The organism is Streptomyces sp. NPDC000134 (genome assembly GCF_042899225.1).
In the GTDB taxonomy this organism is placed as follows: domain Bacteria; phylum Actinomycetota; class Actinomycetes; order Streptomycetales; family Streptomycetaceae; genus Streptomyces.
In genome coordinates this window covers 115343-170151 of record NZ_JBIAZN010000018.1, presented here as the reverse complement: position 1 = coordinate 170151, position 54809 = coordinate 115343, and the positions used below count along the sequence as shown (strand labels likewise).

The following is a 54809-nucleotide window of genomic DNA, read 5'->3' as shown; positions in this document are numbered from 1 at the left end:
CCTCCGGACAGCATCAGGCAGCAGACTCACCCTCACGGCCTTCGTCGTGGTCACGTGCACCTTGGTCGGAGCACATGATCAGACGAAGGCCGCCCACATATCCGGCGAACCCCCAGGTGAGCGACCCAGTACGAGACACCGTTCGAGGCCGGAAGAAAAAGAACAAGCTCAGTGCCGAGGGCCCGTAGCCCGGCCCTCCCCCCGGCGCCCACCTTCACCCCTCGCCGACGCGGATGATCGTGCGACCCGGGACGCGCTGCCCCGAGGTCAGGGCGGCGACCGCCTCGGTCAGTGGCCATACCGCGCCGACCCGCACCCGCAAGCGGCCGTCCCGCAGGCGTTCGGCGAGGTCGGAGAGGCGGGCGCGGTCGGGTTCCACGACGAAGAACAGGGCCCGCCCGTCCTCGGGGCGCACGGTGGGCGGGCGGGCGATGGTGACGAGGGTGCCGCCGGGACGGACCAGGGCGGCCGACCGGTCGAGGACGTCACCGCCGATCACGTCGAACACGACGTCCACCTGCTCCGTCTGCGCCCACTGGTCGGTCGCCAGGTCGAGGAAGGCGTGCGCGCCCAGGCCGAGCACGGCGTCCCGGTCGGCGGAGCGGCCCGTGCCGATGACGCGGGCCCCCGCTGCGCGGGCGAGCTGCACGGCGAGCGAGCCGACCCCGCCGGCGGCGCCGTGGATCAGGACGGTCCGGCCGGTGGTGAGACGGGCGTGGTCGAACAGGCCCTGCCAGGCGGTCAGCCCGGAGATCGGCAGCGCGGCCGCCACCGTGTGGTCGACGTCGGCGGGCAGTGGGGCGAGATCGCGGGCTTCCACGGCGACGTACTCGGCGAGCGAGCCGTCGCGGGCCCAATCGGTCGGTCCGAAGACCCGCTGGCCGACGGTGAGTCCGGTCGTTCCGTAGCCGAGTTCCGCCACCACCCCCGAGACCTCGTGGCCGGGCACGCTCGGCGTGCGGTCGCGGCCGGCGCGGTCGGTCCACGTCGCGGGCCAGTCCAGTTCACCCCGGGTGAAGCCCGCCGCGTGCACGCGCACGACGACGTCGTTCTCGGCGGCATGGGGACGGGGGAGTTCCTCCAGGGCCAGTCCGGTGATCCCGGCCTCGCGGTCCCGGACGGTGATGGCTCGCATGGGCGTTCCTTTCCTACTGGGGTGACGGTTCACCGGGGCCAGGGAGCGGCGATGACCCGCTCCACCATGGACGTACGACGGAAACCGGGGACGAAGTGCTCCAGGATGTCCGCGTTGACGGTCCCGTAAGTGGTGTCCGGGCGGTCTTTCAGGCCGTCGACGAAGGCCCGCAGGAATTCCTTCTTGAAATCACCGCGTGGATGAGCGGCGACGACCTCCTCCACCTGGTCGCCGTGCAGCCCGTCCAGCCCCCAGCCGACCGCGTCGGTCAGCACGCCGTAATGCGTGGCGGCGACCTCGGGCTCCATCCGGCCGGGAACGCCCGGGGTCGTGTGCAGGGCGATCGCCCTCCAGACCACCTCGGCGGCGCTCCCGGAGAACCCGCGGTCGAGCAGGAACCTCCGCGCGTGATCCGCGCCGTCCAGTTCGAAACGCTGCGGAGTTCCGGAGAACGGGATCAGCAGACCCACGTCGTGGAAGACCGCCGAGACGTAGAGCAACTCGGGGTCCGGGCGGAGGCCCATGGTATGCGCGTGGAGTGAACCGAAAAGGAATACGCGCCGGGAGTGGTGGAAGATCAGGGGACCGGTCCGCTCCCGAAGGAATTCCGTGGCCGCGGCGACAGCCGGGGTATCGGGCAGTTCCACCCCTGCGATGATGTCGGTCATGATGTCCGTGCTCTCCGATGCGATGCGCTGCGAGTGGGTTGTGCGTACGTCCTCCACGATGCCGATCACGCGGCCCCCGGCGCCGCCTCGGTCCGGCCAGGAACCCCTCGAATCCGGTCACCCCTGGGCGGGACGGTGAGTTCCGGTACGCACCGGGTGTCGATCCTCGTCTACGACGGGGTCGAACTCCTCGACGTCGCCGGCCCCGGCGAGGTGTTCGGGGAGGCGAACCTGCTCGGTGCCGCCTACCGGATCGCCCTGGTGTCGGCGTCGGGCGCCGACGTCACCCCCTCGATCGGGATGCGGATCGCCGTCGAGGGCAGCGCCGCCGGCGAGCCGGACCCCGGCACGTTCCTGATGCCGGGCGGAGACATCTACCCCAGGACCCCCGTCGCCCACGATCTGGCCGAGGCGACCAGGGAGCTGGCGGCGCGCGCCGGACGGGTCGCCTCCGTGTGCTCCGGCGCCTTCGTCCTCGGCGCGACGGGCCTGCTGGCGGCCGGTACGTCGAGTCGATCCGCTTCGGCATCGCCAAGTCGCTGCTCGACCAGGGGCACACCGCGACACGGACGGCGTCCCTGGCGGGCTTCCCGAGTTACGAGAGCCTGCGCCGCGTCTTCACCCGGGAACTGTCCATCAGCCCCGCCGCCTACCAACGCCGCTTCGCCACCGCCCGCCGCGACCCCGCCCGGTGACGGACACCGGGGGCGTGCCCTTCGGCTCCGCCGACCACCTGAACGATTCCGCCACAGCCGCTGAACCAGCGGGCGGCGAGCCGCAGAGCGATGGCCTCTCGCTGCCGTCCAGGACAGCATCCGACCTACTTCGCACCTACCGTCGCTGTGTCCTCCCGACATCAGTGAAAGGACCGCGATGCCCGAGCAGACCACCAGTGCCGCACCCGAGGGCTACACCACCGTGGCGCCCTGGGTCGTCACCGACGACACGGGGGCGTTCCTCGACTTCGTGGCCGAGGCGTTCGGAGGTGAGGAACTCGGCCGGGTGCCGACCGAGGACGGCTCGATCGGGCACGGGGAGATCCGGGTCGGCGACACCGTCGTGCTGGCCTTCGACCGGCGTCCGGACTGGCCCGTCATGCCGAGCCTGCTGCGCGTCTTCGTCCCCGACGCCGATGAGGCGTTCTCACGGGCCGTCCAGGCCGGCGGCCAGGTCGTCACTTCCCTGGTCGACGACGCCTTCGGGCAGCGCGGGGGGCGTGTCAAGGACCCCTTCGGCAACATCTGGTGGGTGGTCGGCCGCGTCGAGGACGTCACCGAGGACCAGATGTGGGCGCGGTTGCGGGAGCCGGTGTACGCCGACGCCATGCGGGTCGCCCAGGAGACACTGGACGCCGAACTGAGCGGCCGGCGCCACGGACGCGGCAGCGCACCCGTCAGGGCGCTCGGCTGAGGCACGTTGCGGAGGTCGGACCGCGCCGCACGACGAGGTCTGATTGCCGCCAGCAGGCTTCGCCTGTGGTGACCAAGCTGGCGGCATGACGATGTCATCCACTACGGACCCGGTAACGGTTCTCACCGCCATGTACGCGGCTGAGGCGGAGTATTTGGCGGCCGGAGGTCCTGGCGCAGCTTCGTTCGATCTGCTCGCCCCCTTCTTCGCGCCGGATGTCGAGCTGCATCAGGCGGATGCTCTGCCCTACGGAGGGACGTGGCGTGGGCACCTGGGAATGACGCGGTTCTTCCTCAGGATGGGGGAGGTCTGGGAGTCGTTCGAGATGGGGGAGCAGGAGTTCCTTGCCACGGGCGAGACCACGGTCGTACTCACTCAGGTCCGTGCTCGCGCTCGTGCGACCGGCCGTGAACTCGGCTTCCCGATCCTGCAAGCGATCACGGTCAGGGGCGGGCGGATCACCGAGGTCCGGCCGTTCTACTGGGACACGCGGGCTGTCGCCGAAGCCTGCGCCGTGCCGGCACCGGCGCCGGCAGACGGACTGTGACTGCCCGCGCCGGACTTCCGCGTCGGCCGCGGGTGCGAGTGCCGGTCCGCGCACTCGCCGCGGCCCAGGCTCAGGCGTCCTCGGTGATGAAGTCCGTCAGTGCGGCGGCGACGGCCTCGGGTTGTTCGTCGGGGATGAAGTGTCCCGCGTCCGGCACGACGATCCCGGTGGTGCGGCCGGCCCACGGCCCGAGGGAAGCCGCCATGTCGGGGATGGAGCCGTGACTGCCCGAGATCCCGAGAACCGGCACTGTCAGACGCTGTCGGCGCAGCGCTTCGCGGTTCCTCCGCGCCGACTCGGCGGCGTCGAAGGTGCCGGGGGAGAGGGCCTTGGCCTTCAGAAACCAGCCGACGTACTCCCGTTCGCGGCCGGTGAGCAGGGTCTCGGGCAGGTCGGGCACGAGGTGGAAGGCGAAGTGCCAGGTCTTCCACGCCCGTTCGGGGTCGGTCGGGATGGTGTCAGGCAGGGTGACGCCCGGGATGCCGGCGTCGAGCAGCGCCAGGAGCGAGCACGGAACAACTGCGCGCCATCGTCGGCGTGACCCTCGACGCCCTCGCGGGGACTCTCGGCGCGAGCGACTGAGATCCGGCCGAGGTCCGCCTGAGGTCCCCCTGAGGTCCCCCTGCGTGGAACCCGTCGCGAGTTCCGGAGCCACCGCCACCGATGCCCCCCACCCTCGCCCCCCGACCCTCGCTCCGCACCCCTCACTTCTCGCCCGAGGAAAGACGATCAAGTCCGTGATCTCGGGGCAGGCGGTCATATGATCTTGTCGACGACCAGGGGAGGGAGTCTCGCGTGACGTCACGTACGCGCCGCATACGACTCAGCGACCGCCGACGGTCCTTCGATCTCCGTGCGACCGCCGTGTTCTTCGGTCTTCTCGCGCTCCTGGTGATCGTCATGGGCTTCGCCATGCGTTGGGCGACCGCCGCCCTGCGGCACCGCCCGGGGTGGGTGATCGTGCTCGGCCTCATCGTGGCGGCGGCCGTCCTGCACCTGTGCCTCCAGCGGCGCCGGCGCAGGTTCTCCGCGAAGCGGGCCGCGCACCAGGCCGCCGTGGCGCTGGAGGAGGCGACCCACACGGCGCTGGACATCCTGGAGACCCCGGCGCCGGCGGCCGCCCCGGTGCTCGACGGGGCCGGGGCCCCGGCCGTCGGCGGCCCGACCGTACCCGGCCCCCGCACCGGCCCCGACGCGATGGAACCGACGATCCCGCTCCAGGGCGGCGGCGTGGCGGCCGATGCCTCCGCAACGGTCGTCTTCCAGGACACGCTGGACTACGCGGCCCTGGACCCCGACGAGTTCGAGCAGGCGATCGCGGCGCTGTGCGAACGGGACGGGTGCACCCAGGTCGAGGTGGTCGGCGGCGCGGGCGACCTGGGCGCGGACGTCCTGGCCGTCGCGCCGGACGGGCGGCGTGTCGTCGTCCAGTGCAAGCGGTACGGCGACACCAACCGCGTCGGCTCCCAGGACCTCCAGCGCTTCGGGGGCACCTGCTACACCGTCCACCAGGCCGATGTCGCCGTCATCGTCACGACCAGCGACTTCACGGCCCCGGCCGTCGAGTACGCCGAACAGTGCGGCATCCTCTGCGTGGACGGGGAGGCCCTGCGGGCCTGGAGCGACGGCACGGGACCGGCCCCGTGGACCGCGCCGGTCTTCGAAGGCCCCTGGCGCTGAGCCCCCGGACACCCGTCACCGACCGGGACCGGGTCAGGCGCGGCTCCACCGCTGCCCCGTCTGCCCGTTGCAGCTCCACAGCACCAGCCGCGTCCCGTTGGCGGTGCCGGCCCCCTCGGTGTCGAGGCACAGCCCGGCGTGGACGTTGCGGATCGAGCCGTCGGAGCCGACGGTCCACTTCTGGTTGTCCTGCCCGTTGCAGGCCCAGGTGATGACCCGGGTGCCGTTGGTGGTGCCCTGGTCGTAGGCGTCCAGGCACTTGTCGCCGTAGACCCGGATCTCGCCGCCCGCCCACGTGGTCCACAACTGGTTGGCGGCCCCGTGGCAGTCCCACAGCAGTACGGTGGCCCCGGCGGCGGTGGAGGCGTTGTCCACGTCCACGCAGCGGCCGGACGCGCCGCCCCGCAGACGTGAGGTGGTGGCGGCCAGCGGGGTGCCACCGGTCACCCGGAACACGGCCACGCCGTGCGCGGGCACGCTCGCGGAGATCTGCCCGGACGTACTCGACGTACCGCCGGTCCACAGGTCGGTGAGGGTGAACGACCCACCGGACAGGCCCACCTGCGCGGCCGAGGTGGTGACCGTCGCGGTGCCGCCTCCCCGGTTGAACAGGCCCACCGCGACCGAACCGTCGGACAGCGGCTTGGCGAACACCTCGGTGTTCCCGTCGTCACGCACCCTGCGACCGCCCGCGCCCAGCGTGTCCTGGTTCACCGCCAGCAGACGCGAGTTGCGCAGGATCGCGCTCACGTCCGCGGACATCGTACGGATGTCGTTGCCGGCCATGAGCGGGGCGCCCAGCAGCGCCCAGAGGGCGAAGTGCGCACGGGATTCGGTCAGTGTCAGACCGGGCCGGCCGACGACGAGCATGTCGGGGTCGTTCCAGTGTCCCGGCCCGGACTGCGCGGCCAGGGGCGCGGTGACGTCCAGGACGTTGCCGACGCCCATCGGATAGCTGTTGGTGTTGCCGTTCTGCCAGATGTCGAGCAGGTCCTCGGTGGTCCGCCACAGGTCGGCGACCTCGCCCCAGTTGTAGGTGGAGCCGGTGATGGCGTGCAGGCTGTTGGGGTTGATGCTGTAGACGATCGGCCGCCCGGTGGCGCGCAGAGCGTCGCGCATCAGCGTGAACCGCGCGACCTGCTCGTCACGGGTACCGCTCGACGAACACCAGTCGTACTTGAGGTAGTCGACGCCCCAGGAGGCGAACGCGGCGGCGTCCTGGGCCTCGTGGCCCCGGCTGCCGGTGGAGCCCGGGTAACCGCCCGTCGCCTGGGCGCAGGTGCGCTCGTTGGGCGCCTGGTAGATGCCGAACTTCAGGCCCTTGCCGTGGATGTAGTCCCCGAGCGCCTTCATCCCGCTCGGGAACTTGGTCGGGTTGGCCCGCAGGTTCCCCGCCGAGTCGCGCTGCGGGTCGAACCAGCAGTCGTCGACCACGACGTACCGGTAACCGGCGTCCCGCATGCCCGAGGACACCATCGCGTCGGCGGCCTGGCGCACCTGGGCCTCGGTGATCCCGCACCCGAAGCTGTTCCAACTGTTCCACCCCAGCGGCGGGGTGAGCGCCGGGCTGCCCGGCGCGGCCGTGGCCGGGGAGTGGGCGGAGGCCGTCAGGGACGCGGTGACCGTCAGCACGGCGGTCGCGAGGAGGCGGAACAGTCGTCCGCCTGTTCGTCTGGGCACCGAGAACTCCTTCTCCGGAGGACCCTCTTGGCAAGGGTCGAAATTTCGGACGCCGTTCGGAAAATTGTGGTGCCGCAGATACTCAGGGAGGCGACCTGCCGTGTCAACACCACCGGCACATCGGGTCCGCTTTCGGCACCGATGCGGTGTTCCCGCCCGTCCGGCGCGGAATTCACTGGACTGACCTGCGCAAACGCCCCTCATCCGACACCGAATGTTTCGGTGGTCCAAGCGAACCATGCGCAAAGTATTGACGACGTTCGTTGAATCCCTACCATCCAAGATGCTCGATACTTCGACTTGCGTTCGACATGCCGAACAATCGAGCCGTCACGGAGCGCGAACCATCACGAGCACGAGCCGTCCCGGAGCACGACCACCGCAACCGCCGAGCCGCAAGGGGTGCGCCGCACATGCATATGTCATGGCCATGGCCACAGCAGTCCTTCTCGCGCCGTCGCGCCCTGGCGGCCGCCACCGGCCTCGCCGCCGGCGCGGCCCTCCCGCTGGCGGGCGCCTCCCGCGCCGCATCCGCTCCCGGACCGGGGCCGGCCCGCGCCGCGGCGGACTACACCAACCCGGTGATCTGGCAGGACTTCGCGGACATCGACGTCATCCGCGTCGGAGACACCTACTACGCCTCGGCCTCGACCATGCACTACTCGCCGGGTGCGCCCGTCCTGCGCTCGTACGACCTGGTGCACTGGGAGATCGCCGGCCACTCGGTACCGGTCCTGGACTTCGGCGCCAAGTACGACCTCAACGGCGCCCGTGGCTATGTCCGCGGGATCTGGGCGTCGTCCCTGGCCTACCGGCCGAGCAACAGGACGTTCTACTGGCTGGGGCAGATCGACTTCGCCCGGACGTACGTCTACACCGCGACGGCGGCCGAGGGGCCCTGGAACCGGCTGACCACGATCAGCACGCCGTACTACGACGCGGGGCTGCTGGTCGACAGCGACGACACCCTGTACGTGGCCTACGGCAACACCACCATCAGCGTGGCCCAGTTGTCCCCGGACGGCCGCACCCAGGTCCGTACGCAGCAGGTTTTCACGACCCCGTCGAGCGTCGGCACCCTGGAGGGCTCGCGCTTCTACAAGATCAACGGGCAGTACTACATCTTCCTGACCCGCCCCGCCAACGGGCAGTACATCCTGAAGTCCTCGGGCGGCCCCTTCGGTCCGTACACGATGCGGCAGGTGCTCCTCGACCTGCGCGGGCCCATCCCCGGCGGCGGGGTCCCGCACCAGGGCGGCCTGGTCCAGACGCAGAACGGCGCCTGGTACTACCTCGCCTTCGTCGACGCCTACCCCGGCGGCCGGGTGCCCGCGCTCGCCCCGGTCACCTGGACCTCGGACGGCTGGCCGGTCCTCCGGACGGTGAACGGCGCCTGGGGCACGTCGTACCCCAGCCCGGTCGTACCGGCCCCGCCCCGCCAGGTCACCCCCATGACCGGCGTCGACACCTTCGACGGCACCTCCCTCAAGCCGAGGTGGGAGTGGAACCACAACCCGGACAACACCAAGTGGTCGCTCGGCAACGGACTGACCCTGGGGACCGCCACCGTCACCAACGACCTGTACTGGGCCCGCAACACACTCACCCACCGCATCCAGGGGCCCACCTCCACCGCCACGGTCCAGCTCGACCACTCAGCGATGCGCGACGGCGACCGGGCAGGACTCGCGCTGCTGCGGGACTCCTCGGCCTGGATCGGCCTCAAACGCGAGGGCAACACCACCCGGGTGGTCATGGTCACCGGGCTGACCATGGACAGCAACTGGAACACCACCGGCACCGGCTACGAGGCCGCCGGCGCCACCGTCACCGGCACCCGCATCTGGCTGCGCGCGAGCGCCGACATCCGCCCCGGATCGGCCCGCCCGGGGACGTTCTCCTACAGCACCGACGGCGTCACCTTCACCCGCCTCGGCCCCGACTTCTCCATGGGCAACGACTGGCGGTTCTTCATGGGCTACCGCTTCGCCCTCTTCAACCACGCCACCCGGGCCCTCGGCGGTTCGGTCCGCGTCACGCGGTTCGAACTGGCCACGCCCTGAACCCGGCCGGGACGGCCCCGACCGCCCCGACCGGACCGCTCACACACGAAAGATGAGGTCCCATGCGCAAACGAAGTCTCCGCCGCAGACACACGTCCGTGGTGCTCGCCACCGTGGGCGCGGTCCTGGCCGCGCTGGCGGCGATGCTCGTCGCCACCCCGGCACAGGCGGCCGCCAGCGGCGCCCTGCGCGGCACCGGTTCCGGCAGATGTCTCGACGTGGTCGGCGGCAGCCAGACCGACGGCACGAGCCTGCAACTCTACGATTGCTGGGGCGGGACCAACCAGCAGTGGACGTCGACGGACAGCAACCAGCTCACCGTGTACGGCAACAAGTGCCTGGACGTACCGGGCCACGCCACCACGGCCGGCACCCGGGTGCACATCTGGGGCTGCTCCGGCGGCGCCAACCAGCAGTGGCGGATCAACGCCGACGGCACGGTCGTCGGCGTGGAGTCCGGGCTGTGCCTGGAGGCCGCCGGCGCCGGCACGGCCAACGGCACGGCGGTGCAGATCGGGACGTGCAACGGCGGCAGCAACCAGAAGTGGACCGGCCTGTCGTCCGGCGGCGGCACCTGCGCGCTGCCGTCGACGTACCGTTGGTCGTCGACCGGCGCGCTGGCTCAGCCGGCGAACGGGTGGGCCGCGCTGAAGGACTTCACCAACGTCGTCTACAACGGCAAGCACCTGGTCTACGGAACGAACGTGTCGGGATCGTCGTACGGCTCGATGGCGTTCGCCCCCTTCACCAACTGGTCGGACATGGCATCGGCCCGCCAGACCGGGATGAACCAGTCCGCGGTGGCGCCCACCCTGTTCTACTTCGCGCCCAAGAACATCTGGGTGCTGGCCTACCAGTGGGGTTCGTGGCCGTTCATCTACCGCACGTCGAGCGACCCCACCAACCCCAACGGCTGGTCCGCGCCGCAGCCGCTGTTCACCGGCAGCATCTCCGGCTCCGGCACCGGTCCGATCGACCAGACGCTGATCGCCGACGGGCAGAACATGTACCTGTTCTTCGCCGGTGACAACGGCAAGATCTACCGGGCGAGCATGCCGATCGGGAACTTCCCGGGCAACTTCGGCTCGTCGTACACGACGGTCATGAGCGACTCGACGAACAACCTGTTCGAGGCGGTGCAGGTCTACAAGGTGCAGGGCCAGAACCAGTACCTCATGATCGTCGAGGCGATCGGCGCGAACGGGCGCTACTTCCGCTCCTTCACGGCCTCCAGCCTCAACGGTACGTGGACCCCGCAGGCCGCGAGCGAGAGCAACCCCTTCGCGGGCAAGGCCAACAGCGGTGCCAACTGGACCAACGACATCAGCCACGGTGACCTGGTCCGCAACAACCCCGACCAGACCATGACCATCGACCCCTGCAACCTGCAATTCCTCTACCAGGGCAAGTCCCCCTCCGCGGGCGGTCCCTACGACCAACTGCCCTGGCGGCCCGGCGTGCTCACCCTGCAGCGCTGACCGGTACCGACCACCCTGAGGAGCGAGCCCCAGCCGTGCCCCCGGCTGGGGCTCGCTCTGTCGGCCGGCCCCCCCAGGTGGGGGGCGCGGAGCATCCGGGGTGTCCGCCCCGCCGCGCGCCCGTGAGCCCGCCGGACGGCGGATCGCCCGTAATCAGTGGGTGTGGGCGGGGTACGACGGGTGACTCGGGCAGTCGAGGGGTTGGGGAGACAGCCCCTCGGGTTCTTCGCCGGCCGCGGTCGGCGAAGAACCGTCCGTCATCCCGGAGGGAGAGCCGGCCATGACCGAATCCGTACGCGGCGGTCCCCGCCCGGTGCGGCCTTGACCGCGCCCGGCCGCCCGCGCCGCCGTCCGCCGGTGTCCCCGCGCGGCGGTGACCCGGTGCGCGGGCGTGGCGTGGCGGCGGGGAAGCCGGTGTGGTCGGTACGGGGAGACTGGTGCACGTGATCGATCGCGGGCGTACGGCCGAGATGCTGGTGGACCTGGTCCAGGCATCCCATACCGCCAACCTGGAAGCGCTGCCCCCTATGGTGGCCGAGCGCGCCGCAGCCGTGGGTCTGCACGACAGCGCGATGTTCGTGGTGGACCTCCAGGACAGGGTCATGCGGGAGATCACCGGCCGTGGGCTGGACGCGGGGGAGGGCGGCGGGGAACTGGGTGGACGGCACACTGCCGGGCCGGGCCTGGCAGCGGGTCGAGAGCGTCGCGGAATCCGGCACCCGGCAGGGGCGGCGCCGGTGGTGGACCCCGATCACCGACGGCGTGGAGCGCCTGGGCGTGCTGCGCGCCGACGTCGCCGAGGACGAACAGCCGCAGCAGGTGCTGAGCGACCTCGCGTCGGTGCTCGCGCTGCTGCTGCTGAGCAAGCGCTCCTTCAGCGACTCCTACGCGCGGCTGGTGCGCAGCGCGCCGATGAACGTGGCGGCGGAGATGCAGATGAACCTCATGCCGCCCCCGGCCTACGCCGGGCACAACGTCACCGTCGGCGCCGTCCTGGAACCCGCCTACGACCTGGGCGGCGATGCCTTCGACTTCGCCCTGGCGGACACCACCCTGCACCTGGCGGTGTTCGACGCGATGGGACACGACACCGCCGCCGGCCTCACCGCCAACGTCGCCGTGGCCGCCTGCCGCAACGCCCGCCGCCAGGGCGCCTCCCTGCCGGATACGAGCCGGGCGGTGGAGCGCACCCTGCTGGAGCAGTTCGGCACCAAGCGCTACGTCACGGCCATCCTCGCCAGCCTGGACATCGAGACCGGCGAGCTGACCTGGGTCAACCGCGGCCACCACCTGCCCCTCCTCATCCGCGACCAGCGGGTCGGCGCCACCCTGTCCTGCCCGCCGGCCGGCCCCATGGGCACCAACCTCGGCCTTCCGATCACCGTGTGCCGCGAACAGTTGCACCCCGGTGACCGGATCGTGCTCTACACCGACGGCATCGTCGAAGCCCGGGACGAGCAGGGCGAGGAGTTCGGCAAGGACCGCTTCGTCGACTTCGTCCTGCGCCACCACTCCGGCCACTTCACCCTGCACGAGACCCTGCGCCGTCTCATGCGGGCCGTGCTCGACCACCACGCCGGGCCGATGGACGACGACGCCACCGTCCTGCTGGCCGAGTGGCGCGGCGGACACCACGACGTCCTCACCCCCTGACCCCGCCGCCGTCGCGGCCCGCTCCGGCAGGTGCGGGTACGGGTCGGCGCGCAGGAGGACCAGCTCGTGGTGGACCGGCGCCGAGGCGGCGATCAGCAGCCCCCGCGCGTCCGTGTGCCGCGAGGGCACCTCGCCACGACGCCTCCTCACCGCGCATGACGGTCGCGCCGTGAAAGTCACCGGCCTCGATCAGCGGTGACCCGCCGCGCGGATCGGCCGGTGCTGAGGCCGCGCCCTCGCGCACCGCCCGTGCCCGGCGGCCCTTCAGTCGTCGAAGCGACGGCGCGCGCTCTCGATGTGGCCGAGGTGCTGGTGGGTCCAGCCGCACAGGGCGTCCACCGCGATCCGCAGGCCCCGGCCCGGCTCGGTGAGGGTGTACTCGACGCGCGGCGGCACGGTGGGGTGCACCTCGCGGTCGACCAGGCCGTTGCGCTCCAGCATGCGCAGGTTCTGGGTGAGCATCTTGTGGCTGACGCCCTCGACCTCGTCGCGCAACTCGCTGAAGCGCAGGGTGCGTTCACCGAGCGCCTCGATGATCAGGAGCGCCCACTTGTTCGCGACGTCCGAGAAGATCTCCCGCGCCAGCGAGTCCGCGCGCCGCAGGTCGGCGTCCTCGGGCAGGCCCTTGAGCAGTTGCTTGGTCACCATGAGGTTCCTCAGTCACCGAAAAGTGCGTTCTTCCAGGTCGCCCGCCACTCTCCTACAGTTCCCGAGTAACCACAAGAGAGCACGACGAAGGGCGAGTACCGTGACCACCACCGATGTCTTCACCTACGGCGTGCCGGCCGAGAGCGACTTCGGCTACGCACAGGCGATCAGGTCCGGCGCACTGATCCACGTCTCCGGGCAGCTCTCGTTCGACGAGGCGGGCGAGTTCCGCCACGCGGGCGACTTCGCGGCCCAGCTCCGGCGGACCTACGCCAACATGGACAGGGTGCTGGACCACTACGGTGCCACCCGGAGCCAGATCGTCTCGCAGACCCTGTACGTGGTGGACCTGCCGCGGAACGCCGCCGCCGCGGCGGCGGGCAACCTCGCGTACTTCGGCGGCCACCGCCCGGCCAGCACGGTCGTGGGTGTCACCGACCTGACCCTGCCGGGCCAGGTGATCGAGATCGGCTTCGTCGTCGACACGGGGCTGCCTCGGTTCTCCTCGCCCGGGGCCGAGGAGTAGCCCCCGGGCCGGCCGCCCGACGGCCGCGGGCGGCGCGGTCCGCTCAGTGGGTGAGGTCGTCGGCGGCGATGGCGAGGCAGGCGGCGACCAGGACGACGTTCTTCAGCACGTACTGGCCTTCGAGGGTGGGTATGCCGTGGTGCCACATGACATCGGGCAGCACCAGGAGCGAGGCGAAGACGCCGGTCAGGTGCGCGCAGAGGAGCAGCAGCGCGGGACGCAGCAGAAGTCCGGTGACGAGCGCCAGACCGAGGCACAGTTCGGTGCTGCCGAGCAGGGGCAGTGACACGTCTCGCGGCAGCAGGCCGCCGGTCATCCTCGTCATGGCGGCGGCGGCGACCTCTTCGGCGGGGCTGGCGCCGGGGAAGAGCTTCAGCGCGCCGAACCAGCCGAAGACCAGGCCGACGCTGACGCGCAGCACCGTGATGCTGCGGCGCTGGTGGAGGGCGGCCGCGCGCCGCAGCACCGGCCACCGGTCCGAGCGGGTGTGCCGGGTCCTGGAGAGCTGCCCGCGCGGGAGCCGAGGCGGCTTGCGGACGGGCGTGGTGGAAGGGGTACGGGGCATCGGATGCCTCCATGCGGGTGCCGGCGTGGCGGTGGCCGGCTGTCGGGAGTCGGCGGTGCCGGAGGGGTCCCGCGAGAGCGCCGTGGCTCTCGCGGGACCGGTGTTCCGTGCTTCTCTACCTGCCGCCCGTCGGCGTCAGGTGAAGTTGACGTCGCTGCACAGGAAGTACTTCTGGTCCATGTGCGACGCCTTCCAGACGGTCACCACCACGTGCCGTCCGCTGTAGCCGGACGTGTTGACGTCGGTGACGTAGTGCGCCTGGTAGGGGTAGCGGCCGGTCTTCTTCACCAGCTCCAGGTCGTCCCAGCCGATCAGCTCGTACTCCGGGTTGAAGCCCTGCTTGGTGACGTAGACCTCCAGCCAGTCCGCACCGTGCCGGGCCTCGTCGTAGAGGTCGACGGTGAAGTCGGAGCCGATGTCGGTCGTCCTCCACGGGCCGGGGCGGTCGAGCGGCCGGTAGTTCGTCTCGCCCTGGCCGCCGGCGCTGCAGATCTGGCCGTCGGGGATGACCTGCTTGTAGTTGTCGCCGGTGTTGTTGGCGTAGACGGCCTTCCACGCGCCGATGGCGTTCGGGTTCTCGTGGTAGGTGCGGAAGCACATGGGGTCCTGGGACTCGACGGGCTCGGTGTAGCCCCAGCGCTGCAGGCAGCCGTAGTTGCGGGTCTCCGGGGCGATGACCGTGCCGTGCGCGGAGGCCGTCGGCGCCTGGGCGAGCACGCCGAGCAGGCTGGTGGCCAGTACGGCGGCGCCCAGCGCGGTACGGCCGGGTGCGGGTACGCGGTTCATGATGATCTTCCTCCGTGTGTGTCGTGAGGTCACCGGTCGTCACGACCAGTGATTTACGTGCTCATGACATATCGGTCGCCGTGGGTGTCGCTCACCTCCTCTCGCGTGGGGCGCCCGCGGTGGGCGTCGGGGTGAGCAGCCCGGTCGCGGACCACCGGCCGGGGCCGAGGGCGGCGATGAGCAGGAAGGCCCAGCAGAACAGGGCCGCCTGCTCGCCGCCGTTCTCCAGCGGGAACAGCCCGTCCGGCTGGTGGTGGACGAAGTAGGCGTAGGCCATGGAGCCCGAGCACACCAGGGCGGCCGGCCGGGTGCCCAGGCCGAGCAGGACGAGGGCGCCGCCGGCCAACTGGATCACCGCCGCCCACCACCCGGGCCACTGTCCGGCGCCGGGGGGCTGCCCGTGCGGCCCGCCGAGCACCCCGAACAGCGTCGCCGCCCCGTGGCAGGCGAACAGCAGTCCGAGCACGATCCGGAACAGGCCCAGCACCGGGCCCTGGTACCTGGTGGGTGTCTGCACGGTGATGGCCTTTCTCGGCGGTGAACGGGTGATCGGACGGTCCGGGATGCCGCGGGACGCGCGGGCCGGTGGCCGCCGGCAGCGGCGCGGTGCCCGCGGCCACCGTGGTGCGTCAGGAGGTGAGGGTCCACTTCTGGCTGTTCCAGGTGCCGCAGTCCCACAGGTGCAGGCGGGTGCCGTCGGCGGTGCTCTGCCCCTCGATGTCCAGGCAGCGCCCGGACTTGAGGTTCTTCAGGGTGCCGTTGGACTGGAAGGCCCACTTCTGGCTGTCCCAGGTGCCGCAGTCCCACAGGTGCGCCTTCGTGCCGTTGGCGGTGGCGCCGCCCTCGACGTCCAGGCACTTGCCGCCGGACTTCAGTTGCTGCCCGTCGAGCGTCCAGCTCATCGAGGCCGCGCCGGCGCAGGACCACTGCTGGACGGCGGTGCCGTTGGCGGTGGCGCCGCCGGCGCGGTCGACGCACTTGGCGGTCGCCCCGTTGACGATGCGGCCGCCGGTGACCGGGTCGGGACCGGGAGTGCCGCCGCCGGGGCCCCAGGCGTTCCAGTTGTCCCAGTTCTCGGCGTCGAAGCCGATCCGGCCGAGCTGGTCGGCGGCCCAGTTGGTGCCGGACTTGCTGATGACGGTGCCGCCGACGGTGTAGTTCTCCAGCTTCAGGCCACGGCTGTCCCGCGTCTCGTTGCCGAGGGTCACCTTCTGCCCGGCGCTGTTGCTGTACCGCTTGAGGAGACTGACCTGCGAGGACGGGTCCAGTTGGTTCCACGCGCCGATCTTGAGGTTCTTCACGTGGATGTTCTCGGTGCTGGACAGGGCGAAGACACGGATCGCGCAGTTCGTCATGCCCTCGACGGTGATGTTCTCGAAGGTCATGTTCTTCACCCACGTGCCCGGGTCGGCCTTCGTGGTCGATCCCATGTCCTCCCAGTGCGAGGAGGAGTTGAGGATGCAGGTGTTGTACTTGACGTCCTTCCAGTACATCCGGTTGTGGATGACGTGGGTGTTGCTCACCCGGACGTTGTCGATGTTGCGGGGGGTCCAGCCCCACTGGATGACGGGACCGTTCTCGTTCTTCCAGACGACCGTGTTATCGATGCTGACGTCGCTGTGGTACATCTTCAGCACGTCGTCGTTGGCGTTGAAGAACGTGTTCTTCATGGTGCTGCCCCGGTACAGCTCGATGCCGTCGGTCTGCCAGTACCAGGACCCGACCTGCTTGTAGTTCTCCACCCGCATACTGAACGTCTGCTCGTCGCCGTAGACGACGAAGGAGTGGTAGGGCGGCTCGTTGATGGTCACACCTTGCAGGTCCAGGTGCTGCTGGCGGCCCTGCGCCGAGGCGAACTGCAGCATCTTCACGCAACTGGAGTGGCAGTTGGAGGCGCCGGAGAGGTGGTCGTAGTTGTTGTTGGTGTCCGCCTCGTAGACGTACTGCTCACCCGAGAGCACGCCCTGGCCGGTCACCTTGTACAGGCCCTGGCTGTCGTCGGGGAACCGCAGGGCGCCCTTCACGTAGGCGCCGGGGGCCAGGTAGACCCACTTGACCTGCTTGGGCAGCAGCGCGTGGTACTTGGACGTCATGTAGTAGGTGCCGGGCCGGAAGTACACGATCTCCTCGCCGATCGTGTTCAGGTTGGTGACCTGCCCCTGCGGCGGGTAGTAGATGCTGCCGGAGGCCGCGGTGGGGACCAGGCGGTCCTGTTCGGCTCCGGCCGGGGCCGGCTCCGCGAAGATCATCATGGAGTTGCGGGGCTCGGTGTGGATGGCCCGGTTGCCACCGCCGCCCTGGGTGGTCAGCTTGCCGGCGTCGTTCGCCGGGCCGGACATGTCGTTGTAGGCCGTGTAGAGCTGCGGGTCGAACTCGACGGAGAACCGGTGACCCGCCGCGTCGTAGGGCACCTTGACGCGCACGGTCGTGCTGTCGACCAGTTCCTTGGCGAAGTTCAGGCTGCTCGGCCTGATCTTGACCTGGTCGGCGGAGGAGATCGTCTGGCCGGTGCGCAGCGAGACGTCGACCCACACGTCGGTGGTGTACTGGAAGGACGACCAGCTCATGGTGAGGTTCGCGGACGAGGAGAACTCGGCCCCGTCCTCCTTGGTGTAGCCGATCTTGCCCTTGCCGCTGCGCGGGATGCTCATGTAGGCGAAGGAGTCGTACTTGGCGGTCGGGGCCGCCGCGGTGGCGACCTTCACGTCGTAGAACGACGACCGCCGGACCTTGTCGTTCGCCACCGGGCTGGTGGTGTTGTACTCGTAGTTGTCGTGCCACCAGGTCTTCAGGTCACTGCTGTTCGCGAGGGTCGGCTCGGCCGCGGAAGCGGCGGACCGGGCCTCGGCGGCGGGGCGGGCCGGGGATGTCCCGGCGGCTGCCGTGCTGACGGGCACCATGACCGAGGCCAGTGCCAGCGCCAGGCCGACGGCGATCGCCGCTAGTCGTCTCAGTGCTGCTGCGGGCATGCTGATGTCCTTCTCCTTGACGTTGCGGTCCCACCGGCGGCTGCACGCCGTCGTCGCGGGTGCGGGCGAAGGGACCGGTCCGGCGGGCGCTCGGGCCGGCGGAGCCTGTGCGCGCCCGGGGGAGGGGGCCGGTCGGCCTCGGTGGGCTTCGTGGGGATGTGTCGGGTGCGGGCGGGCTCCGCGTACTCCCGGCCCGCCTGAGCTGTGCGACGCGACGGCGCCGGTCGGCCGGCCGATCGGCGCCCGGTGGCTCACCGGCGGGACGGTTGCCGCGCCATGGGACTTCTCCCTTCGTACAGCGACTCTCTTCGAACAGCGACAGCGGACGGTTCGTACGCCCTGGTGCGTCCGAGGGGCCGGGACACAGCGGTTCTCCGCCCGCTCGGGCCGGGGGCGCAGCACACACCCCGCAGGGCGGGGAGCGGCGGCGCGGACGACAGGTCACGGGGACGCCGTACGAGCGCCGGTCGAGGGCTCGGCCCTCTGCGGTCGCCGGATAACGTCCCGTCATTTCTTCCCCGTGTCAATGAAATGAACGCGATTCTCTGGTGAGGGACTCTCCGTCAGGGGCACGACAGGGTTTTAAATCGGACTTTTCGACCATCCTGAGCAGGATGAGGCACCCATCACGGTTGTGTAACGCGCTGTTTTCTTTCTTGACGCACGAAAACAAGGGGGACAGACTCCCGTCATGTCCAGTCAGTCGGCGCCACCGGACCGGCCCCTTGACCGACCACAGATGCGGAGGCGCGTGTGATGAGCCCGTCCAAGATCCGGTTCTCGGAGCTGGTCAGTGAGCAGTCCCGGGCGGAGATCTTCGCCACCGTGCTCACCGCGGGACCCATCTCACGCACCCAACTGGCCCAGAAACTGGGCCTGGTGCCGTCCAGCGTGACCCGGATGCTGCCCCCGCTGCTGGAGCACGACTACCTGCGCGAGACGGACACCGCTCCGCAGGGGCGGGGCCGGCCGCAGAAGATGCTCCAGGTCAACCCGGACAAGCACGTCGTGGTCGGCATGAAGATCGGTCCCGCGCAGGTCTCCGCGGTGGTCACCGACATGGCGGCCAAGGTCCTGGCCCGCGCCGAGGAACCGATCGCCGACTGCACGCCCGAGACCGCCCTGTCCGCCGCTGCCGCCCTGACCAGCAGGCTCCTCTCCGAGGCGCCCGAAGCGGCGGACAGGGTGCTGGGGCTGGGCGTCGGGGTCAGCGGTCACGTCGACTCCGCCGCCGGGATCTGCCGCTACTCGGCCCTGCTCGACTGGAACAAGGTCGACGTGGCCGGCCCCCTGCGGGCGGCGACCGGGCTGCCGGTCGTCGTGAACAACGACGTCAACACCCTGGTGGTCGCCGAACGCTGGTTCGGCCAGGGCCGTGACATCGACTCCTTCGCCGTCGTCACGGTCGGCCCCGGCATCGGCTGCGGTCTGCTGCTCGACGGAGCCCTGTTCTCCGGCGCCACCGGCCTGGCCGGGGAACTCGGCCACTTGCCCCTGGACCCGGCGGGCCCGATGTGCAGTTGCGGCCGCCGCGGCTGCCTGGAAGCCCTCGCCGGGGACCGGGCCGTCCTGCGGCACCTGCAGGACGCCGGCGTCCCCTGCACCACGATCTCCGAAGCCATCGACCTCGCCCGCTCGTCCGGCGGCTCCGCCCGGACCGTCGCCCGCTCGGCGTTCGCCGAAGCGGGGGACGCCCTGGGCCGCGGACTGGCCGGCATGTGCAACCTGCTGAACCTCCAGAAGATCATCATCGCCGGGGAAGGAGCGGTCGCCCACGACCTCTTCGGCCCGGCGGCCCAGCGGTCCCTGGAAGCGCACGCCTTCTCCACCGCCGCCCGCGACTGCGACATCCATGTCGACCCGGTCCGCCACGACCTGTGGGCCAGGGGCGCCGCCTGCCTGGTCATCCAGGACGCGGTCGGCGCCGCGCTCTCCTGACCCGCGGCACTTCACCGACCTTCTCCCCACGCACCCGAGACCCACGATGAGGATTTGACGTGCCCGAAAACGCGGCCGGCCCCGCCGACTCCTGGTGGAGCGACGCGGTGGTCTACCAGATCTACCCGCGCTCCTTCGCCGACTCCGACGCGGACGGCATCGGTGACCTCCAGGGCATCATCGAGCGCCTGGACTACCTGTCCGAACTCGGCGTCGACGTGCTGTGGCTCTCCCCGGTCTACCCCTCGCCGCACGACGACAACGGCTACGACATCAGCGACTACCAGGACATCGACCCGGTCTTCGGCACCCTGGCCGAGTTCGACCGCCTGCTCGCCTCGGTGCACGAACGCGGCATGAAGCTGGTGATGGACCTGGTCGTCAACCACACCAGCGACGAGCACGCCTGGTTCACCGACTCCCGCGACGGCGGCCCGCAGGGACCGCGGCGCGACTGGTACATCTGGCGCCCGCCCCGCGAGGGCATGGAGCCCGGCACACCGGGAGCGGAGCCGAACAACTGGGAGTCGTGGTTCTCGGGCCCCGCCTGGACCTTCGACGCCGCGTCCGGCGAGTACTACCTGCACACCTTCTCCCGCAAGCAGCCCGACCTGAACTGGGACAACCCCGAGGTCCGGCAGGCCGTGCACGCCATGATGCGCTGGTGGCTGGAGCGAGGGGTCGACGGCTTCCGGATGGACGTCATCAACCTCATCTCCAAGGACCCGGCCCTGCCCGACGGGATCGTCCCCGAAGGCGGCCGCTTCGGTCTCGGCCACCCCTACTACGTGTGCGGCCCCCGCATCCACGACTACATCGCCGAGATGCACCGCGAGGTCTTCGACCGCCACCCCCGCAAGCTGCTCACCGTCGGCGAGATGCCCGGCGTCACGGTGGAGGAGGCCAGGCTGTTCACCGACCCCGCCCGACGCGAGCTGGACATGGTCTTCCAGTTCGAGCACGTCGGCCTCGACCACGGCCCCGGCGGCAAGTTCGACGTCCGGCCGCTGAAGCTGACCGACCTCAAGGCCAGCCTCGGCCGTTGGCAGACCGGCCTGGGCGACACCGGCTGGAACAGCCTCTACTGGAACAACCACGACCAGCCCCGGGTGGTCTCCCGCTTCGGCGACGACAGCCCCGCCCACCGGGACCGCTCCGCCAAGCTGCTGGCCACCGTCCTGCACCTGCACCGGGGCACGCCCTTCGTCTACCAGGGTGAGGAACTGGGCATGGCCAACGCCCCGTTCACCTCCGTCGACGACCTGCGCGACATCGAGTCCCTCAACCACTACCGCGAGCAGACCGCCCAGGGGACCGACCCCAGCGCCGTCATGCGGGGGCTGCGGCACCGCAGCCGGGACAACGCCCGCACCCCGATGCAGTGGGACGCCACCGAGCACGCCGGGTTCACCGCCGGCACCCCCTGGATCGCCGTCAACCCCGATCACACGGACGTCAACGCCAAGGCCCAGCTCGCCGACCCGGAGTCGGTGTTCCACCACTACCGGCGCCTGATCGAGCTGCGGCACACCGAACCCGCCGTCACACACGGCGACTTCCACATGCTCCACCCCGACCACGAGCAGCTCTACGCCTTCACCCGCCACGACGCGGACAGCGGCACCGAACTGCTCGTACTGGCCAACTTCGGCGGCAGCGACCTCACCGTCGAGCTGCCCGACGACTGGGCACACAGCGAGATCCTCATCGCCAACGTCCCCGCCCCCGCACCCCTCACGGTCCCGCACACCCTGCGGCCGTGGGAAGCCCGCGTCCACCGCCGCCGCACCCTCTGACACCTCCGCCCTTGTCGCAACGACGCACCCCAAGGAAACAGCCATGAACAGCCCGCGCATCCGCCCCGCCCTGCGCAGAAGGCCGCTCCTCCTCGCGGTCTCCGCACTGGCCCTGCTGGCCCCGCTGACCGCCTGCGGCGGCTCCGACACCGCCGCCGGCGACGGCAAGACCCTGCGCCTGTGGCACTACGAGGACAGGGACGGCGCCCTGGGCAAGGCGTGGGACGCGGCCATCGCCGAGTTCAAGAAGACGCACCCCGATGTGAAGGTGGTCTTCGAGCGCAAGACGTTCGAACAGATCCAGCAGAACGCCGGCATGATCCTGAACTCCGACAAGGCGCCCGACGTCATGGAGTACAACAAGGGCAACGCCACCACCGGCCTGCTCGCCAAGCAGGGCCTGCTCACCGACCTCACCCCGCTGGTGAAGGAACACGGCTGGGACAGGAAGATCAGCAAGGACGCCTCCGTCACCGCCCGCTACAACGCGGACGGTGAGATGGGCGGCGACAAGTGGTACGGCATACCCAACTACGGCGAGTTCGTCCTCACCTACTACAACGACGACCTGTTCAAGAAGTACGACGTCGACAAGCCCACCGACTTCGCGAGCTTCGAGGCCGCGCTCGCCAAGTTCAAGGCCGCTGGCGTCACCCCGCTCGCCAACGCCGGCAACGACCACCCCGCCGGCCACTGGCTGTATCTGCTCGCCCTGTCCAAGGCCAACGCCACCTGGGTCGACAACTACCAGTTGTACCTGGGCAAGACCGACTTCCACGGTCCCGAGATGACCTACGCCGTCGACAAGTACCAGGAGTGGCTCGACAAGGGCTACTTCGACAAGAAGGACGTCGGCCTCAAGGGCGCCGACATGACCGAGCAGTTCGTGGCCCAGAAGCGGCCCATCATGGTCGGCGGCAACTGGTGGTTCGGCGGCCTGTCCACCGACATCAAGAACTTCAAGTGGTCCACCGCCCCCTACCCCGGCAGCGACGACACCCTCGGCTCCGGCGGCAACCACTGGGTCGTGCCCACCAAGGCCAGGAACAAGAAGCTCGCCGAGGAATTCATCGCCATCACGATGTCGGACAAGATCCAGAAGCTGATCGGCGAAGAGGGCAACATCCCGCTCGCCGCCAAGCCCGAGGACATCACCAACCCCAAGTCCCGCCAGCTCATCGACGCCTTCCACCAGAGCCAGGACAAGGGCGGCCTGTCCTTCTACCCCGACTGGCCGGTCCCCGGCTACTACGACACCTGGGTCGCCGCCACCCAGAACCTCATGAACGGCGGCAAGCCCGACGCCGTCCTCGACGAACTGGCCGGTCCCTACGAGAAGTACCTCGCGACCCGGCCCTGACGCCACCACTGCGGCCGCCGCCACCCGGCGGCCGGACCCCACGCGTTACGGGGACGGCGGTCCCGGCTCCCGCCGACCGCCGCCGTCCCGTCCCACCAGGAGCAACAGTGAAAACCAAACGTCACCCGCGGTCCACGGGCTATGCCGTCTTCCTCGCGCCGGGCCTGCTGCTGAGCCTGCTCTTCCTCGTCGTCCCGCTGGTGATGACCTTCTACTACAGCCTCACCGAGTGGCAGGGCATCGGCGAACCCGCCTTCACCGGCCTGGACAACTACACCCGCCTCCTCCAGGACGCCGACTTCTGGGCCTCCTTCCGCAACATCGCCTTCGTCATCGTCGGCATCGCGGTCGTCCCCACCCTGCTCGGACTGTTCCTGGCCGCGCTGCTGTTCGACTACATCGGCAAGAAGCACGGCGACGGACTCGTCGGCGTCTTCCGCTCCGGCCTCTACCTGCCCCAGGTCATCCCCGTGGCGGTCACCGGACTGATGTGGGGATGGATACTCGCCCCCGAAGGCGCGGTCAACTCCATCCTCGACACCATCGGCCTGTCCTCGCTCGGCCAGAACTGGCTCGGCGACCCCGACCTCGCCCTGTGGGCCGTCCTCGGTGTCCTGGTCTGGATGCAGCTCGGCTATCCGCTGGTGCTGTTCATGTCCGGGCTCCAGCGCATCGATCCCGAACTCTACGAGGCCGCCTCCCTGGACGGCGCGACCTGGTGGCAGCGCTTCACCCGCATCACCGTGCCCATCCTGCGGCCCGAGGTGTACGTCGTCCTGGTCACCACCACCATCGCCGGCCTGAAGGTCTTCGCCCAGATCTTCGTCCTCACCGGGGGCGGACCCGGCAACTCCACCCTCGTCCCGGCGTACTTCGCCTACCAGAACTTCTTCGAACGCGCCGACGTCGGCTACGGATCGGCCATCTCCAGCACGATCACCCTGCTCGTGCTGATCATCGCCGGAACGATGCTCACCCGCCAGGCCCGCGAGGACGGATGACCATGACCACCGACACGACCACCCCCAGCGCGCCGCCCGTCCGGAAGCCGGACACCCCCGGCCGCACTCCCACCCGACGGGACCATGGGAAGGGGACGCCCGGCAGGCGCGGCGCTGGCTCCTACGCCGTGGTGGCCGCGGTCACCGTCTTCGTCCTGGCCTTCCTCGCGCCCTTCGCGATCATCCTGCTCAACTCCTTCAAGACCAGCGCCGACTACCGCGCCAACGGCTCCCTGTCCTGGCCCGAACACTGGAACTGGGACATCGTCACCGACGTCTGGGAACGCGTCGACTTCACCCAGAAACTCGTCAACAGCGTCCAGATCAGCCTCGGCGTCGTCCTCATAGCCGTCGTCCTGGCCCTCTTCAACGCCTACGCCATCGGCATCGGGCGCGTCCGCTGGCGCACCGCCTTCCTCGTCTTCTTCCTCGGCGTCAACGTCCTGCCGCAGGAGGGCCTCGTCTACCCCATCTACTACCTGTTCAAAGAGCTGGGCCTGTACGACGGCAAACTCGGCTACACCGTCCTCGTCGGCATCACCTACAGCGCCTTCGGCACCTACCTGCTGTCCTCCGTCTTCAGCAGCTTTCCCCGCGAACTCATCGAGGCCGCCTCCCTCGACGGCGCCGGCCGCTGGACCATCCTGTGGCGGATCATCCTGCCCATGAGCTGGCCCACCCTGTCGGTGATGTGCGTGTTCTTCTTCGTCTGGAGCTGGAACGAGTTCCTCTACCCACTCGTCCTGCTGATCTCCAACGACAACCAGACCGTCCCCCTCGGCCTGTCCGTCATGCAGGGCCAGTACACCAGCGACCCCACCGCCATGAGCGCCGCCGCCCTCCTCGGTGTCGTCCCGATGGTCGTCTTCTTCCTCGTCTTCCAGCGCTCCCTCACCCGCGGCGTCACCGCCGGCGCGGTCAAGTAGCCCTCCCGCGAGGAACCCGCACCACCCCGGAACCGGCTTCCCTCCGCCCCGCGGCCGGCTCCGGGGTTCCCTCGGACGGGCGGAGGCGCCCGGCCACCGGGCCCGCGCGAAAACCCGTTGGCGGAACCGCGGCGGTCACTGCTACCTTGCCGGAGGCCGTGCGAGAGAGCGAGGAGGTGGTACCCGTGAACGTATCGACATGGGTGCTCCCCTCCGGGGTCACGGTCGGGCGATAGGTCGTCCGGGAGCGCCGTTCCCTGGTACTCCCCGAAAGGCACGACCATGCGGTTCACCTCCGAACGACGGCTCGACGACACCGTCCTCGAGCGCGCGTTCACCCTCGACGGCATCCCCGGTTTCCTGTGGACGCCCGCGTCCGCCACCGCACCGGTGCCGTTGATCCTGCTCAGCCCCCCTCCTCTCGGGCTGCCCAAGGTCTACGCCCGGCTGGCGGCCCGCGCCCGGCAGTCCGCGGCGGACGGTTTCGCCGCGGCCACCATCGAGCTGCCCGGAAAGGGCGACCGGCCCCGCCGGCCCGGCACCGAGCGGGCCGCCGCCGACCTGCGCCGGGCCCTGGAAGCGGGCGAGCCGGTCAGCGACGAGATCATCGACGCCCTCGTCCTGCCCCTGGTCGACGAGTCGGCCCCGGAATGGCGGGCCGCCCTGGACGCCCTCCTGGCCCTTCCCGAGATCGGCGGCCCGGTCGGGTACTCGGGCGGAGTGATCTCCCTCGGGACCCGGCTGGCGGTGGTCGAGCCGCGCATCTCGGCCGCGGTGCTGTTCGCCGGGAGTTTCGTCCCTCGCGCCAGCTTCGAGGAGGCCCGCCGGGTCACCGTCCCGCTGCACGTCCTGCTGCAGTGGGACGACGAGGGCAACGACCGGCAGGCGGCCCTGGACCTGTTCGACGCCTTCGGCTCCCGGGAGAAGACGCTGCACGCCAACATGGGCGGACACACCGGCGTACCGCGGTACGCGGGCGATGCGGCGGCCCAGTTCTTCGCCCGACACCTGAGGTGACACGAGGCCGTCGCCCGGCCGCGGAGCGGGGACGTCGCGCGAGGGTGTGCGCGTACGGGAGCGCCCCGTTTTCGGGAGCGCTCCCAGTCCGCGGTGGGGCGTCGGTCAGGAGGTGGGGAAGCTGTCGGGGGTGCTGATGCGGCTCTTGAGCAGCGCCCCGGACTCGGTCAGCACGCCGCTGCTGCTGTAGTCGCTGCCGTTGCAGGTGCCGGGCTTGAGGGCGGCGCTGCTCTCGTTGGCGTCGGAGTACGTCCAGTTGGCGTAGCTGATCTTCAACTGGTCGAGCAGGTCCAGCCAGGCCGTGGTGCTCGTCCGGTCCAGCGTCCCGCCGCCGGTGGCGGTCACCGTGCCGAACTCGGTGACGAACAGCGGGAGCTTCGAGGCCGCCCGGCTCACCGTGGCGCGGTAGTTGTCCTTGTGGCTCGCCGCGTAGAAGTGGAACGCGTACATGATGTTGGTGGCGTTGACCGGGTTGTTGACGATCTCGGTCTCGTTGGAGCCGTCCGAGACGCCCAGCGAGGACCAGCCGCGGGTGCCGACGATGATGACGGCGTCCGGGTCGGCGGCCCGGATCACCGGGATGACCTGCTCGGCGTAGTTCTTGATGGCCGACCAGCTCACGCCGTTGGGCTCGTTGGCGATCTCGTAGATGACGTTCTTCTTGGCGGCGTTGCGGGCGGCGACGGAGGCGAAGAACGTCTTGGCGCGGTCGATGTTGTAGTTCGGGTCGCCCGGCGTCAGGGTGTGGAAGTCGATCAGGGCGTACATCCCGCGGGCCTCGGCCATGTCGACGTAGCTGTTCACCCGGCTGGTGAAGCCGGCCGGGTCCGTCTCGTAGCCCTGCTCCTGCACGTACATGGCGATGCGGAGCAGGTCCGACTTCCAGTCCTTCGCCAGCGCGTCCAGGGACGCGTTGTTGTAGCACTTGCTGAACCACTGGATGCCGTGCGTGCTCATGCCCCGGAGCTGGATCGGGCGGTTGTACTGGTTGCACAGGTTCACGCCGCAGACGTGGAGCTGCCCGTTGATGCCGACGGGGGTCGAGTTGCCCGGGTCGGGGTCGGGCGGCTGCTCGCCGCCGATCTCACCGGTACAGGTCACCCCGTTGAGCGTGAACGCCCCGGGCTTGGGGTTGGAGCCGGTGAACGTGCCCGTGAAGCCCAGGTCGGTGGTACCGCCGGTGGACAGGGTGCGGTTCCAGTCGACGTTGGTGGCGGAGACCGTGGAGCCGGACTGGGACCAGGTGGCGTTCCAGCCCTGGGTGAGCTTCTGTCCCGAGTCCGGCAGGGTGAACTTCAGCGTCCAGCCACTGACGGGATCGCCCAGATTGGTGATCTTCACCCCGGCCTGGAAGCCGCCCGACCACTGGCTGGTGACGGTGTAGTCCACCTTGCAGCCGGTGGCGGCAACGGCCTGGGGAGCGGCCAGTGTCGTGAGGCCCAGGGCGGTGGCGCAGGTCGCCAGTAACGCCAGCATGCGTTTCACAGCATCTCTCCTCGACGAAGCGGAATCCCTTTGGGAGCGCTCCCAAAAGGCGTCGGCCCGGACCGTACACCGGCGCGTCGACTCTCGTACAGATACCCGACAAGGGAACTGCGGGGCGATACGGGCGGCCGCCGTCCGGAGGACCTGCCGCTGGTCCGCCGCAAAGCCGCCGGGTTCACGGTCCGACCAGCGGACTCGTGCGGCGGGTCCGGGCCGGACCGGCACCGGCGGAGCGGGCGGGCAGAACGAGGACCGGTCCCGCCTGACCGAGCTGTTACGGTCCGGCGGCACCTGGATGCCGGCGCACGATCGCCCGGGTACGGCCGGGGGAGCGGGTGCTGGGCACCGAGGCCTCAGGTGCGGTCGGCGCCATGGCCGTGCAGCTCGCGGCGGGCGTCGGCGCCGAGGTCGTCGGCGCGGTCGGGCGGCCCGCGAAGCTGCCCCACGTACCCGCGGTCGCCAAGGCCCTGCTCGCCGCCGACCTCTCCGAGGAGGCGATCGGCGGCAAGGCCGACGTACTGATCGACACGGCCGGCGGCCCTCGCGGACTTCTTCCTCGCCGACGTCTCCCTGCTGCCCGTGAACATGATCTCCCGCGGCGAGGAGGTCGCCCCCGAGGTGCTGCGCCTGCTGCCGGACCTGTCCTCGGGTGCGCTGTCACTGCCGTACGAGCGGTACGGGACGGACGCGCTCGGCGAAGCGGTGGAGCGGCTGCGCACGGGCGCGGCGGTGGGCAGGATCGTGCTCGACCTCGGGGACGCCGGCAACCGACCCCTCGTCGCGGGCCGGTCAGTGCCGGTGCTGGGCGGCCATCCACTGCCAGACGCGGGTGCCGTCGATGCGGGGATCGTTGCGGGCGACGTAGATCCATGAGAAGTGGCCGGGGAACCGGTAGCCGTTCCGGACGACGTGGTCGTAGAGCGTCATCAGCGAGCCGGGGATCACGTCGTGCGCGTGCACGGTGTTGGCCTCGGTGTCCACGGTGGTGTCGTCGCGGGAGGCGACGAGCCAGCTCGGCGTGCTGATCCGCGCCAGCTCGTCGTCGGGGATCAGCGGCGCGCCCCCGGGCGGGAACGACGTGACGATGCCGCATATCGGCACGGACGCGGCGAACAGGGTGGGATACACGGCGGTCATCTTCATGCTCATGTAGCCGCCGTTGCTGCACCCGGCGACATAGATCCGGTCCCGGTCGACGCGGTGCCCGCGCGTCACGTCGTCGATGATCTCGTGGATGAGGGGGGCGAAGCGGGGGCCGTCCTGCATCCAGTACGAGGTGCTCTGCGGGACGAGGACGTAGGCGCCGCCGAAGACGCGCTGCGCCTGGGGGGTGGCGAAGCCGAGCGCGCCGCGGTTGGCGCGCAGCGTGGTCTCGTTGTCGTAGTAGCCGTCGGGCAGCGAGGCGCCCTCACCGCCGCCGTGCAGCCAGACGATCAGCGGATGCCGGCGCCCGCGGGCGGAGTGCGCGCCGGCGGGCGCGTAGAGCCGGTACTTCATTCCCGAACCGGAGACGTGGGAGCTGAACGCGTCCACCTCGGGGTCGGACAGCCGGGGGTCCTGGACGAAGTCGTCGATGACCACCGACCGGTGGCCGCGCAGGGTGATCGGGGCGTGCTGAGTGAGGGTGTAGTCCAGGTCGAGCAGCACGTTGCGGCCCCGGTCACCGAGGTAGCCGAGCGTGGCGCCCCCGGGCCGGCCCTCGGCATAACCGAGTTCGAGCACGATGTCGCCGTGGCGGTCGAGCCGGACGGCGGTCACCTCGCGGTCGAGGTCGTACACGTTCCGGCCGGCGTCGCCGACGGGTATCGGGCTGGTGGCTCTCGCGTGCACGCCGAAGGTGCCGGTGGTCAGGCCGGCCGGGTCGACCGGGCCGAGCCGGGCGGTCCTGAGGGTGACCGAGGTGACCTGTTCGCCGCCGTCGAGCACTCGCGCGTTCAGGGTGAAGCGCACGCTGGTGGCCGCGCGGTCGTCGGCGGACGCGGCGACGCCGGGCAGGGACAGGCCGGCGGCGGCGCCCGTGCCGGCGGCCAGCAGGCGACGGCGGCTGATCGAGGGGGCCATGCGGACTCCTTGTGGGGGGTGCGGATGCTTCCTCGCGGCCTGCGCACCGGGCCCGGAGCCTGGGGGCCTGCCGGGCCCGCCCCGTACAGCATCGGCTGAAGTGTGTCATGAGCGCGACAGGCCGGCGGGCCACCCGGCAGGTTACCTCCGCCGCCGCGCAACGGAACAGGTGCGGCTGCGCCCTTTCTCCAGGGGGTCGGGGCGCGGCCGGCGGAGACCGGCTCACACGGTGCGGGCCCGGCCGCGATCGCGGACCGGGCCCTTCCTCGGCCTGATGCACGTTCAGATCTCGCCCATTACGCGGAAGTCGAACATGCCGGCGGCTCTCCTGCTAGATCAGACCGGGAATGAGCGAACTGCCCACCAGACCCCCCTTGGCCTTCTGCGCGTTGTCGACCATGCTCTCGGTGACCTGTTGGTCGGGGCGGGCGTTGGCGACCTCGTTGAGGAGGTCCCTGAGGGCCTCGGCGACGTCGTCGGGCAGTTGCTGCTGGGATGTGGCCATGTCCGGCTCCCATGGTGGTCCATGCCGCGCCGCGTCTCGGCGCGGCGGATACCAGTCGTTTCTCCGACTCGGGTGCAGACACACGATCGAGGGCGCATATCCATACGAACCGGTGAATCTCTGAGGGGTCCCAGAGCCCCGCAGATGGATCTCCCAGTCGGGTTCCCGGAGCGACTGATAAGTGAGGCGAGACGTATCGTCTTGCCATCGGGCTCACCGTGCCGTACCGTCCTCCGCATGGGTTCTCTGTGAGACGACCGGCGCCGACCGCGTCGAGCACCGCTCCGCCGTCGCCGCGCCTCGCCGTGCAGCCATCCACCCCGATCCGGCCCGGGTCGAGACCCGGGGCCAGGAGGGACGCGTTCCCTTGCACACCTCACAGCTCACCCTCTGCCACGTCACCAAGCGCTACCCCGGCCACACCGTCCTGGACCAGGTCTCCTTCACGCTGAAGCCGGGCGAGAAGGCCGGGCTGATCGGTGACAACGGCGCCGGCAAGTCCACCCTCCTCAGACTCGTCGCGGGACAGGAGCGCCCCGACAGCGGCGAGGTGACGGTGAGTGCCGCCGGCGGTGTCGGCTACCTGCCGCAGACCATCCCCCTGCCCCCGACCGCCACCGTGCAGGACGCCGTCGACCTGGCCCTCGCGGACCTGCGGGCCCTCGAGGCGGAACTGCGCCGGGCCGAGCGGGCGCTCGGTGACGGCGAGGACCCGGCGGCGCTCGCCGCGTACGCCGTACTCCTCGGGCGCTACGAGGCCCGGGGCGGCTACGACGCCGACCACCGGGTGGACATCGCGCTGCACCACCTCGGCCTGCCGGCGCTCCGGCGCGAGCGCCGGCTCGGCACCCTCTCCGGAGGCGAACGCTCCCGTCTCGCCCTGGCCGCCGTCCTCGCCGGCCGCCCGGAACTGCTGCTGCTGGACGAGCCGACGAACGACCTGGACGATCAGGCCGTGCAGTGGCTGGAGGCCCAACTGCGGGCGCACAGCGGCACGGTGCTCGCGGTCACCCACGACCGCGTCTTCCTGGAGACGCTGACCACCACGATTCTGGAGGCCGAGGCGGGAAAGGTCACCCGCTACGGTGACGGCTACCCCGGCTACCGCACGGCGAAGGCGGCGGAGCGCCACCGCCGGCTCCAGGAACACCAGGCATGGCGGGCCGAGCTGGCCCGCAACGAGAAGCTGGCCACCGGCCACGCCGCCCGCCTCACCGCCATCCCGCGCAAGGCGCCGCGGGCCAACTTCGGCCACGGCGGCTTCCGGGCCCGCGGCCGGGCGCACGGCGCGATGGCCCGCATCCGCAACGCCCGTGAACGGGCCGAGCGGCTGACCGCGAACCCGGTGGCGCCGCCGCCGGAGCCGCTGGCCTTCACGGCGCGCGTGAGCACGGCCGGCGCCACCGACACGGACGAGACCGTCCCGGCGGTGCGACTGACGGACGTGCGGGTGGCAGGCCGCCTGCGTCTGCCCTCCCTCGTCCTGGGCCGCGGGGGCCGGCTGCTCGTCACCGGCGCCAACGGCGTCGGCAAGTCGACGCTGCTGAAGGTGCTCGCCGGTGAGCTGAGGCCGGACGCGGGATCGGTGCGGGTGCCGGGCCGGGTGGGCCACCTGCGCCAGGACGAGACACCCTGGCCGCCGGACCTGACGGTCGCCGAGGCGTTCGCGCTGGGCCGCGTGGGCGGTGCCGACGAGCACGCCGACGCCCTGCTGGGCCTCGGCCTCTTCCGGCCGGCGGAGCTGCGCCTGCGCATGGGCGAGCTGTCGTACGGACAGCGCCGCCGCGTGGATCTGGCGCGGCTGGTCGCGGAGCCCGCGGATCTGCTGCTGCTCGACGAGCCGACGAACCACCTGTCACCCGCGCTGGTCGAGGAAGTGCAGGAGGCCCTGACCGGGTACGCGGGTGCGATCGTGCTGGTCACCCATGACCGTGCGCTGCGCAGCCGGTTCCGGGGAGGGCACCTGGAACTGCCGGGGCCGCTCGGCTCGCGTCGGAGCTGACCGTCCCGGCCGGTGCGCGCCCGTGCGTCAGGAATGGGAGAGGGCGAAGGAGACCAGGAAGCCGCCGACCGTGACCAGCCCGATGGCCAGGTGCGCGTCCTCGAACGCCTCGGGAATCATCGTGTCGGCGACCATCGCGAGGATCGCCCCGGCCGCCACGGCGGTCACCGCGGCGATCACCGCGGGGGAGAAGCCGCCGACCACCGTGTAACCGAGGACCGCCGACAGGGTGCTGGCCGCGGCGATGGCACCCCACACCCCGAAGACGTACGCCTTGCCGCGGCCCGCCTGCTTCATGCCGGCCGAACTGGACAGCCCTTCGGGCACGTTGCTGATGAACACCGCCGCCACGGTCACCAGGCTCACCGCCCCGCCGTCGAGCAGACTCACCCCGATGACCGCCGACTCCGGCACACCGTCGAGCAGCGCCCCGAAGGCCATCGCGAGACCCGAACCGCTCTGCTGCGCCTCGGAGGGCTGCGACCGGCCCGGATGGTGCCCGGAGCGTTTGCGGTGCCGGGCGCCGCGCCGGGCCAGCCACATGTTGCCCGCGGTGTAGGCCACGGCACCGGTCAGCGTGCCGATCGCCGCGGGGGCCAGCCCGCCCTGCTCGTACGCCTCGCCGACCAGCTCGAAACTGACCGCCGACAGCAGCACCCCGGCCCCGAAGGCCATCACCGTCGCGATCACCTTCTGCGGCACCCGCAGCCCGAATCCCGCCACCGCCCCGAGCAGTAGCGCCGAACCCGCCACCAGTCCCCACAGACCTGCTTGAACCACTTCAGCCATGGCCGGTGGGTACCCGGCCGTCGGCCACCTCATCAGCCGACGGCCGGAACACCGCCCCCGGTCGGGACCCTCCGGTGACGTGGGCCCGGATCAGTGCGCCAGGCCGGTCATGGAGCGGGCCCGCTGCCACATGCCGGGGATCTGCTCGGCCGGGCGCTGCTGTTCGCCGTGCAGGGCGTTCAGGACGACCAGGCATCCGGTCAGGGCCGGGACCGCCCACTGGGCACAGGCCAGTTGCCGTCGCGCCTTGTCGCGGTCGATGGGGTGCTGCTGTGCCTTCTCCGCGTCGGCGGGGTCGGTGGAGGAGGCGAGTTCGATCTTCTTGCCCAGGACGCGGGTGTACGCGGTGGCGGCCAGGGCGGCGGCGGTGACGAGGGTCTTGGCGGTGGTGGAGGCGGCCACGCCCCGCTGGGTGGCGACGCGGTGGGCGTTCACGGCGAGCAGTCCGCCGCCGCCGAACAGGTGGGCGCCGATCGCGGCGGCGTTGACGGGCGTCCACTTCGCCCACCCGTTCGCGGAGATCCGGTCCGCGGCGGACGGCGTGCCGCCCTCGTCCCGGGCGGCGCCGTTGAGGCCGACCGCGCCCATGAGCGAGCCGCCGAACCACGCGGCCAGGCCCAGATCGTGCAGGCTGCGGATGAGGGTGTTGCGCTCTGACATGACCGCGCTCCTTCAGCGAGGGGGACGGACCGGCGAAACGGCCGGGCACACCCCACCCTCACCGGAGCCCGGCCACCCTGCCATCACGACTGCGCCGGACGGGCCCACGCGCGTCGCCCACCCGACGGCATGTGCCCCCCGGCATCGCGGCAGAACCCCGGAGCACACCGCGATGTCACCCCGCCGACGTGTGAGAAGTGCCTCCCGCGGCACTCGGCGACCACGGGCCGCCGACCTGGGACGCCGGCCCGACCGGTGGGCAGGCCCGTGCGGACGGGCACGGGAACCAGGATCGTCAGGTGGTCGCAGCCGTGAAACGCAAGCAGTACTTCGTCGCCGCCTCCGGCCAGTGGACCGACGAGGAGGAGGGCCGCCGCAGGCTGCCCGCCGGTGAGGTCCACGCCTGGCAGCCGGGCCGCAACGAGACCGTGTGCGGACTCTCGCTGAGCCGTTCACGCCTCGTCCGCTTCCCGCACGTCGGCTGGTCCGACATCTTCCCCGAGTCGGGCGGTGCGGCCGACCGCGTGCAGCGGGTGTGCCACCGCTGCGCCTCCGTGGCCGGACACCGGGGCGGCGATGCGCGCCCGAGGTGGACACGCACCGACCCCCGCCCCTGAGCCACCGACCACCGACCACCGACCCCGCGAACGGGAGCGGGGCGGGGCCCGCACGGTCCCCAGCCGCACCCCATCCACACCGTGGATGTGCGCCATCAGCACTTTCGATGAGCCAGGGGATTCCGCTGCGCCGACCCGCACCGCACAGTGACGCATACGTCATCAGCCCGCGCCGCCGCGGGGATACGCGGTCGGGTCCGCCAGGGCACACCCATGTCCGTCGAACTGCCGGGACGGCGGTGACGTACGCACCTGTCACCTGTGGGAGAGGAGTCCGCCATGCCCGCTTACCGGTCGGACAGCCTGAGGCGCGTCATCGGCGTCGCCCCGGCCCATCGGTTCCCGCCCGTGGCGCAGGCGGTCGCGCGGCTCGCCGCCGGGGCCGTGATGCTGGTCCACGGCCTCGACAAACTGATCGACGGACCGGCCGGATTCGGCGCGTTCCTCGACGGCATGAGTGTGCCGGTGCCGACCGTGACGGCATGGGCGGTCGCCGTCGGGGAGACCGCCGGCGGGGCCTTCCTCGTCCTCGGGCTGCTGTCCCGGCTGACCGCGCTGCTGCTGACCGTCCACCTGTGTGCGGCGATGGCACTGGTCAACGGGGACACCGGGTTCATGACCCCCCAGGAGGGGGCGGCGAGCGGGGCGGGGATCGAGTTCCCGCTGATGATGGTGGCGACGTTCCTCGTCGTGCTGCTGGCCGGGCCGGGGCCGCTCGCACTGGACCGCGTTCTCGGTATCGAAGCCCCGGTGCCGGGTCGCGGCAGGCCCGCTTCCCCCGCCCGGCCGTCCGCGGCGCGCGCCTCGGTCGTCAGCGGCGCGATCGGTGGTGTCATCGGCGCGGTGATGAGCGCCCTGGTCAACTATCTGGCCGTCGGGGTGCCCTCCAGCGCCGGGGTCAATGCCGCCAACCACGCCATCTCCGGGCTGGTCAGCGGCTTCCTCGCCGGGTTCCTCGGGCTGCTGACGCACCAGCGCCGCCACGGTCCCGGGGCGCGGCCCGCGGCCGGCGACCCCGCGCCCGCACCGGCCGCCGTGGCGGTGCCCGAGGTCTGACGGGCCACCACCGAGACCTCCGCGTCGGACACCTCACGCCTTCCCTGGGAGCAACACACCCGTGTGCCATGTTCTGAACCACCTCGTCCAGCAGTCCGCGCCCGCCGAGGGGCCCGGCCGGCGCCACCTCCTCAAGACGCTGGGCGCGGCCACGGCGGCCGGCGCGCTGCTGCCCCTGGCCGCCACCGGCCCGGCGACCGCCGCCGCCCGCCGCCACCGCACCCGCCTGGTGCTGCTGGGCACGGCGGGCGGCCCGGCCTGGCTCGACGGCGGACGCTGCGGCGTCTCCAGCGCGGTCGTGTACGGGGACCGGGTCTACCTCGTCGACCTGGGACACGGCGCGATGCACCGGCTGGTGCAGAGCGGACTCGGCGCCGGCGACGGGCTGGGGTCGGCCCTGACACCGGTGCGCGGCATCTTCCTGACCCACCTGCACAGCGACCATGTCGCGGATTGGCCCGCGCTGTTCGCCACCGGCCCCGCGAACATCGTCGGCCGCGGCGCCGAGCCGATCCACGTCTTCGGGCCCGGCGACCGCGGCGTACTGCCCGCCGTCTTCCCACCCGGCGCGCCCGCACCCGCCGTCTTCAACCCGGAGCGGCCCACCCCGGGCCTCACCGCGATGACCGGCTACCTCGGGCAGGCGTTCGCCACCGACTTCAACGGCCGGGCCAGAGAGAGCGGCTTCACCCGCCCCGACGACCTGTTCTCCGTACACGACATCGATCTGGGCGGCGTCTGGAGCGTCGACCCGGCCGGGAAGCCGCCGCGGCTGGAGTCACCGCTGCGGGTGTGGGAGGACGGGGACGTCCGGGTCACCGCCACCCTGGTCGACCACGCCCCGACCGCCCCGGCCTTCGCCTTCCGCTTCGACACCCCCGACGGCTCGGTCGTCTTCTCCGGCGACACCCGCGTCAGCGCCAACCTGATCGAACTGGCCCGGGACGCCGACGTGCTGGTCCACGAGGTGATCGACCCGCGCTTCGTCGACCAGCTCGCGGCCGCCCTGCCCGCCTCCCGGCGTGAGGCGATGCGCGAGCACCTGCTCACCAGCCACACCACCATCGACCAGGTCGGACGGGACGTCGCCGAACCGGCCGGAGTACGGCAGTTGGTCCTCAACCACCTGGTCCCGGCGACCAATCCGGCCCGCCGCTGGAAGGCCGCGCAGAAGGGGTACTCCGGCAAGCTCGTCGTCGGCGAGGACCTCCTCACCCTCGGCGTCGGACGCGGGTGAGCGGACCGGGGGGACACCGCGCCGGGCCGGCCGCCGGCCCGCCGCTCAGCCGCCCCCACCGGGGACGAGGTCCCCGGTGAGGTGGTCGCGGGCGACGTGCGCGTGCGGGCGGACACCGGTGACCAGCGTCCGGGTGACCGTGCCCGCCAGGTGCTCCCGTGCCCCGGCCAGGACGGCGGCGGCGCCCATGGTGACCGGAGACGCAGCGGGCGGTGCCCGCCTCCCGGCGTCCGGCTCAGGGGCGCAGCGCGGCGAGGGCGTCGTCGAGGGTGGGGTGCAAGGTGAACACCTGATCGAGGCCGACGGTCTGGAAGACCCGGGTGAGATCGTGGCTGAGACCGGCCAGGCTGAGGGAGGAGCCGGTGGACTGGGCGCGGTGATAGGCGGTGACGAGCACGGTGATGCCGGTGGAGTCGCAGTAGGCGAGGCCGGTGAGGTCGATCACCAGGGGGCTGCCGTCGGCGAGGGGGGCGTGGTTCAGCGCCTGGGAGAGCTGGGGCGCGGTGTGATGGTCGAGTTCACCGGTCACCGTCAGTACGACGGGACCCGCCTCGTGGATCTTCTGTTCGACGGTCAGGGTGGGCTGGGTCACCGGTTCTCCTGAAGAGATGATGCAGGCGGTACGGGTACGGACAGGGCGAGCAGCGCTGTGTCGTCGTCGACACCCGGCCCCAGGCTGCCGAGAAGTGCGCTCACAGTGTGCAGCAACCGGTCGGCCGACGAGGCGCCGGCGGCCGCGAGATGCCGGGCGAGGCGTTCCTCGCCGAGCATGCCGCCGTCGGGTGTGCGGGCCTCGACGAGACCGTCCGTGTACAGCAACAACGCCTCACCGGGAGCGAGGCGGGTGGTGGTCCGGACGAAACGCGGCTCGGGCAGCAGACCGATGAGCTGTCCGCCGATCGTGGAGATCGGCTCCACCGTACCGTCCGCGCGGACGGCGAGCGCCGGGGGATGGCCCCCGCCGGCCAGCGTGACGGTGAAGGTGCCGCCGGCCGTCGGCTCCAGCACCCCGAACAGGGCGGTGCAGTGACGCGGGCCGCCGTCCTGCTGCTCCCCCTTGAGGACCGTGTCGAGGTTGGCCAGCACGGCGCACGGGTCGGGGTCGTATATCGCGGCGGCGCGCAGGGTGTAGCGGGTGAGGGAGGTGAGGGCCGCGGCGTCGGCGCCCTTGCCGCACACGTCGCCGATGAACAGTCCCCAGCACCCGTTGTCCAGGGGGAACAGGTCGTAGAAGTCGCCGCCCACCTCGTCCGGGGAGGCGGTGTGATAGGCGGCGGCCGAGTGCAGACCGGGCACCGAGGGCAACGTCGGGGGCAGCAGGGTCCGCTGCAAGGTGCGGGCCAGACGCTCGGCGTCGGCGCGGCGGGCCCGTTCGGCGGCGACCGTGCGCACGGCGGACAGCCGCAGGTCGAGTTCCTCCATGGCCAGCGCCGCCAGGTCCCGCAGGGCGTCGAGCTGGTCGCCGCTCGGCCGCCCCGGGCGGGTGTCCAGCACGCTGACGGTGCCCAGGAACTGTCCCTCCGGGGTGGTGATCGGCGCGGCGGCGTAGAACCGGACGCCGAGGCCGCCGCGTACCAGGGGGTGGTCCGCGGTACGGGGATCGGTGCGGGCGTCGGCGACCACGTACGGGTCCGGCTGCGGGACGTCCGGGGCCGGGAAGCCCGTGCGGCGGATCGTCTCGATCGCGTGCCCGAGGCCGTGGGACGCGATGAGCCGCGGGCGGGCGGGGCCGCCGATCGCCACACCGGCCATCGTGGCGCCGAAGATCCGGGCCGCCAGGGCGGCGATCCGGTCCAGGGCGGGACTGGGCGAGGCGTCCGCGACCGGATACTCGCGGGCCGGGGCCGGGCGTCTGTCCCCGTCGCACGCCAGGGTGAGGAGACGTGCCGGCGCTCTCGATGTCATAGCCTGCGGCCTCCTGCATGAACGGCGCATCCGTGCCCGATGCTGATGCCCCCGGACGGTCCGTCTATCCTACGAAGCGGTCGTTTGCGCAAGTCGGGGACGGTCACGCTACCCGAGGCGAGGGACGTGCCGCCCGGCGTCGGCCGGTGCGGTGAGGCCGCCCGTTCCCGGAGGGCCGGGACGGTGTCGGAAACGGTGCGGTCGACGTGGCGGCCGTGGGGCTGGGCGGTGTGGAGGAAAGGGTTTCCTGTGGCAGGATCTGCAGACGCTGAGCGCCGTCCGCCGACCGCGGTGGCCGACGTGTTCGCCGTCGACCCGGAGATCGGCAAGGATCTCGCCGCGGTCGACTGGGCCGCGACCCCCCTCGGACCGCCGGAGAGCTGGCCGCAGAGCCTGCGCACGGCGGTGAGCATCCTGCTGTCCTCGCGGTTCTCCATGTGGATGGCGTGGGGACCCGACCTGACGTTCTTCTGCAACGCCGCCTACCGCCGGGACACCCTCGGGCAGAAGTACCCCTGGGCCCTGGGCCGGCCGGCCGGCGAGGTGTGGGCGGAGATCTGGGACGACATCGGTCCCCGCATCGACACGGTGCTGCGCACCGGCGAGGCCACCTGGGACGAGGCGCTGCTGCTGTTCCTGAAGCGCTCGGGCTATCCGGAGGAGACGTACCACACCTTCTCCTACAGCCCGCTGCGGGACGACTCCGGCGCGGTCGTCGGCATGCTCTGCGTGGTGAGCGAGGAGACCGAGCGGGTCATCGGCGGACGGCGCATGACCACGCTGCGGGACCTCGGATCGGACCCCAGCGTGGTGCGGACCGAGGAGGAGATGCTGGCCTTCGCCGCGCATCAGCTCGGCCGCAACCTGCGCGACCTCCCCTTCACCCTGACGTACCTGTTCGAACCGGACGGCACCGCGCGCCTAGCGGCCTCCGCCGGCCTGTCCGGCGAGCACCCCGCCGCGCCCGCCGTCCTGCCGCCCGGCGCCGCGGCCGCGCCCTGGCCGGCCGCCGCCCTGGCCCGGGGCGAGTCCGCCCTGGTGCCCCTGGAGGGCGAGGAGTTCACCGCCCTGCCCACCGGGGAGTGGCCGGAGACGCCCTCCCAGGCCCTGGTGGTACCGCTGCTGCAACAGGGCGGCGCACCCTACGGCTTCCTGGTGGCCGGGCTGAACCGGTACCGGGACCTGGACCCGGGATACCGCGGCTTCGTCGAACTGGTCGCCGGACACATCGCCGCCGGCATCTCCAGCGCGCGCAGCTACGAGGCCCAGCAGCGCCGGGCCGAGGAACTCGCGGAGCTGGACCGGGCGAAGACCGCGTTCTTCTCCAACATCAGCCACGAGTTCCGCACCCCGCTCACGCTGATCATGGGACCGGTCGAGGAGCTGCGCACCCGGTTCGACGGGGGCGACCCCCGGGTGACCGACGAACTCGACACGATCCACCGCAACAGCCTCCGGCTCGGCAAGCTCGTCAACAGCCTGCTGGACTTCTCCCGCATCGAGGCGGGCCGGATGCAGGCCCGCTACGAGCCGGTCGACCTCCCGGCGGTCACCGCCGAACTGGCCAGCGTCTTCCGCTCGGCCGTGGACAAGGCCGGTCTCGCCTTCGACGTCGACTGCCCCGCGCTGGAAGAACCGGTGCACATCGACCGGAGCATGTGGGAGAAGGTCGTCCTCAACCTGCTCAGCAACGCGCTGAAGTTCACCTTCGAGGGCTCCATCCGCGTCTCGGTCCACACCGAGGACGGCCACGCCGTGGTCACGGTCGCCGACACCGGCATCGGCGTGCCCGCCGAGGAGATGCCCCGGCTCTTCGAACGCTTCCACCGCATCGAGACCGCCCGTTCGCGCTCCAACGAGGGCAGCGGCATCGGCCTGGCCCTGGTCAAGGAACTCGTCGGCCTGCACGGCGGCACCATCACCGCCGTCAGCACGCTGGGCGAGGGCACCCGCTTCACCGTCCGCCTGCCCTTCGGCACCGAGCACCTGCCGGCCGACGCCCTGGCGCCCGCCGCCTCCGCCGCCGCGCCCTCGGCCACCGCCGAGCCGTACGTCCTGGAGGCGCTGCGCTGGCTGCCCACCGGCACCTCCGCCACGGAGGCGACCGTGGCACCGGAGACGGGCGACGCGTCCTACACCTCCGGTCCCGCGGTGCCGGCCCGGGTGCTGATCGCCGACGACAACGCCGACATGCGGGAGTACCTCTCCCGCATCCTGCGCGGCGCCGGCTATCAGGTGGAGGCGGTCACCGACGGGCACGAGGCCCTGCGGTCCGTGCGCGTGGAGGCGCCCGACCTCCTGGTCAGCGACGTCATGATGCCCCGCATGGACGGCCTGACCCTGGTGCGGGAGCTGCGCGGCGACCCGCGCACCGCGGCCGTACCGGTGATGCTGCTGTCCGCGCGGGCCGGGCAGGAAGCCTCCATCGACGGGCTGCAGGCCGGCGCGGACGACTACCTCGTCAAGCCCTTCGCGGCGGCCGAACTGCTGGCCCGGGTGCGGGCCACCGTGGAGCTGTCCCGGCTGCGCACCCACCACGCCCGCTGGCGCACCGCGCTGGTCGAATCCCTCCAGGAGGCGTTCTTCGTCTGCGACGAGCAGGGCGCGGTCGTGGAGATCAACGCGGCGTTCACCGACATCCTCGGGTTCGGCCCCGAGGACCTGCCCTACCGGCCGACCCACCCCTGGTGGCCGGGGGCCGACAGCGATCCCGAGGGCCACCAGCAGGTCGCCCGCGCCTTCGCCGGCCTGCTGGAGGAGGGGCACGGCCGCTTCACGATCCCCGTCGCGCACCGGGACGGCCACCGGCTGTGGGTCGACGTCGCCTTCAACCACGCCCAGGACCCCGACACCGGGCACCGCGTGGTCGTCGGCACCTTCCGGGACGTCACCGCCGAGCACTACATGGTCCAGCGGGACAGCGCCCTGGCGGCGCTCAGCCTCAAGGTGTCCCAGGCCACCAGCGTGCCGGAGGCCCTGACCGGCGCCCTGAACGAGCTGAAGGAACTGTGGCGCGCCCGGCAGGTCCTGGCCGCCGTCTTCGGCCATCACGCGGAACCCGTAGTGACCGGCACGGACGCCGCGCCGCACTGGCGGGAACTGCCCGCCGACCGGCGCGAGGCGCTCACCGCCCTGCGGGATCGGCCCCTGCTGACCCCGGTCACCGACCACACCAGCGCGGGCATCGCCGTGGAGCACCCCGACGGCCCGATGGTGCTGTGGGTGGACCTCGGTACCGGCCGGCCGTTCACGCACGAGGACCAACTGCTGCTGTCGCTGCTGGCCGGGCACCTGGCCCAGGGCCTGGTCCGGGTCCACCAGATCGACCAGCAGCGCGAGACCGCCATCGCCCTGCAGCGGGCCATCCTCGGCCCCTCCGACCTGCCCGACGGCTTCGCCGTCCGCTACGAGCCGGCCACCCGGCCGCTGGAGGTCGGCGGTGACTGGTACGACACGGTCGCGCTGCCCGACGGACGGATCGGCATCGTGGTCGGGGACTGCGTCGGCCGCGGGCTGGAAGCGGCCAGCGTCATGGGCCAACTGCGCAGTGCCTGCCGCGCGCTGCTGCTGCAGGACGCCAGCCCCGCCCAGACCCTCATGGCCCTGGACCGCTTCGCCGCCGGCATCTCCGGCGCGCTGTGCACCACCGTCTTCTGCGGTGTGCTCGACCCCGACACCGGCGGGCTGACCTACTCCAGCGCCGGACACCCGCCGGGCATCCTCGTGCACCACGACGGCACCACCCGCCTGCTGGAGGAGGGCCGGTCCGTGCCCCTGGCGGTGCGGCCCGGCAGGGCACGCCCCGAGGGGAAGTGCACGATACCGGCGCGGGCCACGCTGCTGCTGTACACCGACGGTCTCGTCGAGCGCCGCCGGCGCCCGCTGAGCGTGGGCATCGACCAGGCCGGCGAAGCCGTCCACGAGGGCCGGGAAGCCGCCGTCGACGACCTCGCCACCCAGGTCATGTCCCGGCTGGCGCCCGAGAACGGCTACGACGACGACGTCGCCCTGCTGCTCTACCGGCACCCCGCACCCCTGGAGGTGGCCTTCCCCGCCGAATCCTCACAGCTCGCGCCGGTCCGGCAGGCCCTGCGGACCTGGCTGGAACGGTGCCAGCTCCCCCCGCAGACCGCGCAGAACGTGCTCGTCGCGGCCGGGGAAGCCTGTGCCAACGCCATCGAGCACGGCCACCGCCACAGCCCGGGGGAGATCGTACGGCTGCGCGCCGAGGCGTACGTGGACGACCTGCGCCTGGTCATCACCGACACCGGACAGTGGAAGACACCGCAACCCGAGGCCAACGCGCACCGCGGCCGCGGCATGACCCTGATGAAAGCGATGATGCAGCACGTCACCGTCACCTCCGGCGCCGCCGGCACCACCGTCCAGATGCACACGAGGATCGCGTGATGACCACCCCACTGACCCTGACCCCGGACCTGCGGTCCGACGGCACCCTGCTGCTCACCGCCGTCGGCGAGATCGACATGACCAACACGGACGTCCTCGCCGAGGCACTGGACGCCGCGCACGGCCCGGTCCTGCTCGACCTCACCGGGGTCGAATACCTGGACAGCGCCGGACTCAACGTCCTGTTCGCCCACGCCGACCAGGTGGAACTGGTGGCCACGCCGCTCCTGGCCCCCGTGCTGACGATCTCCGGACTGAGCGACCTCACCACCGTCCATGGCCTGTAGCGCACGCCGCAGGCGGCGGCGGTGACGCCGGGCGGGGACGGGGAGGGGGAACGGCGACACCCGTTCCGTGTGTTTCCATGGAAGACGTCATTTCCGGGAAGCGGGGCGGAGTCAGCGTGGTGAGAATGCCGGAAGCACCGGTCTCCGCCGAGCGGAGGCCGGCGGCGGGGCACCACTCGAGCGTGGTCTTCGCCGACGACCAGGAGTGGGCCGGTCACCTCTGCGCCTTCGTCCGTGACGGGCTCGACCAGGGCGAGGAGATCGCGTACTTCGCGGACAGCACGGAACCCGAGCGGGTACTGCGCACCCTCACCGAGGCGGGCATCGACGCGACGGCCGCCGTGAAACGGGGGCAGCTCTCCGTGTCCACCGCGACACGGACGTACCTGGCCGGCACCGGCTTCGACCCGGACGCGATGATCGGGCTGTGGTACGAGGCGGTCCAGTCGGCCACGGCCCGGGGCTACGGAGGGCTCCGGGCGATCGGCGAGATGTCCTGGGGCGCTCGGGACATCGCCGGCGCCGACCGGCTCCTGGAGTACGAGCTGCGCATACACCAGGAAGTCTTCGAGCGACTGCCCCTGACCGCCTGGTGCTTCTACGACCGGCGACTGCTCCCCGACGACTGCGTGGACGTCCTGGCCGGTGCCCATCCGGTCAGCCGGGGCGGTCCGGTCGGCCGGCCGGCGCTGCGGGTGACGCCGCTGACCGACCGCCCCGGCCTGCGGATATCCGGATCGGCGGGGTACGACACACGGGATGTCGTCGCCGCCGCGGCCGCCGCCGTCCGAGGCATGCCGGCACCACGGGTGGAACTGGACCTCGCGGAACTGCGCCATCTGGACGCCGCTTCCCTGGCCGCCCTGGCGGCCGCGGCCGCCGGCCGGCCGGCCGGCGGCCCACTGGGCGTCCGGCACGCCCCGCCGTCCCTGCGGCGGCTGCTGGACCTGTTTCCCGAGTTCGGCTCCGTGGTGGAGGTCCTCGACCGATGACGACGGACTCGCTCATGAGCGACAGCCACGACCGGCTCGCCCCCTTCTTCCACCCCGCCCTCTTCTACTCCACCGAGGAGGAGTACCTCGACGGTGTCGGGAGCTTCGTCCGCGGCGCCCTGGAGGACGGACAGGACGTGCTGGTGGCCGTGCCCGGCTCCCGCCTGAAGCTGCTGAAGGAGGTCTTCGACGGCGAGCACGGGCGCATCGCGTGGACGGACATGACCCGGGCGGGACGCAATCCGGGGCGCATTCTGTCCATGCTCCAGGAGTTCGCCGACCGCCCGAAGCCGGTGTCGATCGTCGGGGAGCCCATCTGGGTCGGGCGCACCCCGGCGGAGAGCTGGGAGGCCACGCGGCACGAGGCGCTGATCAACCTGGCCTTCGAGGGCCGCAGCCTGAGCATCCTGTGTCCCTACGACACCGCGCTGCCCGAAGACGTACTGGCGCAGGCGTACCGCACCCATCCGGTCGTCGGCGACTCGACGGCCTACCGGGCCAGCTCCGGCTACACCGATCCCCACGAGGTCTCCCGCGACTGCGACGTACCCCTGCCCGAGCCGCACGACGCCGTCGTCATCGCGTTCGGCGGGGACGACCTGGCGCGGGTGCGCGACGACGCCGACCACTGGGCGGCGGCCGCCGGCCTGTCGCCGGAACGCCGCACGGACTGGCTCCTCGCGATCGGCGAGGCGACCGGCAACTCGGTACGCCACGGTGGCGGCCGGGGCCGCCTGCGCATGTGGCGGGCCGACGGCGAGATCGTCGCGGAGATCAGCGACCGCGGCCGGCTGGCCGATCCCCTGACCGGCCGGCGCCGCCCCGACCCGTACGCGCCGACCGGCGGACGGGGCGTGTGGATCATGCATCAGCTCTGCGACCTGGTCGAGATCCGGGCGGCGGCCCGGGGACTCGTCCTGCGTCTGCACATGAGCGTGAAGTGAGGGACCGGTAAGCGGGGGCCGGGAAAATCGGTCGACAGCGCCTGAGGTGCTCGGCAGAGTGGCCGTCCGTGACGAGCAGTGAACTGTGGACCCGCGCGACCGCCGACCGCTACGACGCCGAGGAGACCGAGCTGTCCTCGGCCGCCGTGCTCGGCCCGACCCTCGACTTCCTCGCCGGGCTCGCCGGGGACGGCCGGGCGCTGGAGTTCGCCATCGGCACCGGACGCGTGGGCGTCCCGCTGCGGGAACGCGGCGTGCCGGTCGTGGGCATCGAACTGTCCGAGCACATGGCGGCGGTGCTGCGGCGCAAGATCGACGAGAGCGCGCTCCCGGTGACCATCGGAGACATGGCCACCACCGTGGTCCCCGGCGAGTTCTCCCTGGTCTACCTCGTCTACAACACCATCACGAACCTGCTCACCCAGGACGAGCAGGTCGAGTGCTTCCGCAACGCCGCACGCCATCTGGAACCCGGCGGCCGATTCGTCATCGAACTGGGCGTGCCGCCGCTGCGGCTGCTGCCGCCCGGCCAGGTCGCGGTGCCGTTCGACGTCTCCGAGCGGCATCTCGGCTTCGACACCTTCGACCTGGTGGAGCAGATCCTCGTCTCGCACCACTTCACCCGCGAGGGCGCCGAGGGCCACTACCGCCGCGGCGACTCCCGGCACCGGTACGCCTGGCCGGCGGAGCTCGACCTGATGGCCCGGATCGCCGGACTCGAACTGGAGCGCCGCGTCGCGGACTGGGACTGGACGCCGTTCACCCAGGACTCCACGAAGCACATCTCCGTCTGGCGCAAGCCGGCCTGAGCCCGGCCGGGGCGGGACGGGCGGGTCGCGGGCCGCCCCCCACCACCACCCCGGGGGAGCGATACTGGCCGGGCTATCGACGAGCGGGGGCGACGGTGGACTGGACGCTGGTGGCGGGGCTGGCCGCCGGTCTGCTGATCGCGACCGTCACGGCCCCGGTCGGAGTGTCCGGCGCGGTGTTCCTCCTCCCCGTCCAGATGAGCGTCTTCGGGGTGCCCAACCCCGCGGTCACCCCGACCAACCTGCTGTTCAACGTCATCGCCGGACCCGGAGCCCTGTGGCGCTACCGCCGCGACGGCGCCCTGCGCGGCGGCCTCGCCCGGCGCCTGGTGCTCGGCACCCTGCCCGGCGTCGTGGCCGGGGCCGCGGTCCGCGTCCTCGCCCTCCCCGGCCCGGACGTCTTCCGGCTCCTGATCGCCGCCCTGCTGCTGCCGCTCGGCCTGTGGCTGTGCCTGCGCACCCTCGCCCCGGCACGCCACCGGCCGCGGCGCACGGGCGAGTTGGCCCCCCGTACGCTCACCGGCCTGGCCCTGGCGGTCGGCGTGGTCGGCGGTATCTACGGCATCGGCGGCGGCTCGATACTCGGACCGGTCCTCGTCGGACGCGGTCTGCCCGTCGCACGCGTCGCCCCGGCCGCGCTCGCCGCCACGTTCACCACCTCCCTCGTCGGCGCCGCCACCTACGCGTCGCTCTCGCTCGTGACCACCGCAGACGTCGCTCCCGACTGGTGGCTCGGCCTGGCCTGCGGCACCGGCGGGCTGATCGGCGGCTACCTCGGCGCCCGCCTCCAGCCCCGCATGCCGGAACGGGCCCTGCGCCTCCTGCTCGGCACCCTGGCCGCGGCGCTCGGCGCCCTGTACGCCGCCCAGACCCTGGACTGAGCCCGTGCTTCCCGGCGCCCTGGACCGGAATCGGCCCGGCCGCCGGCCCGAGGGCCGGAACAAGGCGTGACGCCCGGGAGCGGGGGCCCGCTCCCGGGCAGGTGCGCAGGGCGTACTACGGGGTGGGGACGCTGTCCTCGAAGGTGGTGCCCGCCGACCGGTAGGCCGCGATCTTGGCGCTGACCTGGGCGGGGGTGAGGACCTGGTCCTTGACGTGCAGGACGTGGTCGACCTGCTGCTGATAGGCCCGGGGGGTGGTCGACGTCTGGCCGGCGAGGTCGATCAGCCACTGGTTGAAGTTGATCGACATGGGGCGTTCCGGCAGGTAGGCGGCGTCGTGGGTGCCGAACGGCTGTCCGTCGACGTAGTACTTGATGGTGCTGTCGTCGATGGTCAGGACCAGGTCGTGCCAGCCCGCGTAGCTGCGGCGGTCCTCGGTGTGCTGGTTGACCGCCTGCCACGGGTCGGGGTTGTAGGTCTCCCAGGAGGTGGTGTAGAGGATGTTGGACGGCTCGCCCCAGCCGCCGTTGGGGAGGTACTCGAAGTCGTACTCGGCGTAGTCGTCGGCCATCGGTGCCTTGAGGTCGTTGATGGTGAAGAAGGTCTGCACCAGGTGGTCGCCGTCGGGGCCCGAGGCGGGGGCGTCGTTGAACCGCACACGGGCCGCGTAGGTGCCGTTCCTGAACTTGGTGGCCTTGGTGAGCACTTCGGTCTGCTCGGTGCCGGCGGCCGTGCCGTTGGTCGAGGTCTCCAGGGTCATGACGGTGTTGCCGCCGCTGTTCGCGAAGGTGACGTTGGACGGGTCCCAGGTGGCGCCGGGGACGCCGGGGCCACCGGAGTTGGCGCGGACCGACCAGCCGTTGGCCGAGATCCTCGGGTCGCTGTACGAGGTGTAGCCGAAGTCGTCCCAGAGGGTGCCGGAGCCGCCGGGCGGCGGGGTGGTCGGCGGGTCGGTGGGGGTGTTGCCGGCGGGGGCGTTGCCCCAGACGAGGGTGCCGGCGCGGGTGGCGGTGACGTTGGCCCAGTCACCGTAGGCGGTCTGGGCGGCGTTGAAGGAGTAGTCGTCGCTCTGCCGCAGGCTCTGCCAGGTGGACTGGTAGAAGCGCAGTTGCAGGTCGCCGGTGTCGGCGCCCGGGGCGAGCGTGCCGGCGCCCGCGGTGAAGCCGATCTCCAGGTAGCGGTCGGCGGTGGCCGTGGGGTGGGCGAGGGTGCCGAAGGTGCCGGTGATGTTGGCGCAGCCCTTGACGGCCCAGGAGCAGCCGAAGCGGTAGGCGGCGCCGGCCGAGTCGGCCTTGAAGTAGTAGCGGAGCTTGACCTCGACGAGCGGCAGGGCGGTGGCTCCGGTGTTCCGCACCTTGAACCAGGGCTCGCTCTGGTCGGCGGTGGCACCGGTGGCGCTGGTGCGGTACTGCACCGTCAGCCCGCCCGCGGCACTGGCGGTACCGGGCAGGGCGGCGAGCGCGGTGGCGCCGAGCGCGGTGACGGCGGCGGCCGCGGCGGCGGCGCGCAGACGACCGCGGCGCCGTCCGGCCGGTCGGGTTCCGTTGCTGGTCACAGTGGTGTCCTCTCTTCGGGGAGGTCGAGTCGGCTCATGCGGAGGACGCTGTACTGTCGGGCGCCGCGGCGGTCCGTGGCGCGGTCGGGGCGGGGTGACGGCGGACACCGAGGACGTCCAGCCGGGAGGTGTGCGCGCCCAGCCTGGTGGCGAAGTCCGGCCAGGAGGTGGGGCCGCTCCAGGCCCGGTCGGCCAGTGCGCACAGCCGGGGGTAGGCGAGGCGGTCGAGATCCGCCGCCGTGGGGGCGAACTCGGTCCAGAGCTGCGCCTGGGTACCGAGGACCCGGCCGCTGCCGGTGTCGGGGGCGACCGGTTCGGGATCGCCGGCGTGGACGGTGCGCAGGTCGACGAGGAGGCCGGGCTGGGCGGGCGGACCGTCCGGGGCGTCGTCCTGGGCGTAGTCGAGGTAGGTGGTGCGGTGGTGGGTGAGGACGACGTCGTGGCCGCGGCGCAGCGCGTCGGCCGCGTGGGCCGGTTCGCGCCAGCTCATCACCGTGAACCCCGGCGGGAGGCGGGTGCCGTGCTCGGCCCAGGTGACGGGGCGGCGGCCGTGCTCCATCAGATACGAGCCCGCCCGGCCCAGGAGCCAGCCGTGCAGGGCCGCCGGGGAGCGCAGCCCCTCCGCGGCGGCGCGGGCGCGGGCGACGGGGCTGTGCTCCCACTCGGTGGTCGGGCACTCGTCCCCGCCGAGGTGGACGTAGGGCGAGGGGAAGACCTCCATGACCTCGCCGAGGACGGCGTGGAGGAAGTCCAGGGCTTCGTCGTGGACGCCGAGGACGGTGTCGCAGACCCCCCACCGGGTCCATACGTCGAGGGCCCGCTCGGGGAAGTTGCCGAGGTGGGGATAGGCGGCGAGGGCGGCGCGGACATGGCCGGGCAACCCGGTCTCCGGCACCACGGACACCCCGCGCCGCGCCGCGTAGCCGACCAGATCGACGAGTTCGGCGCGGGTGTACGCACCGCCGTGCGGACGGCCGTCGAAGCGGGTGGAGCCGTCGGGGCCGACCATCGACTCGGCCCGGTGGGCGCCGACCGAGGTGAGGCGGGGGAGGGAGGGGACGGGCATCCGCCAGCCCTGGTCGTCGGTGAGGTGGAGGTGGAGGACGTTGAGCTTGTGCAGGGCCAGCAGGTCGACATGGCGGCGCAGGGTGGCGGCGTCGTGGAAGTGCCGTGCGACGTCGATCATCAGGCCTCGCCAGTCGTGCCGGGGCACATCGGTGATCTCGGTGCAGGGCAGTTCCCAGCGCTCGCGGCGGACGGCGGGCACCGCAGCGAGCGCCTCGGGCGGCAGGAGCTGGCGGAGGGTCTGCACGCCGCGGAGCAGACCCGTGGGGCGGGCGGCGCGGAGCAGGACGGAGTGCGGCGAGACGGTCAGCCCGTACCCTTCCCGGCCGAGGCCGGCGAGTCCCGGGTCGACGGCGAGCGTGATCGTGCCGGTGGGCGAGGAGGGCAGGGGCAGGCCGGTGGCGGGGGTGAGGAGGGTGCGCAGCAGGTCGGCCGCGTCCTCGGCGCCGCGGGTGGTGCGGATGCCGGTGGCGGTGTCGAGGGGGAAGTGGCCGGAGCGGGCGACGACCCGGGTGGGCCGGGGCAGCAGGGTCTGTTCGAGGCGAGGTGAGGGCACGGGCGGGGCGGCCTTCCGGGAGGGGGCGGGCTTGCCGGGGTCGGGTGCGGTGCGGCTTCAGCCCTTGACGGCGCCGGCGGCGAGACCGGAGGTGACATGGCGCTGGAGGACCAGGAAGACGATCAGGGCGGGGAGCGCGAAGAGGGTGGAGGCGGCCATGGTGGCGCCCCAGTCGGTGCCGAAGGTGTTCTGGAACGAGGAGAGCCACACCGGCAGGGTCCGGTTCTCCTGGTTCTTGATGATGAGGAAGTTGGCGTAGGCGAACTCGTTCCAGGCGGTGATGAAACCGAACAGGGAGGTGGCCATCAGCCCGGGAGCGAGCAGCGGGAGGGCGACCCGCCGGAACGCCCCGAGGCGGGTGCAGCCGTCGACCCGGGCGGCCTCCTCCAGCTCCGGCGGGACGGTGGCGATGAAGCCGCGCAGCACGACGATGGTGAACGGCAGGGTGACCATGAAGTAGATCAGCGTGAGGGTGGTGAGCCGGTCGAGCATGCCGGTGTCGCGGGCGATGATGTACACCGGGATGATCAGCGACTCCCACGGTGCCATCTGGGCGACGAACACGGCGAGGACGAACTGCCGCCGTCCCCGCCACCGCATCCGGGCCACGGCGAACGCCGCGCCGAGGGCGACGATCAGGGACAGCAGGACGGCCCCGGCCGTGATCAGCAGGCTGTTGCGCCAGAACTGGGCGAAGCCGTCCGCCTGTACGGCGGTGCGGAAGTGCTCCAGGGTCCAGGCACGCGGCACGAACCGCGGTTCGGCGGACTGGATGTCACGGGCCGGCTTGAACGCGGTGACGATCATCCAGTAGACGGGGAACAGGCAGATCAGCACGGTCAGCGCGGCACCCGCGTGGAGCGGGAGGCGGCGCAGTCGGCCGACGGGGCCGCGGCGGTGTGCCGAACCGGTGGGAGTCGCGGCGCTCACAGCTCGTTCTCCTGTCGGAACATCTGGCGGAAGTACAGGACCAGTACGCCCGACATGAGGACCACGGTGACCATCGAGGCCGCCGAGCCGAGGTCGTAGCGCTGGCTGGAGAGGGCGGTCTGCACCGCGTAGACCGGCAGGATGGTGGTGGCGTCGCCGGGGCCGCCCTTGGTCATCACCCAGATCTGCACGAACGCCTTGAACGTCCAGATCACCTCCAGGCACAGCACGAGCGTCACGATCGGCCGGATCATCGGCAGGGTGACCGACCGCAGGGTCCGCAAGGCGCCGGCGCCGTCGATGCGGGCGGCCTCCTGGAGTTCGGCGGGGACGGTGGTGAGCGCCGAGTACAGGGTGATGGCGGCGAACGGCACCGACTGCCACACCACGAGGGTGACGAGGATGGCGAAGGCCGCGGAGCCGTGGGCGAACCAGGGGTAGCGCTCGAAGGAGTCGAAGCCGAGGGCGGTCAGTGACCAGTTGACGACGCCGAACTCGGAGTGGAACAGCCACTGGAAGACGGTGGTCGCGGCGACCACCGGCATCGCCCAGGCCAGGACGAGCGAACTGAGCACGACGGTACGCCAGAGGCGGCCGAGCCGCTGGGTCATCAGCGCCACGAGCAGGGCGATCGCCATGATGAGGACGACGTTGACGGCCATGAACAGGAAGGTGCGGCGTACGACGCTCCAGAACCGCGGGTCGGTCAGCAGCGTCCGGTAGTTGGCGAAGCCGACGAACCTGGCGTCCCCCGAGATGAGTTCACGCAGGCGGAAGTCCTGGAAGGAGATCAGCACGGCTCGGGCGAGCGGGTAGACCAGCAGGTAGAGCATGCCGAGGACGGCGGGCGCCACCAGCAGGTAGGGCCAGGGGCCGCCGCGGCCGCCAAAGTCGCGGCCGCCGGCCGGCGGAAGGGGGGTGCGGTCCGGCCGGGGGCCGGCGGGGCGGGAAGCGGTGTGCTCTCGGACGGCGGACACGGCTCCTCCTTTCGTACGGGTCGTACGGGGGTGGCGGCCGATCGGCACTGGCGCGGACCGGAGTCACCGGCCGCACGTCCGGTCGTCGTCCGGTCCGCGGGCGGGCGTCAGGAGGCGCTGTTCAGCGCCCGGGTCATCTCCTCGGACGCCTTCGCCGCCGCCTGCTCCATGTCGCCGCCGGTGAGGGCGGCGGTCATGTAGTCCTTGATCGGGTTCTCCGCCTCGACGGCGGCCCAGCCGGGCGTGTTGGGCGTGGCCCGGCCCCGGGCGGCGCCGATGGCCATCGCGGCGGCCCCGGGGTCGGAGGCCACGGCGGAGGCGAGGGAGGTCTTGTTCGGCACATAGCTCATGGCGAGGGCGAGCTTCTTCTGCCAGGCGTCGCCGGTGAGTTCCTTGATGAAGGTGTAGGCGGCGTCCTGGTGCCGGGAGGCGGCGGGGATCACCAGGTCGGAGCCGCCGGTGAAGACCGCGCCGGGCCGGTCGGCGCTCTTGCCCGGGATGGGCAGGAACCCGAGCTTGTCCTTGAGGGCGGGACTCCGCTCGGCGACGATGCCGGCCCCGCCGGGTACGGAGATGATCTGCGCGACCTTGCCCTTGGCCATGACCTCGGCCTGCGGGGGATTGGCCTCGTCGGCGTCCTTGGGCCCCTTGCCGAGCGCCTGGAGCCTCTTGTAGAACTCCATCCCGGCCAGGGCCTGCGGGGTGTCGAGGGCGCCCTGCCACCTCCCGCCCCGCTGGACGGCCAGGTCACCGCCCTCGTCCCAGATGAACCCGGCCAGCGCGTACCAGGTCTGGCCGGTGAGGTAGATGCCCTGCTGATCGCCCTTGTTCAGCTTCTCGGTCGCGGCGATCCACTGCTCGCGGGTCCTGATGGCGGCCGGGTCGACGCCGGCCCGCCGGAAGAGGTCCTTGCGGTAGACGACCACGCGGTTGGCGGCGTAGTACGGGATGCCGTACTGCCTTCCCTCCCAGGAGCCCGGCTCGGCCAGCCCTTCGAGCCAGGTGCCGCCGCCGAGGTCGGCCTTCTTGCCGGTGAGGTCGAGCAGGCCGCCGCTCTGGGCGTACTGGGCGACCTGGGTGTTGCCGACCTCGATGACGTCGGGGGCGTCGTTGCTGGCGAGCGCGGCGGTGACCTTCTGGCCGATGCCGTCCCACTCCTGTGTCTGGATGCTGAGGTCGATGTCCGGGTGGGCCGCGGCGAAGGCGGCCGTGAACTCCTTCTGGAACGCGGCGGAGACACTGTCCCGCATCAGCCAGACGGTCAGCGACGACGTGCCGCCGTTCGCGCCGTCGTCGGAGGCGTTGCCGGAGCCGCCGGAGCAGGCACCGAGGGCGGTGGTCAGCGTGAGCACGGACACGCCGGCGAGCAAGCGGAACTTCACGGTTCACCTCAGGGGAGCTCATGGATGGCGCGCGGCAGGGGAAAAGCACCCACCAGAGACCTGACCAGTGACCAACTGGACAAGTGACCTGCTGGTGGTGGATGAAACTGGCATGGACCAATGAGTCCGTCAACCCCCTTGGTGTACAAGGATTTTCGTCATCCGGTGAAGCGCGCGGCTCCGCCGATCCCTTTACCAGCGGGCGCGAACTGGTCCTGATCAGTACAGTGTTGAGGTCGCGGTGGTGACAACTGGTCAATCGCGCACCGGCTGTGCGCATGCGGGAGGGGACGGCACGGATGGACGACAGGGGACCGGGCGCGGCCCGGCCGGACGGCTCCGGCGGCGTGCTCAAACGCGAGCGCGTCCGCGACGCGGTACTGGAGATGGTCGAGGAGCGCCGCCCGGGGGACGCCATCCCCTCCGAGCGGACCCTGTGCGCGCAACTCGGCGTGTCACGGCCGACGCTGCGGGCGGCCGTGGACGAACTGGTCGCCGCCGGCATCCTCGTCCGCGAGCACGGCCGGGGCGTGTTCGTCGCCCCGGAGAAGATCACCCAGGAACTCGTGCCGGGCCACCACTCGCTCAGCGTGCCCCAGGCTTCGGGGACCTGGGCGAGCCGGCTGCTGGAGTTCACCACGCTGCCGGCGGGCGCCCGGGTGGGCCGCAGACTGCGTCTCTCACCCGCCGCCCAGATCGTCTACGTGGCCCGGCTGCGCCTGGTCGACGCCGCGCCGATGGCCATCGAACACCTCCACATCCCCGCCGACCTGGTGCCCGGCCTCACCGCCCGCGAACTCGAACACGGTGACCTCTACGAGCACTTGCGCGCGCACCACGGCATCCACGTGAGCGAGGCCACCCAGGCCATCGAACCCACCGTGGTGACACGCGCCGAGGCGGAGATACTCGATGTGCCGGAACTCTCCCCGGCACTGCTGTTCGAGCGCCTGACCACCGACACCGGCGGGCGCCCGGTGGAGTACGTGCACTCCCTCTACCGAGGCGACCGCTACCGCATCGTCTCCCGCCTCACCCTCGGCGCCGACACCGCCCCCGTCCCGCCGCCCGACGGCCACCACCCCGGCATCCCCCCGGGCGACTTCCCGCACGGCGACCCGGTCGCCGCGTCGACCCTGGGGGACGTCCAGGGGCAGCGCTGACGAAGGGCCGCCGCCGGTCCCGCGGCCCCACCCGCCACACCGCCACCGGACCGGAACACCCGGTGACCGCCGCGCAGCGCTGTTTCCCTCCTCGTCGACCACCCGACGGGCTGCCCACTACCAGACCGGGGAGCGGCTTGTCCGCCGTTCGTCGTAAGGTGTGGGGTCGCCGCGAGCGCGGTGTGGCAGAGGAGTGGAGGACCGGTGCCGGAACAGGCCGTGGCGCGCCCGGTGGCGCAGACCGACGTCGAGCAGCGCAAGCAGCGGCTGCGACGCCGTATGGAGCGGCTGATCGGCATCGCCGCCACCGAGGGCAACCTGCTGACCCCGCTGCGCAACGGGGACGAGATCTTCCCCGCGATGCTCGGCGCCGTCCGGGGGGCCCGGCACACCATCGACATGATGACCTTCGTCTACTGGCGCGGCGAGATCGCCCGCCAGTTCGCCGAGGCGCTCGCCGAGCGGGCTCGGGCCGGGGTACGGGTGCGCCTGCTGCTGGACGGCTTCGGCGCCCGGCAGATAGAGCGGCGGCTGCTGGACGAGATGGACGAGGCGGGGGTGAAGGTCGCCTGGTTCCGCAAGCCGGCCTGGGTCTCGCCGTTCAAGCAGAACCACCGCTGCCACCGCAAGGCCCTGATCGTGGACGAACACACCGCGTTCACCGGCGGCGTCGGCATCGCCGAGGAGTGGTGCGG

Annotated in this window: 48 protein-coding genes and 3 pseudogenes (1 of these 51 cut by a window edge); 27 read left to right on the top strand and 24 right to left on the bottom strand. The window is 71.6% G+C overall.

Annotated features, from left to right (window positions below; genetic code table 11):
* Nucleotides 1-214: 214 nt before the first annotated feature.
* Nucleotides 215-1135 (bottom strand): NADP-dependent oxidoreductase, encoded by a 921-nt coding sequence (locus ACFY32_RS25795; RefSeq protein WP_359197855.1) that lies wholly within the window; start codon nucleotides 1133-1135, stop codon nucleotides 215-217.
* Between the two features lie 29 nt (nucleotides 1136-1164).
* A complete protein-coding gene (locus tag ACFY32_RS25790) occupies nucleotides 1165-1803 on the bottom strand; it encodes an HD domain-containing protein (RefSeq protein ID WP_390675382.1) in 639 nt (212 codons plus the stop codon).
* Between the two features lie 135 nt (nucleotides 1804-1938).
* Between ACFY32_RS25790 and ACFY32_RS25785 the strand changes: the two are divergent.
* The 3 genes and pseudogenes from ACFY32_RS25785 to ACFY32_RS25775 all read left to right on the top strand — a co-directional run bounded on the left by ACFY32_RS25785 (nucleotide 1939) and on the right by ACFY32_RS25775 (nucleotide 3760).
* Nucleotides 1939-2498: pseudogene (locus ACFY32_RS25785) on the top strand (DJ-1/PfpI family protein).
* A 178-nt stretch (nucleotides 2499-2676) separates the two neighbouring features.
* Entirely contained in the window at nucleotides 2677-3213 is a 537-nt protein-coding gene (locus ACFY32_RS25780; protein ID WP_359197858.1) for a VOC family protein, read from the top strand.
* A gap of 85 nt (nucleotides 3214-3298) precedes the next feature.
* Nucleotides 3299-3760, top strand: a complete 462-nt coding sequence (locus tag ACFY32_RS25775; RefSeq protein ID WP_359197860.1) for a nuclear transport factor 2 family protein — start codon at nucleotides 3299-3301, stop codon at nucleotides 3758-3760.
* A gap of 70 nt (nucleotides 3761-3830) precedes the next feature.
* Here ACFY32_RS25775 and ACFY32_RS25770 read toward each other — a convergent pair.
* A pseudogene (locus ACFY32_RS25770) lies at nucleotides 3831-4262 on the bottom strand (alpha/beta fold hydrolase); the annotation flags it as partial.
* A 293-nt stretch (nucleotides 4263-4555) separates the two neighbouring features.
* On the opposite strand from ACFY32_RS25770, the gene ACFY32_RS25765 reads away from it, so the two are divergent.
* Nucleotides 4556-5440, top strand: coding sequence for a restriction endonuclease (locus tag ACFY32_RS25765; RefSeq protein ID WP_390675379.1), 885 nt, complete (start codon nucleotides 4556-4558; stop codon nucleotides 5438-5440).
* Between the two features lie 33 nt (nucleotides 5441-5473).
* On the opposite strand, the gene ACFY32_RS25760 is transcribed toward ACFY32_RS25765, so the two are convergent.
* On the bottom strand, nucleotides 5474-7120 hold the full coding sequence (locus ACFY32_RS25760) for a glycoside hydrolase family 27 protein (RefSeq protein WP_390675378.1): 1647 nt from the start codon (nucleotides 7118-7120) through the stop codon (nucleotides 5474-5476).
* A 419-nt stretch (nucleotides 7121-7539) separates the two neighbouring features.
* On the opposite strand from ACFY32_RS25760, the gene ACFY32_RS25755 reads away from it, so the two are divergent.
* The 3 genes from ACFY32_RS25755 to ACFY32_RS25745 all read left to right on the top strand — a co-directional run bounded on the left by ACFY32_RS25755 (nucleotide 7540) and on the right by ACFY32_RS25745 (nucleotide 12314).
* Nucleotides 7540-9183, top strand: coding sequence for a glycoside hydrolase 43 family protein (locus tag ACFY32_RS25755; RefSeq protein WP_359198215.1), 1644 nt, complete (start codon nucleotides 7540-7542; stop codon nucleotides 9181-9183).
* A 62-nt stretch (nucleotides 9184-9245) separates the two neighbouring features.
* The gene (locus tag ACFY32_RS25750; protein WP_359197869.1) at nucleotides 9246-10661 is read left to right on the top strand and encodes a non-reducing end alpha-L-arabinofuranosidase family hydrolase; all 1416 of its coding nucleotides are present in this window, start codon (nucleotides 9246-9248) and stop codon (nucleotides 10659-10661) included.
* A 657-nt stretch (nucleotides 10662-11318) separates the two neighbouring features.
* On the top strand, nucleotides 11319-12314 hold the full coding sequence (locus ACFY32_RS25745) for a PP2C family protein-serine/threonine phosphatase (RefSeq protein WP_390675377.1): 996 nt from the start codon (nucleotides 11319-11321) through the stop codon (nucleotides 12312-12314).
* 3 nt (nucleotides 12315-12317) lie between these two features.
* On the opposite strand, the pseudogene ACFY32_RS25740 reads toward ACFY32_RS25745, so the two are convergent.
* Nucleotides 12318-12452, bottom strand: a pseudogene (locus tag ACFY32_RS25740) (TetR family transcriptional regulator); the annotation flags it as partial.
* A gap of 126 nt (nucleotides 12453-12578) precedes the next feature.
* The gene (locus ACFY32_RS25735) at nucleotides 12579-12962 is read right to left on the bottom strand and encodes a helix-turn-helix domain-containing protein (protein ID WP_359197875.1); all 384 of its coding nucleotides are present in this window, start codon (nucleotides 12960-12962) and stop codon (nucleotides 12579-12581) included.
* Between the two features lie 100 nt (nucleotides 12963-13062).
* Between ACFY32_RS25735 and ACFY32_RS25730 the strand changes: the two genes are divergently transcribed.
* Nucleotides 13063-13488, top strand: coding sequence for a RidA family protein (locus ACFY32_RS25730; RefSeq protein ID WP_359197878.1), 426 nt, complete (start codon nucleotides 13063-13065; stop codon nucleotides 13486-13488).
* 43 nt (nucleotides 13489-13531) lie between these two features.
* Here the strand turns inward: ACFY32_RS25730 and ACFY32_RS25725 are convergent, their stop codons facing one another.
* From ACFY32_RS25725 to ACFY32_RS25710, 4 genes are all read right to left on the bottom strand, one after another.
* Entirely contained in the window at nucleotides 13532-14053 is a 522-nt protein-coding gene (locus tag ACFY32_RS25725; RefSeq protein ID WP_390675376.1) for a DoxX family membrane protein, read from the bottom strand.
* Nucleotides 14054-14188: 135 nt separating this feature from the next.
* Nucleotides 14189-14839 (bottom strand): lytic polysaccharide monooxygenase auxiliary activity family 9 protein, encoded by a 651-nt coding sequence (locus ACFY32_RS25720; RefSeq protein WP_359197883.1) that lies wholly within the window; start codon nucleotides 14837-14839, stop codon nucleotides 14189-14191.
* A 91-nt stretch (nucleotides 14840-14930) separates the two neighbouring features.
* On the bottom strand, nucleotides 14931-15356 hold the full coding sequence (locus ACFY32_RS25715) for a DoxX family protein (RefSeq protein WP_390675375.1): 426 nt from the start codon (nucleotides 15354-15356) through the stop codon (nucleotides 14931-14933).
* Nucleotides 15357-15468: 112 nt separating this feature from the next.
* A complete protein-coding gene (locus tag ACFY32_RS25710) occupies nucleotides 15469-17808 on the bottom strand; it encodes a family 49 glycosyl hydrolase (RefSeq protein ID WP_390675374.1) in 2340 nt (779 codons plus the stop codon).
* A gap of 756 nt (nucleotides 17809-18564) precedes the next feature.
* On the opposite strand from ACFY32_RS25710, the gene ACFY32_RS25705 reads away from it, so the two are divergent.
* The 6 genes from ACFY32_RS25705 (at nucleotide 18565) to ACFY32_RS25680 (ending at nucleotide 25846) form a co-directional block, all read left to right on the top strand.
* On the top strand, nucleotides 18565-19746 hold the full coding sequence (locus ACFY32_RS25705; RefSeq protein ID WP_359197888.1) for an ROK family protein: 1182 nt from the start codon (nucleotides 18565-18567) through the stop codon (nucleotides 19744-19746).
* A 59-nt stretch (nucleotides 19747-19805) separates the two neighbouring features.
* Nucleotides 19806-21542, top strand: a complete 1737-nt coding sequence (locus ACFY32_RS25700; protein ID WP_359197890.1) for an alpha-glucosidase — start codon at nucleotides 19806-19808, stop codon at nucleotides 21540-21542.
* 43 nt (nucleotides 21543-21585) lie between these two features.
* The gene (locus ACFY32_RS25695; protein ID WP_359197893.1) at nucleotides 21586-22902 is read left to right on the top strand and encodes an extracellular solute-binding protein; all 1317 of its coding nucleotides are present in this window, start codon (nucleotides 21586-21588) and stop codon (nucleotides 22900-22902) included.
* A gap of 107 nt (nucleotides 22903-23009) precedes the next feature.
* Nucleotides 23010-23903, top strand: coding sequence for a sugar ABC transporter permease (locus ACFY32_RS25690; protein WP_359197895.1), 894 nt, complete (start codon nucleotides 23010-23012; stop codon nucleotides 23901-23903).
* A 2-nt stretch (nucleotides 23904-23905) separates the two neighbouring features.
* Nucleotides 23906-24829 (top strand): carbohydrate ABC transporter permease, encoded by a 924-nt coding sequence (locus ACFY32_RS25685; RefSeq protein ID WP_359197898.1) that lies wholly within the window; start codon nucleotides 23906-23908, stop codon nucleotides 24827-24829.
* A gap of 282 nt (nucleotides 24830-25111) precedes the next feature.
* Nucleotides 25112-25846, top strand: a complete 735-nt coding sequence (locus tag ACFY32_RS25680; RefSeq protein ID WP_359197901.1) for an alpha/beta hydrolase — start codon at nucleotides 25112-25114, stop codon at nucleotides 25844-25846.
* Between the two features lie 105 nt (nucleotides 25847-25951).
* On the opposite strand, the gene ACFY32_RS25675 is transcribed toward ACFY32_RS25680, so the two are convergent.
* Both ACFY32_RS25675 and ACFY32_RS25670 read right to left on the bottom strand, forming a co-directional pair.
* Nucleotides 25952-27331: a cellulase family glycosylhydrolase gene (locus ACFY32_RS25675; RefSeq protein ID WP_390675373.1), complete on the bottom strand. Its 1380-nt coding sequence runs from the start codon at nucleotides 27329-27331 to the stop codon at nucleotides 25952-25954.
* Nucleotides 27332-27684: 353 nt separating this feature from the next.
* Entirely contained in the window at nucleotides 27685-27918 is a 234-nt protein-coding gene (locus tag ACFY32_RS25670) for a hypothetical protein (RefSeq protein ID WP_390675372.1), read from the bottom strand.
* Here ACFY32_RS25670 and ACFY32_RS25665 point away from each other — a divergent pair.
* Complete coding sequence (locus tag ACFY32_RS25665) at nucleotides 27911-28204, top strand: hypothetical protein (RefSeq protein ID WP_390675371.1); 294 nt, start codon at nucleotides 27911-27913, stop codon at nucleotides 28202-28204. The genes ACFY32_RS25670 and ACFY32_RS25665 overlap by 8 nt on opposite strands.
* On the opposite strand, the gene ACFY32_RS25660 is transcribed toward ACFY32_RS25665, so the two are convergent.
* Together ACFY32_RS25660 and ACFY32_RS25655 are read right to left on the bottom strand one after the other, a co-directional pair.
* Complete coding sequence (locus ACFY32_RS25660; protein WP_390675370.1) at nucleotides 28121-29392, bottom strand: PHB depolymerase family esterase; 1272 nt, start codon at nucleotides 29390-29392, stop codon at nucleotides 28121-28123. The genes ACFY32_RS25665 and ACFY32_RS25660 overlap by 84 nt on opposite strands.
* Nucleotides 29393-29723: 331 nt before the next feature.
* Nucleotides 29724-29897: a hypothetical protein gene (locus tag ACFY32_RS25655; protein WP_359197910.1), complete on the bottom strand. Its 174-nt coding sequence runs from the start codon at nucleotides 29895-29897 to the stop codon at nucleotides 29724-29726.
* 367 nt (nucleotides 29898-30264) lie between these two features.
* Between ACFY32_RS25655 and ACFY32_RS25650 the strand changes: the two genes are divergently transcribed.
* Nucleotides 30265-31899 (top strand): TlrC/CarA/OleB/SrmB family ABC-F type ribosomal protection protein, encoded by a 1635-nt coding sequence (locus ACFY32_RS25650; protein WP_359197913.1) that lies wholly within the window; start codon nucleotides 30265-30267, stop codon nucleotides 31897-31899.
* A 27-nt stretch (nucleotides 31900-31926) separates the two neighbouring features.
* On the opposite strand, the gene ACFY32_RS25645 is transcribed toward ACFY32_RS25650, so the two are convergent.
* Both ACFY32_RS25645 and ACFY32_RS25640 read right to left on the bottom strand, forming a co-directional pair.
* A complete protein-coding gene (locus ACFY32_RS25645) occupies nucleotides 31927-32688 on the bottom strand; it encodes a ZIP family zinc transporter (protein ID WP_359197916.1) in 762 nt (253 codons plus the stop codon).
* Nucleotides 32689-32778: 90 nt separating this feature from the next.
* Nucleotides 32779-33348 carry a hypothetical protein gene (locus ACFY32_RS25640; RefSeq protein ID WP_359197919.1) on the bottom strand — a complete coding sequence of 190 codons (570 nt, stop codon included), beginning with the start codon at nucleotides 33346-33348 and terminating at the stop codon, nucleotides 32779-32781.
* Between the two features lie 311 nt (nucleotides 33349-33659).
* On the opposite strand from ACFY32_RS25640, the gene ACFY32_RS25635 reads away from it, so the two are divergent.
* The 3 genes from ACFY32_RS25635 (at nucleotide 33660) to ACFY32_RS25625 (ending at nucleotide 36258) form a co-directional block, all read left to right on the top strand.
* Nucleotides 33660-33965, top strand: a complete 306-nt coding sequence (locus tag ACFY32_RS25635) for a hypothetical protein (RefSeq protein ID WP_359197922.1) — start codon at nucleotides 33660-33662, stop codon at nucleotides 33963-33965.
* A 279-nt stretch (nucleotides 33966-34244) separates the two neighbouring features.
* Nucleotides 34245-35021 carry a DoxX family protein gene (locus tag ACFY32_RS25630; protein ID WP_359197925.1) on the top strand — a complete coding sequence of 259 codons (777 nt, stop codon included), beginning with the start codon at nucleotides 34245-34247 and terminating at the stop codon, nucleotides 35019-35021.
* 61 nt (nucleotides 35022-35082) lie between these two features.
* Nucleotides 35083-36258, top strand: coding sequence for an MBL fold metallo-hydrolase (locus tag ACFY32_RS25625; RefSeq protein ID WP_390675369.1), 1176 nt, complete (start codon nucleotides 35083-35085; stop codon nucleotides 36256-36258).
* 45 nt (nucleotides 36259-36303) lie between these two features.
* Here the strand turns inward: ACFY32_RS25625 and ACFY32_RS25620 are convergent, their stop codons facing one another.
* The 3 genes from ACFY32_RS25620 to ACFY32_RS25610 are packed head-to-tail and all read right to left on the bottom strand — an operon-like array spanning nucleotide 36304 to nucleotide 38163.
* On the bottom strand, nucleotides 36304-36447 hold the full coding sequence (locus ACFY32_RS25620) for a hypothetical protein (RefSeq protein ID WP_390675368.1): 144 nt from the start codon (nucleotides 36445-36447) through the stop codon (nucleotides 36304-36306).
* 46 nt (nucleotides 36448-36493) lie between these two features.
* Nucleotides 36494-36850 carry an STAS domain-containing protein gene (locus ACFY32_RS25615; RefSeq protein WP_359197935.1) on the bottom strand — a complete coding sequence of 119 codons (357 nt, stop codon included), beginning with the start codon at nucleotides 36848-36850 and terminating at the stop codon, nucleotides 36494-36496.
* The gene (locus ACFY32_RS25610; protein ID WP_359197938.1) at nucleotides 36847-38163 is read right to left on the bottom strand and encodes a GAF domain-containing SpoIIE family protein phosphatase; all 1317 of its coding nucleotides are present in this window, start codon (nucleotides 38161-38163) and stop codon (nucleotides 36847-36849) included. The genes ACFY32_RS25615 and ACFY32_RS25610 overlap by 4 nt, the downstream gene beginning before the upstream one ends.
* A 435-nt stretch (nucleotides 38164-38598) precedes the next feature.
* On the opposite strand from ACFY32_RS25610, the gene ACFY32_RS25605 reads away from it, so the two are divergent.
* From ACFY32_RS25605 to ACFY32_RS25580, 6 genes are all read left to right on the top strand, one after another.
* Entirely contained in the window at nucleotides 38599-42573 is a 3975-nt protein-coding gene (locus ACFY32_RS25605; protein ID WP_390675381.1) for a SpoIIE family protein phosphatase, read from the top strand.
* On the top strand, nucleotides 42573-42860 hold the full coding sequence (locus tag ACFY32_RS25600; protein ID WP_359197941.1) for an STAS domain-containing protein: 288 nt from the start codon (nucleotides 42573-42575) through the stop codon (nucleotides 42858-42860). Before ACFY32_RS25605 ends, ACFY32_RS25600 begins: the two co-directional genes overlap by 1 nt.
* A gap of 125 nt (nucleotides 42861-42985) precedes the next feature.
* Nucleotides 42986-43852 carry an MEDS domain-containing protein gene (locus tag ACFY32_RS25595; protein WP_390675367.1) on the top strand — a complete coding sequence of 289 codons (867 nt, stop codon included), beginning with the start codon at nucleotides 42986-42988 and terminating at the stop codon, nucleotides 43850-43852.
* Nucleotides 43853-43866: 14 nt separating this feature from the next.
* A complete protein-coding gene (locus tag ACFY32_RS25590; protein ID WP_390675366.1) occupies nucleotides 43867-44796 on the top strand; it encodes an anti-sigma factor RsbA family regulatory protein in 930 nt (309 codons plus the stop codon).
* Between the two features lie 68 nt (nucleotides 44797-44864).
* Nucleotides 44865-45605: a class I SAM-dependent methyltransferase gene (locus ACFY32_RS25585; protein WP_359197950.1), complete on the top strand. Its 741-nt coding sequence runs from the start codon at nucleotides 44865-44867 to the stop codon at nucleotides 45603-45605.
* 95 nt (nucleotides 45606-45700) lie between these two features.
* Nucleotides 45701-46486, top strand: a complete 786-nt coding sequence (locus tag ACFY32_RS25580) for a sulfite exporter TauE/SafE family protein (RefSeq protein ID WP_359197953.1) — start codon at nucleotides 45701-45703, stop codon at nucleotides 46484-46486.
* A 115-nt stretch (nucleotides 46487-46601) separates the two neighbouring features.
* On the opposite strand, the gene ACFY32_RS25575 is transcribed toward ACFY32_RS25580, so the two are convergent.
* The 5 genes from ACFY32_RS25575 to ACFY32_RS25555 all read right to left on the bottom strand — a co-directional run bounded on the left by ACFY32_RS25575 (nucleotide 46602) and on the right by ACFY32_RS25555 (nucleotide 52951).
* Nucleotides 46602-48041, bottom strand: a complete 1440-nt coding sequence (locus ACFY32_RS25575) for a cellulose binding domain-containing protein (RefSeq protein WP_390675365.1) — start codon at nucleotides 48039-48041, stop codon at nucleotides 46602-46604.
* Nucleotides 48042-48075: 34 nt separating this feature from the next.
* Complete coding sequence (locus ACFY32_RS25570) at nucleotides 48076-49662, bottom strand: beta-N-acetylhexosaminidase (RefSeq protein WP_359197959.1); 1587 nt, start codon at nucleotides 49660-49662, stop codon at nucleotides 48076-48078.
* Between the two features lie 57 nt (nucleotides 49663-49719).
* Complete coding sequence (locus ACFY32_RS25565; protein WP_359197962.1) at nucleotides 49720-50592, bottom strand: carbohydrate ABC transporter permease; 873 nt, start codon at nucleotides 50590-50592, stop codon at nucleotides 49720-49722.
* On the bottom strand, nucleotides 50589-51569 hold the full coding sequence (locus ACFY32_RS25560; protein WP_390675364.1) for a carbohydrate ABC transporter permease: 981 nt from the start codon (nucleotides 51567-51569) through the stop codon (nucleotides 50589-50591). Before ACFY32_RS25560 ends, ACFY32_RS25565 begins: the two co-directional genes overlap by 4 nt.
* A 107-nt stretch (nucleotides 51570-51676) precedes the next feature.
* Nucleotides 51677-52951, bottom strand: coding sequence for an extracellular solute-binding protein (locus tag ACFY32_RS25555; RefSeq protein WP_390675363.1), 1275 nt, complete (start codon nucleotides 52949-52951; stop codon nucleotides 51677-51679).
* Nucleotides 52952-53250: 299 nt separating this feature from the next.
* Between ACFY32_RS25555 and ACFY32_RS25550 the strand changes: the two genes are divergently transcribed.
* Both ACFY32_RS25550 and ACFY32_RS25545 read left to right on the top strand, forming a co-directional pair.
* Nucleotides 53251-54114, top strand: coding sequence for a GntR family transcriptional regulator (locus ACFY32_RS25550; RefSeq protein ID WP_359197971.1), 864 nt, complete (start codon nucleotides 53251-53253; stop codon nucleotides 54112-54114).
* A gap of 204 nt (nucleotides 54115-54318) precedes the next feature.
* Nucleotides 54319-54809 carry the beginning of a phospholipase D-like domain-containing protein gene (locus ACFY32_RS25545; RefSeq protein WP_359197974.1) on the top strand. Its footprint extends 709 nt past the window's final position, so only the first 491 of its 1200 coding nucleotides appear in the window; it begins with the start codon at nucleotides 54319-54321; the stop codon falls past the right edge of the window.

Coding starts and splice junctions, on each gene's coding strand:
- ACFY32_RS25670 (WP_390675372.1), bottom strand. CDS start 27,918: ATGTTCACGGGCAGCAGGGAGACGTCGGCGAGGAAGAAGTCCGCGAGG.
- ACFY32_RS25705 (WP_359197888.1), top strand. CDS start 18,565: ATGAGCCCGTCCAAGATCCGGTTCTCGGAGCTGGTCAGTGAGCAGTCC.
- ACFY32_RS25660 (WP_390675370.1), bottom strand. CDS start 29,392: ATGGCCCCCTCGATCAGCCGCCGTCGCCTGCTGGCCGCCGGCACGGGC.
- ACFY32_RS25645 (WP_359197916.1), bottom strand. CDS start 32,688: ATGGCTGAAGTGGTTCAAGCAGGTCTGTGGGGACTGGTGGCGGGTTCG.
- ACFY32_RS25680 (WP_359197901.1), top strand. CDS start 25,112: ATGCGGTTCACCTCCGAACGACGGCTCGACGACACCGTCCTCGAGCGC.
- ACFY32_RS25695 (WP_359197893.1), top strand. CDS start 21,586: ATGAACAGCCCGCGCATCCGCCCCGCCCTGCGCAGAAGGCCGCTCCTC.
- ACFY32_RS25550 (WP_359197971.1), top strand. CDS start 53,251: ATGGACGACAGGGGACCGGGCGCGGCCCGGCCGGACGGCTCCGGCGGC.
- ACFY32_RS25620 (WP_390675368.1), bottom strand. CDS start 36,447: ATGGGCGCCGCCGCCGTCCTGGCCGGGGCACGGGAGCACCTGGCGGGC.
- ACFY32_RS25790 (WP_390675382.1), bottom strand. CDS start 1,803: ATGACCGACATCATCGCAGGGGTGGAACTGCCCGATACCCCGGCTGTC.
- ACFY32_RS25610 (WP_359197938.1), bottom strand. CDS start 38,163: ATGACATCGAGAGCGCCGGCACGTCTCCTCACCCTGGCGTGCGACGGG.
- ACFY32_RS25755 (WP_359198215.1), top strand. CDS start 7,540: ATGTCATGGCCATGGCCACAGCAGTCCTTCTCGCGCCGTCGCGCCCTG.
- ACFY32_RS25630 (WP_359197925.1), top strand. CDS start 34,245: ATGCCCGCTTACCGGTCGGACAGCCTGAGGCGCGTCATCGGCGTCGCC.
- ACFY32_RS25750 (WP_359197869.1), top strand. CDS start 9,246: ATGCGCAAACGAAGTCTCCGCCGCAGACACACGTCCGTGGTGCTCGCC.
- ACFY32_RS25605 (WP_390675381.1), top strand. CDS start 38,599: ATGTGGATGGCGTGGGGACCCGACCTGACGTTCTTCTGCAACGCCGCC.
- ACFY32_RS25600 (WP_359197941.1), top strand. CDS start 42,573: ATGACCACCCCACTGACCCTGACCCCGGACCTGCGGTCCGACGGCACC.
- ACFY32_RS25655 (WP_359197910.1), bottom strand. CDS start 29,897: ATGGCCACATCCCAGCAGCAACTGCCCGACGACGTCGCCGAGGCCCTC.
- ACFY32_RS25720 (WP_359197883.1), bottom strand. CDS start 14,839: ATGAACCGCGTACCCGCACCCGGCCGTACCGCGCTGGGCGCCGCCGTA.
- ACFY32_RS25640 (WP_359197919.1), bottom strand. CDS start 33,348: ATGTCAGAGCGCAACACCCTCATCCGCAGCCTGCACGATCTGGGCCTG.
- ACFY32_RS25595 (WP_390675367.1), top strand. CDS start 42,986: ATGCCGGAAGCACCGGTCTCCGCCGAGCGGAGGCCGGCGGCGGGGCAC.
- ACFY32_RS25710 (WP_390675374.1), bottom strand. CDS start 17,808: ATGCCCGCAGCAGCACTGAGACGACTAGCGGCGATCGCCGTCGGCCTG.
- ACFY32_RS25590 (WP_390675366.1), top strand. CDS start 43,867: ATGAGCGACAGCCACGACCGGCTCGCCCCCTTCTTCCACCCCGCCCTC.
- ACFY32_RS25725 (WP_390675376.1), bottom strand. CDS start 14,053: ATGCCCCGTACCCCTTCCACCACGCCCGTCCGCAAGCCGCCTCGGCTC.
- ACFY32_RS25685 (WP_359197898.1), top strand. CDS start 23,906: ATGACCACCGACACGACCACCCCCAGCGCGCCGCCCGTCCGGAAGCCG.
- ACFY32_RS25795 (WP_359197855.1), bottom strand. CDS start 1,135: ATGCGAGCCATCACCGTCCGGGACCGCGAGGCCGGGATCACCGGACTG.
- ACFY32_RS25775 (WP_359197860.1), top strand. CDS start 3,299: ATGACGATGTCATCCACTACGGACCCGGTAACGGTTCTCACCGCCATG.
- ACFY32_RS25735 (WP_359197875.1), bottom strand. CDS start 12,962: ATGGTGACCAAGCAACTGCTCAAGGGCCTGCCCGAGGACGCCGACCTG.
- ACFY32_RS25780 (WP_359197858.1), top strand. CDS start 2,677: ATGCCCGAGCAGACCACCAGTGCCGCACCCGAGGGCTACACCACCGTG.